The organism is Salinivibrio sp. IB872 (assembly GCF_001995345.1).
Lineage (GTDB): Bacteria > Pseudomonadota > Gammaproteobacteria > Enterobacterales > Vibrionaceae > Salinivibrio > Salinivibrio proteolyticus.
In genome coordinates this window covers 1-57256 of record NZ_MUFO01000019.1, presented here as the reverse complement: position 1 = coordinate 57256, position 57256 = coordinate 1, and the positions used below count along the sequence as shown (strand labels likewise).

General features: G+C 51.6%; 57 protein-coding genes, 1 tRNA gene and 3 pseudogenes. 25 read left to right on the top strand and 36 right to left on the bottom strand.

Annotated features, from left to right (window positions below):
• Positions 1-898: 898 nt before the first annotated feature.
• Both BZJ18_RS09905 and BZJ18_RS09900 read right to left on the bottom strand, forming a co-directional pair.
• Positions 899-974: transfer RNA gene (locus BZJ18_RS09905), tRNA-Ile, on the bottom strand.
• Positions 975-1128: 154 nt separating this feature from the next.
• On the bottom strand, positions 1129-1374 hold the full coding sequence (locus BZJ18_RS09900) for a hypothetical protein (protein WP_069589970.1): 246 nt from the start codon (positions 1372-1374) through the stop codon (positions 1129-1131).
• A gap of 321 nt (positions 1375-1695) precedes the next feature.
• On the opposite strand from BZJ18_RS09900, the gene argF reads away from it, so the two are divergent.
• The 3 genes from argF to pyrI all read left to right on the top strand — a co-directional run bounded on the left by argF (position 1696) and on the right by pyrI (position 4326).
• Complete coding sequence (gene argF, locus BZJ18_RS09895) at positions 1696-2703, top strand: ornithine carbamoyltransferase (RefSeq protein ID WP_077456394.1); 1008 nt, start codon at positions 1696-1698, stop codon at positions 2701-2703.
• 214 nt (positions 2704-2917) lie between these two features.
• A complete protein-coding gene (gene pyrB / locus BZJ18_RS09890) occupies positions 2918-3859 on the top strand; it encodes an aspartate carbamoyltransferase (RefSeq protein WP_069589975.1) in 942 nt (313 codons plus the stop codon).
• Positions 3859-4326 carry an aspartate carbamoyltransferase regulatory subunit gene (gene pyrI / locus BZJ18_RS09885; RefSeq protein ID WP_069589977.1) on the top strand — a complete coding sequence of 156 codons (468 nt, stop codon included), beginning with the start codon at positions 3859-3861 and terminating at the stop codon, positions 4324-4326. The genes pyrB and pyrI overlap by 1 nt, the downstream gene beginning before the upstream one ends.
• Positions 4327-4449: 123 nt before the next feature.
• Here pyrI and sspB read toward each other — a convergent pair whose 3' ends face one another.
• From sspB to zapE, 8 genes are all read right to left on the bottom strand, one after another.
• Positions 4450-4971 (bottom strand): ClpXP protease specificity-enhancing factor, encoded by a 522-nt coding sequence (sspB, locus tag BZJ18_RS09880; RefSeq protein WP_069588087.1) that lies wholly within the window; start codon positions 4969-4971, stop codon positions 4450-4452.
• The gene (gene sspA, locus BZJ18_RS09875) at positions 4971-5609 is read right to left on the bottom strand and encodes a stringent starvation protein SspA (RefSeq protein ID WP_069588088.1); all 639 of its coding nucleotides are present in this window, start codon (positions 5607-5609) and stop codon (positions 4971-4973) included. The genes sspB and sspA overlap by 1 nt, the downstream gene beginning before the upstream one ends.
• Positions 5610-5696: 87 nt before the next feature.
• Complete coding sequence (locus BZJ18_RS09870) at positions 5697-6434, bottom strand: cytochrome c1 (RefSeq protein WP_077456392.1); 738 nt, start codon at positions 6432-6434, stop codon at positions 5697-5699.
• Positions 6431-7696 (bottom strand): cytochrome b, encoded by a 1266-nt coding sequence (locus BZJ18_RS09865; protein ID WP_077456390.1) that lies wholly within the window; start codon positions 7694-7696, stop codon positions 6431-6433. The genes BZJ18_RS09870 and BZJ18_RS09865 overlap by 4 nt, the downstream gene beginning before the upstream one ends.
• Complete coding sequence (petA, locus tag BZJ18_RS09860) at positions 7696-8286, bottom strand: ubiquinol-cytochrome c reductase iron-sulfur subunit (protein ID WP_069588092.1); 591 nt, start codon at positions 8284-8286, stop codon at positions 7696-7698. The genes BZJ18_RS09865 and petA overlap by 1 nt, the downstream gene beginning before the upstream one ends.
• Positions 8287-8651: 365 nt before the next feature.
• Complete coding sequence (rpsI, locus tag BZJ18_RS09855) at positions 8652-9041, bottom strand: 30S ribosomal protein S9 (protein WP_069588094.1); 390 nt, start codon at positions 9039-9041, stop codon at positions 8652-8654.
• Between the two features lie 13 nt (positions 9042-9054).
• Entirely contained in the window at positions 9055-9483 is a 429-nt protein-coding gene (gene rplM / locus BZJ18_RS09850) for a 50S ribosomal protein L13 (protein ID WP_077456388.1), read from the bottom strand.
• Between the two features lie 251 nt (positions 9484-9734).
• Positions 9735-10841: a cell division protein ZapE gene (gene zapE, locus BZJ18_RS09845; protein WP_077456386.1), complete on the bottom strand. Its 1107-nt coding sequence runs from the start codon at positions 10839-10841 to the stop codon at positions 9735-9737.
• Positions 10842-11041: 200 nt separating this feature from the next.
• Between zapE and zapG the strand changes: the two genes are divergently transcribed.
• From zapG to degS, 3 genes are all read left to right on the top strand, one after another.
• Positions 11042-11449 carry a Z-ring associated protein ZapG gene (gene zapG / locus BZJ18_RS09840; protein WP_077456384.1) on the top strand — a complete coding sequence of 136 codons (408 nt, stop codon included), beginning with the start codon at positions 11042-11044 and terminating at the stop codon, positions 11447-11449.
• Between the two features lie 68 nt (positions 11450-11517).
• Positions 11518-12882 (top strand): Do family serine endopeptidase, encoded by a 1365-nt coding sequence (locus BZJ18_RS09835; RefSeq protein ID WP_096630720.1) that lies wholly within the window; start codon positions 11518-11520, stop codon positions 12880-12882.
• 141 nt (positions 12883-13023) lie between these two features.
• Positions 13024-14097: an outer membrane-stress sensor serine endopeptidase DegS gene (degS, locus tag BZJ18_RS09830; protein ID WP_069588104.1), complete on the top strand. Its 1074-nt coding sequence runs from the start codon at positions 13024-13026 to the stop codon at positions 14095-14097.
• 102 nt (positions 14098-14199) lie between these two features.
• On the opposite strand, the gene murA is transcribed toward degS, so the two are convergent.
• The 7 genes from murA to mlaF are packed head-to-tail and all read right to left on the bottom strand — an operon-like array spanning position 14200 to position 18774.
• On the bottom strand, positions 14200-15459 hold the full coding sequence (murA, locus tag BZJ18_RS09825) for a UDP-N-acetylglucosamine 1-carboxyvinyltransferase (protein ID WP_077456382.1): 1260 nt from the start codon (positions 15457-15459) through the stop codon (positions 14200-14202).
• A 9-nt stretch (positions 15460-15468) separates the two neighbouring features.
• Complete coding sequence (gene ibaG, locus BZJ18_RS09820) at positions 15469-15723, bottom strand: BolA family iron metabolism protein IbaG (RefSeq protein WP_077456380.1); 255 nt, start codon at positions 15721-15723, stop codon at positions 15469-15471.
• A 2-nt stretch (positions 15724-15725) separates the two neighbouring features.
• Positions 15726-16040 carry an STAS domain-containing protein gene (locus BZJ18_RS09815; protein ID WP_077456378.1) on the bottom strand — a complete coding sequence of 105 codons (315 nt, stop codon included), beginning with the start codon at positions 16038-16040 and terminating at the stop codon, positions 15726-15728.
• Positions 16037-16711, bottom strand: a complete 675-nt coding sequence (gene mlaC, locus BZJ18_RS09810) for a phospholipid-binding protein MlaC (RefSeq protein ID WP_077456376.1) — start codon at positions 16709-16711, stop codon at positions 16037-16039. The genes BZJ18_RS09815 and mlaC overlap by 4 nt, the downstream gene beginning before the upstream one ends.
• Before the next feature lie 4 nt (positions 16712-16715).
• Positions 16716-17195, bottom strand: a complete 480-nt coding sequence (gene mlaD / locus BZJ18_RS09805) for an outer membrane lipid asymmetry maintenance protein MlaD (RefSeq protein ID WP_069588113.1) — start codon at positions 17193-17195, stop codon at positions 16716-16718.
• A gap of 2 nt (positions 17196-17197) precedes the next feature.
• Entirely contained in the window at positions 17198-17977 is a 780-nt protein-coding gene (gene mlaE, locus BZJ18_RS09800; protein ID WP_175418646.1) for a lipid asymmetry maintenance ABC transporter permease subunit MlaE, read from the bottom strand.
• Entirely contained in the window at positions 17977-18774 is a 798-nt protein-coding gene (gene mlaF, locus BZJ18_RS09795) for a phospholipid ABC transporter ATP-binding protein MlaF (RefSeq protein WP_077456374.1), read from the bottom strand. The genes mlaE and mlaF overlap by 1 nt, the downstream gene beginning before the upstream one ends.
• A gap of 315 nt (positions 18775-19089) precedes the next feature.
• Here mlaF and BZJ18_RS09790 point away from each other — a divergent pair, with 315 nt between their 5' ends.
• From BZJ18_RS09790 to mgtE, 12 genes are all read left to right on the top strand, one after another.
• A complete protein-coding gene (locus BZJ18_RS09790; RefSeq protein WP_069588117.1) occupies positions 19090-20052 on the top strand; it encodes a calcium/sodium antiporter in 963 nt (320 codons plus the stop codon).
• 11 nt (positions 20053-20063) lie between these two features.
• Entirely contained in the window at positions 20064-21032 is a 969-nt protein-coding gene (locus tag BZJ18_RS09785; RefSeq protein ID WP_069588204.1) for a KpsF/GutQ family sugar-phosphate isomerase, read from the top strand.
• Entirely contained in the window at positions 21032-21592 is a 561-nt protein-coding gene (gene kdsC, locus BZJ18_RS09780) for a 3-deoxy-manno-octulosonate-8-phosphatase KdsC (protein WP_077456372.1), read from the top strand. Before BZJ18_RS09785 ends, kdsC begins: the two co-directional genes overlap by 1 nt.
• On the top strand, positions 21589-22152 hold the full coding sequence (gene lptC / locus BZJ18_RS09775) for an LPS export ABC transporter periplasmic protein LptC (protein ID WP_077456370.1): 564 nt from the start codon (positions 21589-21591) through the stop codon (positions 22150-22152). The genes kdsC and lptC overlap by 4 nt, the downstream gene beginning before the upstream one ends.
• A complete protein-coding gene (lptA, locus tag BZJ18_RS09770) occupies positions 22133-22651 on the top strand; it encodes a lipopolysaccharide transport periplasmic protein LptA (RefSeq protein ID WP_077456398.1) in 519 nt (172 codons plus the stop codon). Before lptC ends, lptA begins: the two co-directional genes overlap by 20 nt.
• Before the next feature lie 8 nt (positions 22652-22659).
• Positions 22660-23385 carry an LPS export ABC transporter ATP-binding protein gene (gene lptB / locus BZJ18_RS09765; protein WP_069588123.1) on the top strand — a complete coding sequence of 242 codons (726 nt, stop codon included), beginning with the start codon at positions 22660-22662 and terminating at the stop codon, positions 23383-23385.
• A gap of 124 nt (positions 23386-23509) precedes the next feature.
• Positions 23510-24967: an RNA polymerase factor sigma-54 gene (locus BZJ18_RS09760; protein WP_077456368.1), complete on the top strand. Its 1458-nt coding sequence runs from the start codon at positions 23510-23512 to the stop codon at positions 24965-24967.
• Between the two features lie 25 nt (positions 24968-24992).
• Positions 24993-25280 carry a ribosome hibernation promoting factor gene (gene hpf, locus BZJ18_RS09755; RefSeq protein ID WP_077456366.1) on the top strand — a complete coding sequence of 96 codons (288 nt, stop codon included), beginning with the start codon at positions 24993-24995 and terminating at the stop codon, positions 25278-25280.
• Positions 25281-25283: 3 nt separating this feature from the next.
• A complete protein-coding gene (gene ptsN / locus BZJ18_RS09750; protein WP_069588129.1) occupies positions 25284-25727 on the top strand; it encodes a PTS IIA-like nitrogen regulatory protein PtsN in 444 nt (147 codons plus the stop codon).
• Between the two features lie 26 nt (positions 25728-25753).
• The gene (rapZ, locus tag BZJ18_RS09745) at positions 25754-26605 is read left to right on the top strand and encodes an RNase adapter RapZ (RefSeq protein WP_077456364.1); all 852 of its coding nucleotides are present in this window, start codon (positions 25754-25756) and stop codon (positions 26603-26605) included.
• On the top strand, positions 26602-26877 hold the full coding sequence (locus tag BZJ18_RS09740; RefSeq protein WP_077456362.1) for an HPr family phosphocarrier protein: 276 nt from the start codon (positions 26602-26604) through the stop codon (positions 26875-26877). Before rapZ ends, BZJ18_RS09740 begins: the two co-directional genes overlap by 4 nt.
• 121 nt (positions 26878-26998) lie before the next feature.
• Positions 26999-28366: a magnesium transporter gene (gene mgtE / locus BZJ18_RS09735; protein ID WP_077456360.1), complete on the top strand. Its 1368-nt coding sequence runs from the start codon at positions 26999-27001 to the stop codon at positions 28364-28366.
• Between the two features lie 69 nt (positions 28367-28435).
• Here the strand turns inward: mgtE and rpoD are convergent.
• The 4 genes and pseudogenes from rpoD to rpsU form a co-directional block, all read right to left on the bottom strand.
• Positions 28436-30286, bottom strand: a pseudogene (rpoD, locus tag BZJ18_RS09730) (RNA polymerase sigma factor RpoD); the annotation flags it as partial.
• A gap of 81 nt (positions 30287-30367) precedes the next feature.
• The gene (dnaG, locus tag BZJ18_RS09725; protein ID WP_077456356.1) at positions 30368-32119 is read right to left on the bottom strand and encodes a DNA primase; all 1752 of its coding nucleotides are present in this window, start codon (positions 32117-32119) and stop codon (positions 30368-30370) included.
• Between the two features lie 83 nt (positions 32120-32202).
• Entirely contained in the window at positions 32203-32646 is a 444-nt protein-coding gene (locus BZJ18_RS09720; protein ID WP_069588140.1) for a GatB/YqeY domain-containing protein, read from the bottom strand.
• A 23-nt stretch (positions 32647-32669) separates the two neighbouring features.
• Complete coding sequence (gene rpsU / locus BZJ18_RS09715) at positions 32670-32885, bottom strand: 30S ribosomal protein S21 (protein WP_069588141.1); 216 nt, start codon at positions 32883-32885, stop codon at positions 32670-32672.
• Positions 32886-33134: 249 nt separating this feature from the next.
• Between rpsU and tsaD the strand changes: the two genes are divergently transcribed.
• On the top strand, positions 33135-34154 hold the full coding sequence (tsaD, locus tag BZJ18_RS09710; RefSeq protein ID WP_077456354.1) for a tRNA (adenosine(37)-N6)-threonylcarbamoyltransferase complex transferase subunit TsaD: 1020 nt from the start codon (positions 33135-33137) through the stop codon (positions 34152-34154).
• A gap of 38 nt (positions 34155-34192) precedes the next feature.
• Here tsaD and plsY read toward each other — a convergent pair whose 3' ends face one another.
• Positions 34193-34792 carry a glycerol-3-phosphate 1-O-acyltransferase PlsY gene (plsY, locus tag BZJ18_RS09705; RefSeq protein ID WP_069588145.1) on the bottom strand — a complete coding sequence of 200 codons (600 nt, stop codon included), beginning with the start codon at positions 34790-34792 and terminating at the stop codon, positions 34193-34195.
• Positions 34793-34962: 170 nt separating this feature from the next.
• On the opposite strand from plsY, the gene folB reads away from it, so the two are divergent.
• The 3 genes from folB to BZJ18_RS09690 are packed head-to-tail and all read left to right on the top strand — an operon-like array spanning position 34963 to position 36616.
• The gene (gene folB, locus BZJ18_RS09700; protein ID WP_069588147.1) at positions 34963-35316 is read left to right on the top strand and encodes a dihydroneopterin aldolase; all 354 of its coding nucleotides are present in this window, start codon (positions 34963-34965) and stop codon (positions 35314-35316) included.
• A complete protein-coding gene (gene folK, locus BZJ18_RS09695) occupies positions 35313-35807 on the top strand; it encodes a 2-amino-4-hydroxy-6-hydroxymethyldihydropteridine diphosphokinase (protein WP_077456352.1) in 495 nt (164 codons plus the stop codon). The genes folB and folK overlap by 4 nt, the downstream gene beginning before the upstream one ends.
• A gap of 8 nt (positions 35808-35815) precedes the next feature.
• A complete protein-coding gene (locus tag BZJ18_RS09690; RefSeq protein ID WP_077456350.1) occupies positions 35816-36616 on the top strand; it encodes an undecaprenyl-diphosphate phosphatase in 801 nt (266 codons plus the stop codon).
• A gap of 6 nt (positions 36617-36622) precedes the next feature.
• Here the strand turns inward: BZJ18_RS09690 and BZJ18_RS09685 are convergent, their stop codons facing one another.
• Both BZJ18_RS09685 and pmbA read right to left on the bottom strand, forming a co-directional pair.
• Positions 36623-37456, bottom strand: a complete 834-nt coding sequence (locus BZJ18_RS09685; protein ID WP_077456348.1) for a hypothetical protein — start codon at positions 37454-37456, stop codon at positions 36623-36625.
• Positions 37457-37549: 93 nt separating this feature from the next.
• Complete coding sequence (gene pmbA / locus BZJ18_RS09680) at positions 37550-38890, bottom strand: metalloprotease PmbA (RefSeq protein ID WP_069588153.1); 1341 nt, start codon at positions 38888-38890, stop codon at positions 37550-37552.
• 128 nt (positions 38891-39018) lie between these two features.
• Here pmbA and yjgA point away from each other — a divergent pair, with 128 nt between their 5' ends.
• Positions 39019-39546, top strand: coding sequence for a ribosome biogenesis factor YjgA (yjgA, locus tag BZJ18_RS09675; RefSeq protein WP_069588156.1), 528 nt, complete (start codon positions 39019-39021; stop codon positions 39544-39546).
• A 35-nt stretch (positions 39547-39581) separates the two neighbouring features.
• Here yjgA and tldD read toward each other — a convergent pair whose 3' ends face one another.
• The 10 genes from tldD to csrD form a co-directional block, all read right to left on the bottom strand.
• On the bottom strand, positions 39582-41030 hold the full coding sequence (gene tldD, locus BZJ18_RS09670) for a metalloprotease TldD (protein WP_077456346.1): 1449 nt from the start codon (positions 41028-41030) through the stop codon (positions 39582-39584).
• 66 nt (positions 41031-41096) lie between these two features.
• Positions 41097-41915 (bottom strand): carbon-nitrogen hydrolase family protein, encoded by an 819-nt coding sequence (locus tag BZJ18_RS09665; protein ID WP_077456344.1) that lies wholly within the window; start codon positions 41913-41915, stop codon positions 41097-41099.
• A 2-nt stretch (positions 41916-41917) separates the two neighbouring features.
• Positions 41918-45775, bottom strand: coding sequence for a YhdP family protein (locus BZJ18_RS09660; RefSeq protein WP_077456342.1), 3858 nt, complete (start codon positions 45773-45775; stop codon positions 41918-41920).
• Between the two features lie 3 nt (positions 45776-45778).
• Positions 45779-47248, bottom strand: a complete 1470-nt coding sequence (gene rng, locus BZJ18_RS09655; RefSeq protein WP_077456340.1) for a ribonuclease G — start codon at positions 47246-47248, stop codon at positions 45779-45781.
• 37 nt (positions 47249-47285) lie between these two features.
• On the bottom strand, positions 47286-47852 hold the full coding sequence (locus BZJ18_RS09650) for a Maf family protein (protein WP_069588170.1): 567 nt from the start codon (positions 47850-47852) through the stop codon (positions 47286-47288).
• A gap of 9 nt (positions 47853-47861) precedes the next feature.
• Complete coding sequence (gene mreD, locus BZJ18_RS09645; protein WP_069588172.1) at positions 47862-48350, bottom strand: rod shape-determining protein MreD; 489 nt, start codon at positions 48348-48350, stop codon at positions 47862-47864.
• Positions 48350-49258, bottom strand: a complete 909-nt coding sequence (gene mreC, locus BZJ18_RS09640; RefSeq protein ID WP_069588174.1) for a rod shape-determining protein MreC — start codon at positions 49256-49258, stop codon at positions 48350-48352. Before mreC ends, mreD begins: the two co-directional genes overlap by 1 nt.
• 33 nt (positions 49259-49291) lie before the next feature.
• The gene (locus BZJ18_RS09635) at positions 49292-50335 is read right to left on the bottom strand and encodes a rod shape-determining protein (RefSeq protein ID WP_077456338.1); all 1044 of its coding nucleotides are present in this window, start codon (positions 50333-50335) and stop codon (positions 49292-49294) included.
• 184 nt (positions 50336-50519) lie between these two features.
• Positions 50520-51008 carry a hypothetical protein gene (locus BZJ18_RS09630; RefSeq protein WP_158011274.1) on the bottom strand — a complete coding sequence of 163 codons (489 nt, stop codon included), beginning with the start codon at positions 51006-51008 and terminating at the stop codon, positions 50520-50522.
• 17 nt (positions 51009-51025) lie between these two features.
• Positions 51026-53005: an RNase E specificity factor CsrD gene (gene csrD, locus BZJ18_RS09625; protein ID WP_077456334.1), complete on the bottom strand. Its 1980-nt coding sequence runs from the start codon at positions 53003-53005 to the stop codon at positions 51026-51028.
• 121 nt (positions 53006-53126) lie between these two features.
• On the opposite strand from csrD, the gene BZJ18_RS09620 reads away from it, so the two are divergent.
• Together BZJ18_RS09620 and BZJ18_RS09615 are read left to right on the top strand one after the other, a co-directional pair.
• A complete protein-coding gene (locus tag BZJ18_RS09620) occupies positions 53127-54014 on the top strand; it encodes a LysR family transcriptional regulator (RefSeq protein WP_077456332.1) in 888 nt (295 codons plus the stop codon).
• A gap of 147 nt (positions 54015-54161) precedes the next feature.
• Positions 54162-55319 (top strand): alpha-hydroxy acid oxidase, encoded by a 1158-nt coding sequence (locus tag BZJ18_RS09615; RefSeq protein WP_077456330.1) that lies wholly within the window; start codon positions 54162-54164, stop codon positions 55317-55319.
• Between the two features lie 250 nt (positions 55320-55569).
• Here BZJ18_RS09615 and BZJ18_RS09605 read toward each other — a convergent pair.
• Both BZJ18_RS09605 and BZJ18_RS09600 read right to left on the bottom strand, forming a co-directional pair.
• Positions 55570-56094: pseudogene (locus tag BZJ18_RS09605) on the bottom strand (IS4 family transposase); the annotation flags it as partial.
• A gap of 31 nt (positions 56095-56125) precedes the next feature.
• Positions 56126-57145: pseudogene (locus tag BZJ18_RS09600) on the bottom strand (IS4 family transposase); the annotation flags it as partial.
• Between the last annotated feature and the right edge of the window lie 111 nt (positions 57146-57256).

Here is a 57256-nt window from a genome sequence, read left to right as displayed (position 1 = left end):
CGGTAATACGCTGGCTCTTTTTATCCACCTGGACAGAGTCGACAGTCCATGGCGGAGTCAGTCCAAGGATCGCTTGATAGAGTGCTGTATCTTTCATCTGATTCAGGGCTCAAGTGCAGAGTGTTTCCTCATTGTCCAATTAATCGGAAAACTTGAAAAGAAACACTTTCCACCACATCCGGTGAAGAGCCTCAAACATCCAGTGGTTAGCCATGCTACCGCCGATCAGTTGTCGGCACCTAACACGCCATCGTATTGGCAGATTTGCAGATGAGTGTATCAAGCCGTGTGTGGGTTTTCGTGCGCTGTTATCTAAAATGTTAGATGGCACAGGTTTTGTGATATGGATGCTTTGGCACAGCGAAAGGTTAGGTTAGCGGACATCAGCCCTATCTCGATCAATAGTCACTTCAAATAAATGCCAAACCAGTCGCGATTGACAAGACTTAGTTTGAGAACTAGTTTTGTGGCTCGGTCCTGATGGAAGGAGCGCCCCTTGGGCAATTGGAGCCCAAGCCGACGCAGTCATTGGGACTTTTCTATAGTCCACATAATCCTCTCGGAGGATCTATCGGCTATATGCCATTTGTGTTCACGTAGTAAGCATTTATGCTCACAAGCTGTCAACACTAAGCTAGGTTATTGCTCTCACCAACGAATTTAAGCCCTGATGGAAGGAGCGCTCCTTGGGCAATTGGAGCCCTTGCAAACGCAGCTATTGGGGCTTTTTCTATTCCTCTCCCCTAATCCAACGTTTTGAGCTATCGATTTATCACCTGATTTATTTTGATGCGAAACAGCAAGAGTAGTGAGTTCTTGTTTGACTAAGTGTTTGACTAAAAATCGATAGGTACAAAAAAGGCGTAGTAGGTACTAACCTGCTACGCCTTGCTATAACTGGTGGCCCCTCCCAGACTTGAACTGGGGACCAATCGATTATGAGTCGACTGCTCTAACCACTGAGCTAAGGGGCCGAGTGGGTTGGGATTATAGGGGATGCCCGACAGGGTGTCTAGCTGTAAGGGGGGTGAATTCAGTATGCTTTTTGAGCACTTAGCGCGGTAAAACCAAAACAAGCGCCGCCAATGTGGCGGCACTCACGCTTTGCTTACTTAGGTTGTCTTCGCCTTACTGCATCGCAGGGTCTTGGCTAGTGTCGTCTGCGGGCCAAGTGTTCTCTTCTTCAGCAGGCCAAGTGCTGTTGTCTTCTTCTGGCATCGGCTGGGTATCACAGTCGGTGCTTCCGTCTGGACAGGTCACAGCAGGCTGTCCGTTTGCTGGCTGCATTGGCTCATCGTTTGCCATAGCAGGACCGGCTAAACCAACCATCATCATTAATGCGCTTAGGGTGAGTGCTTTGTTGTGTGCTTTCATCACTTTCTCCTTCGTTTTTGTCGTTGCCCTTGAGGACAAAATCAGTATCTCGCGATGCCAGCGGTGTTCTGTCATTGAGACGCTATGGGGTGGTAAAAGGCGCGCGGAGTTTGTCGCCGGTTTTTTAGGCGTGTCAGCTGTCGTTTAAAAAGCCCCCTCCCGGTCAGAAAAACATCAGAATGATAGATTTTTGGTCAACATGTTGCGCTTGCGTGGGGCAATAGGCTTGCATCCCATCGTCTCTCCCTTTACCATCCAAAAGAATAATTAAACATTTTTAGTGGTTTTATATTCACAAATAAGCCATAAACAGGGATAGATATGAAAAGCAACCTCTACCAACACTCACTGCTCACTCTGTTAGATCTGTCCCCGTCGCAGATCCAAGATTTGGTGGACGACGCTGCGATGTTAAAAGCGGCAAAGGCCAATGGTGAAGAAGTTGCCCGTCTAAAGGGTAAGAATATTGCGCTGATTTTTGAGAAAACCTCGACGCGCACGCGTTGCGCCTTTGAGGTTGCTGCGTTTGATCAAGGCGCACAGGTGACCTATCTCGGCCCAAGTGGTACGCAAATTGGCCATAAGGAAACCATCAAAGATACCGCGCGCGTGCTGGGAAGAATGTACGATGGCATTCAGTATCGCGGTTTTGGGCAAGATGTAGTGGAAACCTTGGCAGCCTACGCGGGCGTGCCGGTTTGGAATGGACTAACGGATACCTTTCACCCCACCCAAGTCCTTGCTGATCTGCTCACCATGCAAGAGCACAGTGACAAGCCGCTTAATCAAATCGCCTTTGCCTATTTGGGGGATGCGCGCAATAACATGGGCAATTCCTTGCTGGTAGGCGCCGCTAAAATGGGAATGGATGTACGCCTGATTGGACCCAAAGCTTATTGGCCCGAAGAGCGTTTGGTTGCGCGTTGCCAAGATATTGCCGCCAGCACTGGCGCGTCGATCACCTTAAGTGAAGAGACTGCCGCGGTGGAAGGCTGTGATTTTGTGTATACAGATATTTGGGTATCGATGGGCGAGCCCGAGTCGGCATGGGCACAACGAGTGGCCGCGCTTACGCCTTATCAAGTAACGCCAGCCTTGATGCAAGCGACACAAAACCCTCAGGTAAAATTTATGCACTGCCTGCCCGCGTTCCATAATGATGAGACCCAAGTGGGCAAGCAAGTGGCTGAACAATATGGATTAAATGGCCTAGAAGTGACTGAAGAGGTGTTTGAATCTGCGCAGTCGCTCGTCTTTGATCAAGCAGAGAATCGCATGCATACCATCAAGGCTGTGATGGTCGCCACACTCGTAAAACCACAGGCGTAAACGATTGCACTTTTGCTTGCACCCCACAAAAAGGCGCGTATAATTCGGCCAGATTTCATTACACGGCCAGTCGATATGTTTGTTATTCCACCCACAAACAGCGCGCTATCCGCCCCTCAGGGGGACAGCACCCGCATTGGTCGTGATCGTAAAAACCTCCGTTTCGGAGGTTTTTTTTTGCCTGTAGCACACTGCAAAGAAAGGGACTCGCGTTATGGCCAATACCCTGTATAACAAACACATTATTTCCATTCCCGAGCTCAGCCGTGACGAGCTGGAGTTAATCGTTGCCACGGCGGGCGAACTCAAGGCACGCCCTAACCCGACGCTGCTAAAAAACAAGGTGATTGCCAGCTGCTTCTTTGAAGCCTCCACCCGCACACGCTTGTCGTTTGAAACGGCCATTCAACGCCTAGGCGGCTCGGTGATTGGCTTTCCCGATGGCGGCAATACTTCATCAGGTAAAAAGGGTGAAACCTTGGCTGATTCGGTGCGTGTGATTTCATCGTATGTGGATGGCTTTGTGATGCGTCATCCAAAAGAAGGCGCGGCCCGTTTGGCCTCAGAGTTTTCGGAAGGTGTGCCTGTGGTGAATGGCGGCGACGGCGCGAACCAGCACCCGACCCAAACCTTGCTGGATTTATTCTCCATTTATGAAACCCAAGGCCGTTTAGATAACCTCAACATTGCCATGGTCGGCGATCTGAAGTATGGCCGTACTGTGCACTCCCTCACTCAAGCCTTGTCCAAGTTTGAAGGGAACCGTTTCTTTTATATCGCCCCCGATGCGCTCGCCATGCCCGAGTATTTGCTCGATGAGCTCACCGCGGCGGGCCACCCTTACAGCCTGCATAGCAGTATTGAAGAAGTGGTGCCTGAGTTGGATGTGCTGTACATGACCCGTGTGCAAAAAGAGCGCTTCGATGAGTCAGAATACGCCCATATCAAAGCTGCGTTTATCCTAAACGCTGCGATGTTGCGTGATGCGAAACCCAATATGAAAGTGATGCACCCGCTGCCACGGGTGGATGAAATTACCGTGGATGTCGATAAAACCCCGCATGCGTATTACTTTGAGCAAGCCGAAAATGGCGTCTACGCGCGCGAAGCACTATTGGCCTTGGTGTTAAATGAACAAGTGGAAGGAGTCGCCTAATGAACACTGATAGCAAACTACAAGTAGAAGCGATTCGCAACGGCACTGTGATTGACCATATTCCAGCGCACATTGGCTTTAAGATCCTCAACCTGTTTCAGATGCATGGCAGTGAAGAACGGATCACCATTGGCTTGAACTTGCCCTCTTCCGCGCTCGGCAGCAAGGATTTGATCAAAATTGAAAACGTGGTGATCAGCGAAGATCAAGCCAGCCAGCTGGCACTTTATGCGCCACAAGCGACGGTGAATCAAATCGAAGAGTATCAAGTGGTCGCCAAGCTGCCGCTGACATTACCAGAGGTGATTCAAGGCGTGTTCCGCTGTCCGAACAGTAACTGTATCACGCACGGTGAGCCTGCAGTGGTCAGTAGCTTTCGAGTGTTAACCGAGCAGCAAGATGTCAAATTGCGCTGCAAATACTGTGAAAAGGTCTTCTCTCGCGAGATCATGACCGAAAATCACTAAGCACTCGTTATCCGTGCCGACTAGCCCTTGGTGAGGAATATCAAGGGCAACAAAAAAGCCAGCTTCATGCTGGCTTTTCTAATCAAGCGATCGGGCTGTTTCAATAAACAGCGATGAGATCGGTTATTTCACCACAGTCAGGGTCGGTTTCCCTTTTTTCGCCGGGGCGGTTGGGATCTCATCCTCTTCGGCTTGTGGCAACGCTTCCGGATCGTCGACGCTATCAACCGACACCAACGATGGCTCGTCATCATCGATGTTCAGTTCATCAAAGGCTCCCGATGCCATCTCTTCATCTTCTGGCGAGGCATACGCAGGCTCCATTTCAAACATGGTGCCGGCGCCGTTTTCGCGAGCGTACAATGCCATCACGGCCGCCATCGGTACATTGACCTGTTGTGGACGTCCGCCAAAGCGGGCATTGAAACTGACGAACTCGTTACCCAGCTCAAGGTTACCAACCGCGCGTGGCGCGATATTGAGAACGATTTGACCGTCTTTGACATAATCAAACGGCACCTGCACGCCCGGCAAGGTTGCATCAACAACCATGTGCGGAGTGAGCTCGTTATCAAGTAACCAATCATAAAAAGCACGCACCAAATAAGGGCGGCGTGGTGTCATCGAGAATTCTGATGTAGACATTATTGACCCGTTAGTCGCATTTCACGTTCAGCTTCTGTCAGTGAGGCGAGAAATGAATCACGCTCAAACAGACGCGTCATGTAGTCTTTGACTTCTTTAGAGCCTGGGCCTGCCAGCTCAATGCCCAGAACAGGCAAACGCCACAGCAGTGGTGCAAGATAGCAATCAACAAGGCTAAACTCTTCACTCAAGAAGTACGGGCTTTCCGCAAACACAGGCGCCAGTGCCAGTAGCTCTTCGCGCAGTTGTTTACGTGCCTTGTCGGCCTCATCAGCACTACCGTGGCTGATCTTTTCAACCAAGGTATACCAGTTACGTTTGATGCGATACATCATCAAACGGCTTTGCGCACGCGCAACAGGGTAAACTGGCATCAATGGCGGGTGAGGGAAACGCTCATCCAAGTATTCCATGATGATGTCTGCGTTATACAACGCAAGTTCACGGTCCACCAAGGTCGGAACAGAGTTATAAGGATTCAGATCAACCAAGTCCTCTGGCAGATTGTTCGGATCTACCAACTCAATTTCTACACTGACACCTTTCTCTGCGAGGACGATGCGTACCTGATGACTATATAGATCAGATGCGTCAGAGAATAACGTCATCACCGAGCGTTTATTGGCAGCAACAGCCATCAACCCCTCCAGGATGTTCAATATCAATAGAAAGCAATGGGGACAAAGCGTCCCCATTGCGGATTAGCAACACACTAGATTAACCGATCAGTGCACATCGCGCCAATATTCTTTCTTGAGTAGGTAACCCAAGATAAGGAATATCACGAAGAAGCCAATCACCCACCAACCTAGTTGCTGGCGCTCTAACTTCACAGGTTCGCCGGCATACTCAAGGAAGTTAACCAGATCACGCACGGCATTGTCGTACTCGCCGGAGCTGAGCTCGCCGTTGCCATCAGATTCTAGGCCAACGAACTCTTCAACCATTTTACCGTCAACCATACGTTGCTCGTAAACCTTACGCGGTGTCCCTTGTAGCTCTTCGAGCACGTGTGGCATACCGACGTTAGGGAAGACCACGTTGTTCACGCCAAATGGACGAGAAGGGTCAACGTAAAACGAACGCAAATAGGCGTATAGCCAATCGACACCTCGCACGCGCGCCACCAAGGTGAGGTCAGGTGCCGGAGCGCCAAAGTACTGACCGCCAGACTCTTGCGACATGGCGTTTTTCATCAAATCCCCGTACTTGGCGTTTTTATCGAAGATGAGGTTATCTTCCATCAAGTCTTTCGGGATGTTGAGATCTTCAGCCACTCGCTGATAGCGCTGATATTGCGTGGCGTGACAACCAAAGCAGTAGTTCATAAATAGCTTGGCACCACGTTGCAATGAGGCTTTGTCCGTTAAGTCGTTGTTGGCATCGTCCAAATGAACATTACCACCGGCGGCCATCGCCAAAGAGGGCAACAGCGCGCATAACATTACAATCCATTTTTTCATTTGAATGTCACCCTCTCTGGTAGCGGTTTTGTTGCTTCATTTTTGCTGTAGAAGAACAACAGCACGAAGAACATGAAGTAACAGAAGCTGAAGATCTGCGCCAGCAAGGTATAAGTTGGCGTCGCAGGCAACGCACCGAGAATGCCCAGAGCGATAAAGGCAATCACGAATTGCACAATGTTCGCCAAGTGCAACTTGCTGCGGTAGCGGTATGAACGCACGCGACAGCGGTCAAGCCATGGCAACAAGAACAGCACTACAATCGATGCACCCATGGCGATAACCCCAATCAGTTTGTCTGGAATCGCACGCAAAATCGCATAGAAAGGCGTGAAGTACCAAACCGGGGCAATGTGCTCAGGTGTCTTCAGCGGGTTCGCCGCTTCAAAGTTAGGTGGCTCAAGGAAATAGCCGCCCATTTCAGGGTTAAAGAAAATGACGTAGGCAAACAAGATGCCGAACACACCGATACCAATCAGATCTTTCACCGTCCCGTAAGGGTGGAAAGGGATCGAATCGAGGATGTCATATTTCTTGGTGTAGTCAGGGTGGAACTTAAACTGTGACTGGTAATCGTCGCCCATCTTGCCTTTTGGCAGTTTGGTATCGATACCGTCTGGGTTGTTTGAGCCCACTTCGTGCAGTGCCAGTACGTGAAGCACAACAAGCAACAGCAGCACAATTGGCAACGCAATCACGTGCAGCGCAAAGAAGCGGTTCAGTGTTGCGCCAGAGACGACGTAGTCACCACGAATCCACAGGGTGAGGTCGTCACCGATAACCGGAATGGCACCAAACAGCGAAATGATAACCTGCGCGCCCCAGTATGACATCTGACCCCATGGCAGCAGATAGCCCATAAAGGCTTCAGCCATTAGCACCAAGAAAATCAACATACCGAACAGCCACAGCAGTTCACGAGGCTTTTGGTACGAGCCGTAAATTAACCCGCGGAACATGTGCAGATACACCACCACGAAAAAGGCCGAGGCCCCGGTGGAGTGCATATAGCGGAGCAGCCAGCCGTATTCCACATCACGCATGATGTATTCAACCGACGCGAACGCGCCTTCAGCTGACGGCACATAGTTCATGGTTAGCCAAATCCCTGTAAGAATTTGGTTAACCAAAACAATCATGGCCAACACACCGAACATATACCAGAAGTTAAAGTTCTTCGGCATAGGGTATTCGGTCATGTGTTTACGGTACGCATTCATCGCTGGAATACGTTTTTCAACCCAGTTCAGGAAATTTTCCATTACGCATTCCCCTCATCTTGTCCCACGAGTATGCGCTTGTCGTCCAAGAACATATAAGGCGGCACCACCAAGTTAAGCGGCGCTGGAACACTTTGGAATACGCGTCCGGCCATATCAAACTTGGAACCGTGGCACGGGCAGAAGAACCCGGCTTTCACCCCACTCACCTGCTCGCTAAAGCTGTCTGGCAAATAGGTTGGTGAACAACCAAGGTGGGTACAAATACCAACCGCAACAAAGATTTCTGGCTTGATAGAACGGGTTTGATTGGTTGCATACCCTGGCTGCTGAGGTTGCTCAGACGCGGGGTCACGAAGTCTGTCTTCAAACGTAGACAACTCTTCGAGTATTGCTTGGCTGCGACGGACCACCCATACAGGCTTTCCTCGCCATTCGACGCGGATCATCTGGCCGTCTTGCAGTTTACTGATATCGACTTCAACTGGCGCACCCGCGGCCTTTGCTTTGGCGCTTGGGTTCCAGGACTTAATAAAAGGCACGGCAACTGCTACGGCCCCTAAACCGCCAACAACTGACGTCGTCGCAGTCAGGAAACGGCGTCGGCCGGTATTCACTGGCGCATTGCTCATCCAACATTCTCCCATGTGCTCCCGCTTGGATTTTTATTGTGTCCTTTGCGTCCATGGAGCGTACGGCTAACTCAAAAACGAATATGTAATAACGGCTGACCGGGATCAGTTCGATTAAATCTTAGCTGCTATTACGTCGGCTAGATGATAGAGAAAACCCTACTTTTTGACAAGATAAAGCTACCTTTTTGTAACAAATGTGAGCGGTGTGCACAGAATTAAGGAAAGGGTAATGGAAATGTTGGAAAATGCGTGCTTATACGCTGTTTTGAAAGGAAATATATTTGTAAGCCGTTTGGTGCAAACATAAAAAAAGCCCGGTGTAACCACCAGGCTTTTTGAGGCAAATATTGCTCGGGCGTAAATTAACGCTTCGAGAATTGTGGGCGACGACGTGCTTTGCGCAGACCCACTTTTTTACGCTCAACTTTACGCGCGTCACGAGTCACGAAGCCAGCTGCACGTAGTGCAGGACGTAGAGACTCATCATATTCCATCAGTGCACGAGTGATACCGTGACGGATAGCGCCCGCTTGACCAGAGATACCACCACCAGAAACGGTGATGTACAGGTCCAGCTTGTCGATCATCTCAACCAACTCTAGTGGCTGACGAACAACCATGCGAGCAGTTTCGCGACCAAAGTAAGTGTCCAGAGAACGCTTGTTGATCTCGATGTTACCGCTGCCCGGCTTGATGAATACACGAGCTGCGGAGCTTTTGCGACGACCAGTGCCGTAGTATTGTTCTGCCATTGCTATATTCCTCTTAGATGTCTAGTACTTGCGGTTGTTGTGCCGCGTGCTTGTGCTCAGAACCCGCGTAAACTTTCAGTTTACGGTACATCGCACGACCTAGAGGACCGCGAGGCAGCATGCCTTTAACGGCTTTCTCAATAACCAGCTCAGGTTTTTGCGCGATCAGCTTCTCGAAGCTGATTGACTTAATGCCACCTACGTAGCCAGTGTGGCTGTAGTACATTTTGTCAGACGCTTTGCGGCCAGTTACAGTAACTTTCTCAGCGTTGATAACAACGATGTAGTCACCGGTGTCAACGTGAGGGGTGTATTCTGGTTTGTGCTTACCACGCAGACGAGATGCAATTTCAGTAGCCAGACGGCCCAGAGTTTTGCCTTCAGCGTCTACAACGTACCAGTCGCGTTTTACAGTTTCTGGTTTAGCAACGAAAGTTTTCATGCTAATGATTACCCGATTTAATAAGTTTCACTTAAGGAGCCGAAGCTCCCACTGTTAAGAGTCCATACAACACCCCTTCGAGTGGTGGTACCCTCGGCCTAAGCCTTTCAACAGTAACGGTGGGTTGCGGGATTATAGGGAAGAGTGGAGAAAAAATCACCTCTTTTTCAAAAAAAATCCCACCAAAATGCGCAACTGGTTATTGTTTAGCAATCGCTTGATGCGCAAAGCGCCAACAGGTGCGCAACAGCCTATGGTAAGTGCGCCAATGCAAGGTATTCGTGGCTTTGCATCTCGATAAGGCGCGACTGACAACGTTCAAACTCGAACCGCAATCGCTCGCCTGCATAGAGGCTGTCCATCGGCACCGCCGCAGAAATGATCAGCTTAACGTTACGCTCGTAAAATTCATCCACTAAAGCAATAAAACGGCGGGCAGCATCTTCTTGATTAGCTTGAAGTTGCGGCATATCGGCCAGCAATACCGTGTGATACAAACGCGCCAATTCCATGTAGTCGGTTTGACTACGTGCGGACTGACACAGCTCAGCAAAACTAAAATGCGCGACACCATCGCCATTTTCGATGGTTTGCAGCGCGCGGTGGTTCACGTCAATCACATCATCGCGCACCCCACCCTCGCCATTGAGCTTACGAAAGTAGTCGTCCATTTTGGCACGGGCACTGTCTCCCAAGGGATGATGAAAAATATCTGCTTGCGTGAGGGTGCGAAGACGATAATCCACCCCTGAGTCAACGTTCACCACCTCGCAATGCTGATTGATTAAATCGATCGCAGGTAAAAACCGCTGTCGCTGAAGGCCGTTGCGATATAACTCGTCTGGCACAATGTTTGACGTGGCCACCAGCGTAATACCGCGTGCAAACAGGGCTTCCATTAAGGTGCCGAGGATCATCGCATCGGTAATATCAGAGACAAAAAATTCATCGAAACACAAAACGCGCGTCTCTTGGGCAAATTTGTCCGCGATTTGCCAAAGCGGATCGGCCTCGCCATCCAGCGCTTTTAACTCTTGATGTACCCGATGCATAAACCGGTGAAAGTGCATGCGCATTTTGTTTTCAAAGGGCAGCGCATGGAAAAAGGTATCCATCAGATAGGTTTTACCGCGTCCGACGCCGCCCCAAAAATAGAGCCCTTTGACCGGTGTAACCGGCTCAGGAGTCGATTTACGCCATGGTAGCCAAGCACGTTTGTCTGGCTTAGGCGCAACCACAGGTGTGTGCAGTAAGCGGTGGTAGAGCGCATCGAGTTTCTCAACGGCCATGCGCTGTGCGGGGTCTTCGATAAAATCGTTTTGGGTCAGATCGTTATTATAATGTTCGAGCGGCGTCATTCCTTGAAAGCCTCGTGTTATTCGCCTGCCTTGATAGTACCACGTCAGACGATTGCCATGTATAGTGAGCAGCAATCACCAACCTTCACCTTTCTCAATATAGTGCGCTAAAGTTGAAGCAAGCAGACGCGTTTCGCTTGTCTTTTTAGGCGGGAAAATGGTATCTGTGGTTGGTCAACTTGTGACTACAAGGAGCAGTTATGGCCTGGATTAATAGCCTGATCTTTCTCATCATCGGCGTAGCGGTTGGCTTTTTGATAGCCCGCATGACTACGCGTGACCTCAAACAACAAAAAGATTTAAAAAGGGAGCTGGAAAAGTCACGTTACGAGCTGGAGCAATATCGCCAAGAATTGGTCGATCATTTCGCCCAAAGTGCTGACCTGCTCGATACCATCTCGAAGGATTACAGCAAGCTGTATCAGCATATGGCAAAAACGTCTTCCGATCTGATGCCTAATTTACCCGAGCAAGATAATCCTTTTGCGAAGCGCTTGGGCAAGATCACCGAGATTAAAGAAACCACTGACAGCGACCAACCGCCACGCGATTACTCTGACACTGGCTCTGGGCTATTGAAAGGGGAAGAAAAGTCGCGCGCGAGTTGATCAAGGATTGAACTTTTTAAGATAGGCCCCACTCTTATCCATACTCGGACAATCGGAGTGAGTCTATGATGAAAAAGTCTTTACTAGCGATTAGTGTTGCCGCGTTGACCCTTGGCGCGGCATTTTCTCCTCTTCCTAGCCATGCGGCACTTCCTCAAGCGGTGAGCGGTCAAACCATGCCTAGCTTGGCGCCAATGCTTGAGAAAGTTTCTCCTGCCGTGGTCAGTATCGCAGTCGAGGGTAATAAAGTTTCGAAACAACGTGTTCCTGAAGCGTTTCGTTTTTTCTTTGGCCCCAACATGCCTTCTGAGCAAGTCCAAGAGCGCCCATTCCGCGGGTTAGGCTCTGGCGTCATTATCGATGCGGACAAAGGCTACATTGTTACCAACCATCATGTGATTGACGACGCCGACCAAATTCGCGTCCAGCTGCAAGACGGCCGCGAATATGACGCTCGTCTAATTGGCAGCGATGAGATGTCAGACATTGCCCTGCTGCAACTGGATGACGCTGCGAAAAACCTCACCGCAATCAAACTGGCTAACTCAGACGCACTGCGCGTTGGTGATTTTGCCGTCGCGATTGGTAACCCCTTTGGACTGGGTCAAACCGTCACCTCAGGGATTATCTCTGCGCTCGGACGTAGTGGTTTGAATTTAGAAAACTTTGAAAACTTTATTCAAACCGATGCGGCGATTAACAGCGGTAACTCTGGCGGCGCTTTGGTCAACCTAAATGGTGAGCTGATTGGTATCAACACCGCGATTTTAGGCCCCAATGGTGGCAACGTTGGGATTGGTTTTGCCATCCCAGCCAACATGGCGAAAAGCTTGGTCGACCAAATTCTCGAATATGGCTCGGTACGCCGCGGCATGCTGGGCGTGACCGGCCGTGAGCTGACCTCTGAGTTGGCAGATGCATTTGGCCTTGCCACCAAACATGGTGCGTTTGTAAGCCAAGTGATGCCAGACTCTGCCGCCGAAGAGGCTGGCTTAAAAGCCGGCGACATTATTGTTTCGGTCAACGGTAAGAGTATCCGTACCTTTGGCGAGCTACGCGCAAAAATCGCGACCTTGGGCGCAGGTAAAGACGTTGAGCTGGGTGTGATCCGAGATGGCGAAACCATCACGGCTAAAACCACGCTGAAAGAAGCGAGCCAGACGCAAGCCAAAGCCGATGACCTACATAAGGCATTGAAAGGCGCTGAGCTGAAAAACCATGATGGCGATCCTGCCGGTGTAGAAGTCGCTGCGGTCGCAGAAGGGTCTTTAGCGGCGCGCTACGGGCTGCGCGAAGGGGATGTGATTGTCGGGGTGAACCGACATAAGGTCGAAAACCTCGGTGACTTACGTAAGATTTTGGAAGACAAGCCGAATGTGCTGGCTCTGAATATCGCCCGAGACAACGGCTCCTTGTATTTAGTGATCCGTTAATCCCGCCTTTGCATCACGCACAATGCCTGCCACTTGGCAGGCATTTTTTGTGCAAAGCTCACCGCTTAGCATTTCCACAAACGATTGTTGCAATGCTATCCTCTAGCCTCGCAGTTGGCTTCGTTGAGGATAGCATTATTTATGCTGGCACTATTGGTTCGCTCCACGCTTATTGGCTTATTCACTGCCGCCCTAATTTTGGTTGCGGTGCCTGATCTACGCTCAGGCCTTTTTAGTGTTTCATCCTTGCCCGATTTTGATGAGGTCCAGCAGCCTGAACTGGTTTCATTCAGTTATGCGGTCAAGCGCGCCTCTCCCGCGGTGGTGAATATTTATACCCGCAATTACGTTCGCGGCGACCGTTTGCAGCTCAATACCCAAGGACTTGGCTCAGGCGTGATCATGAGCGCCAAAGGCTATGTGGTCACCAATTATCACGTAGTGGCCAAAGCGGATCAGGTGATTGTTGCCCTGCAAGACGGCCGTATTTTTACCGCGCAAATGGTCGGTAAAGATCAACGCACGGATCTGGCGGTGCTGAAAGTTCCAGCTGAAAACTTACCCGTGATCCCGGTCAACCAAGACTATCAACCTGCCGTTGGCGATACCGTTCTTGCGATTGGTAACCCGTATAACCTCGGACAAACCACCACGTACGGCATTATCTCCGCCACGGGCCGCACTGGAATGAGCTTTTATGGCCGCCAAGACTTTCTGCAAACCGATGCCGCGATTAACCGAGGGAATTCCGGCGGCGCGTTGGTGAACAGCCGCGGTGAGCTGGTGGGGATCAACACCGCTTCGTTTCAACAGGCAACCGATCTGGAAACCTACGGGATTTCCTTTGCCATTCCCTATCGCTTAACCGAAAAGATCATGAATAAATTAATTGCTGATGGACGCGTGATCCGAGGCTACATTGGTATCGATGGTCGTGACGTCAATCCAGTGATGGCGCGCTTGCTTGATGCCGAACAACAGCGCGGCGTCATGGTGGCGGACATGGATAAAGGCGGGCCGGCAGAAAAGGCGGGAATTCAGCCGCAAGATTTGATCATTAAAATTAACGATAAACCAGTTAAAGGTGCCCGTGGAGCAATGGATATCGTCACCGATGCGCGTCCTGGCACAACGCTTTCGATTACCCTTATTCGCGATGGGGAGAGTTTAACCCTGCCGGTGACGGTCGGGAACGAGCCAGACAGCGGCGAATAGTCGACGGCAACGCATCGTTAGCACACGCTGACGCCTCAAAAAGACAAAAACGCCAGCCCCATCAAGGCTGGCGTTTTTTCGTTAACTCATCGTACGACGCGCTTACTCGCCGTCAATACGCTCGATTTTCGCGCCCAGCGCTTGCAGTTTATCTTCGATACGCTCATAACCGCGATCGATATGATAAATGCGATCCACCACGGTTTCGCCTTTGGCAATGCATCCAGCAATCACTAAGCTTGCCGAGGCACGCAGATCGGTGGCCATCACTTGCGCGCCACTGAGGCTATCGCAATCACCACACACCACGGTGTTGCCTTCTATTTCTGCATGTGCGCCCATACGTTGCAGTTCAGGCACATGCATAAAGCGATTCTCGAAGATGGTTTCGGTAATAATCCCGGTCCCTTTTGCCACCAAGTTCAGCAAGGTAAACTGTGCTTGCATGTCGGTTGGGAAGCCCGGATGCGGCGCGGTACGTACATTCACCGCTTTCAGTTCGCGACCGGTCATATCCAACTCGATAAAGTCATCGCCTGTGGTGACCTTAGCGCCAGCTTCTTCCAATTTGTGAAGCACAGCTTCGAGTAAATCCGGTGAGGTATTGCGACAAACAATATGGCCGCCTGAAACCGCCGCGGCCACCAAGAAGGTACCGGTTTCAATCCGATCAGCAACCACCGCATGTACGCCGCCGCCAAGACGTTCAACCCCTTCAATTTCAATCCGGTCGGTGCCTGCACCTTTGACTTTCGCCCCAAGGGTGTTGAGGAATTTCGCCGTATCCACGATTTCTGGCTCGCGGGCGGCGTTTTCAATCACGGTCGTGCCTTCTGCTAAGGTGGCAGCACACATCACAGTGACGGTAGCACCCACGCTGACTTTATCCATCACAATGTGGGCGCCTTTTAGACGACCATCGACGGTGGCACGTACATAGCCTTCATCGAGTGTGATGGTGGCGCCAAGTTGCTCTAAGCCGTTAATGTGCAAATCTACCGGACGGGCACCAATCGCACACCCGCCGGGTAAAGACACTTCCCCTTTTCCGAAACGTGCGACCAAAGGGCCGAGCGCCCAAATCGACGCACGCATGGTTTTAACCAAGTCATAGGGGGCACACAGTTCCGTGATATCGCTAGCATCGACATGGACAGAGCCATTGCGGCTGACTTTTGCCCCAAGGCGCGATAATAGCGCCATAGTGGTATCGATATCGCGCAGTTTAGGCACATTGGCCACTTCAACAGGCTCTTCAGCCAACAGTGAAGCAAATAAAATAGGGAGAGCTGCATTTTTCGCGCCGGAAATGGCCACGTCACCTTTAAGCGGGCCATTGCCCGTCACTCGAAACTTTTGCATCTGACCCTCTTACAACTGCATCAGCTTTTTATCGCGCGCCCACTCTGCGGGGGTCATCGCTTTAATGCTCACAGCATGAATATCGTTACGCGCAATGTGCTCCATCAGCGGACCGTAGATGGTTTGCTGTTTTTTCACACGCGACATCCCGTCGAACATTTCTGCCACGGCAACCACTTCAAAGTGGCTTCCGTCGCCTTTCACGTGCAGCTCGTCTAGTGACAGAGCCGCGTCTAAAATGGCTTTAACTTCGCTCGCTTCCACGTTTAAACCCCTTCTTGATGCTCAGCATCGTCAAAAAATGCCTCGATGTTGCTTAGCGTCAACAACAGTTTGAGCTGCTCTGGCATGCCACTGTAGCGCACGGTCTGACCTTTCTCTTTCAAGGCTTTATCCAAGTGCAACAACATGGCCATGCCGGCAGAGTCGACGCGAGATAGCCCGCTTAAATCCAGGCTCAGCGCCGAATCATTGGGTAGCCACTGGCTACGCTGGCGCCAAAAAGCGGGCACTGTGTCACGATCTAACCGTCCTGACAAGTGGTAATGCTGCCCGCCGCTGGTAGTTAACTCGACACTCATGACTCGCCCTGTTTCTGTTTATCCTCGCGACGAATCGGTTTTGCCGCCAGCTCTTTGAGCTGTTCAATCACAGAATCAATGCCGTCACGGCGCAGCGGCGCTTTCCACTCTGATTGTTTAGATTGGATCATACTCACCCCTTCTGCCGTTACGTCATAGGCTTGCCAATTTCCTGTCCGAGTATTTTTACGCAGGCTGAAATCAAGGCGAATCGGCGGACGTGAGGAATCGGTGATATCCACGCGCACTTTAACAATCTTGTCGTCATCACCAATGGCTTGGTCACGTTGCACGTTAACATCTTGGTTGTCGTACTCGAGCAGGATTTGTGCGTAGGAGGCAATCATGTATTCGGTGAATGCCTCGGTGAATGCATCACGCTGTTCAGGGGTAGCTTGGCGATAATGCTGCGCACCTAGCACCAACGACGCCGCATAGCGGGTGTGGATGTAGGGCAGTAGTTCGTCTTTGACCACGTCACGCAGCAAATCCGGATCGGCGCGGAACAAGGTGCGATCTTTACGCAGGCGAGTAAAGGTGTTGTCAGCCACTTGCTCAATCAACCGGTAGGGGTTGGTTTTGTCCACCGGCTCACTGGCATGCACAAACGAACTGACACTGGCGACAAACACGATCAGCGCTGATGACAGTGTGATCAAAACCTTTTTCATCTGATTACTCCTTATCACCCACGCTATACAAGAACTGGCCAATCAAGTCCTCAAGTACCAACGCAGATTTGGTGTCTTCTAACTTACCGCCGTCTTCAAGGTAGCCAATGCCTAATGCTTCATCGACAAACCCAGGCGTAATACCAATGTACTGCTCACCGAGTAAGCCTGCGGTGTAAATCGACGCTGAGCTCGACTCAGGGAAATATCCCGCACTGCTGTTAATCTGTAGGGTGACTTTTGGTACATAGGTTTCTGCATCCAGCGAGATAGCCGTCACCTGCCCCACGGTCACGCCCCCGACTTTGACCGGTGAGCGCACTTTCAGGCCACCAATATTGTCAAACTCTGCGGTTAAGGTGTAGGTATCCGCTCGTCCCCAACGTTGAACATCCGCTACCTGGAACGCCAACACCAATAATGCTGCAATCCCTGCGATGACAAAGCAGCCTACCCAAAATTCTGTTTTTCGACTCTGTTGCATGATTAATTCCCAAACATGAGTGCAGTAAGGACAAAGTCAAGGCCAAGTACGGCCAATGAAGAGTGCACCACAGTGCGTGTGGTGGCGCGGCTGATACCTTCCGAGGTCGGCGTGGCATCGTAACCGTTAAACAGGGCAATCCAAGTCACTGCGATAGCAAATACCACACTTTTAATCAGTGCGTTGCCAACGTCATAACCCAAATCGACCGATGCTTGCATCACAGACCAGAAACTACCGTGATCGATGCCTTTCCAGTCTACCCCGACGAGCTCACCGCCCCAGATACCCACCAGCATAAAGATCACCGCCAACAACGGCATCGCAATCACACCGGCCCAGAAGCGCGGTGCGATCACGCGGCGAAGCGGGTCAACCGCCATCATCTCTAAGCTGGATAGCTGCTCGGTGGCTTTCATCAGACCAATTTCCGCGGTCAGCGCTGAGCCAGCCCGTCCGGCAAACAGCAGTGCCGTTACTACCGGACCTAATTCGCGTAACAGCGACAAGGCGACCATTTGTCCAAGGCTGGTTTCCGCACCAAAGTCGGACAACACTAAATAGCCTTGTAAACTCAACACCATACCAATGAATAGGCCTGATACGATAATGATCGCCAGTGAGCGAACGCCTACCGAGTAAAGCTGTTTAATCAAGAGCGGAAAGGTCTTGCTCGGCTGTGGTTTGCCCACCAGCGCGCCGGTCATCACAAAGGTGGCGCGTCCCATCGACTCGGCCACGCCCATCGCGCGGCGACCCACATCCGCAATCTGCGTTTTTATCACCGGTAAATCTCCTGCTCTAGCTGACCCGCAGGATAGCGGAATGGTACAGGGCCATCTGCGTGCCCTTCGAGGAATTGTTTGACCCAAGGATCTTGATTATCACGCAGCGATTGCGGGGTGCCACTGGCGATGATCCGGCTGTCTGCCAACAGATAGACCTTGTCCGCGATGCTCATCACTTCAGGTACATCGTGGGACACCACCACGCAGGTCAGGCCCAAGGCTTGGTTAAGCTGACGAATCAAGGTGACCAAGACTCCCATGGTAATAGGGTCCTGCCCCACAAACGGCTCATCAAACAAAATCAGTTCTGGGTCGAGGGCAATGGCACGCGCCAGCGCGGCACGGCGGGCCATCCCCCCAGAGAGATCACTGGGCATTAACGCGGCCGCCCCGCGAAGTCCTACCGCCTCGAGCTTCAACATCACAATGGTATGAATGAGGGATTCATCCAACTGAGTGTGCTCACGCAAGGGAAAGGCCACATTGTCAAACACCGACATATCGGTGAACAAGGCGCCAGATTGAAACAACATGCTCATCCGTTGGCGCACATCGAATAAACGACGACGTCCTAAGGTGGGAATATTGTGGCCATCAAAAACAATGTCGCCGGCATCAGGCTTTAGCTGACCAGCAATCAAACGTAATAGGGTCGTTTTACCAATGCCAGATGGTCCCATGATGGCGGTCACCTGACCACGCGGCACCTGCAAATCAATATGATCGAAAATGCACCGGCTGCCCCGTGAGAATGTCATCCCGTTAATATCTATCAGGCTCTGTGCTGCCATTGCCGCATTCTCATGGTTAGATAGGATAAAAATTAAGTGGCTGATAATAAGGCGTCCCCTATGCTAACACAAGCAACGCCCGCTCCCTGCCTGATAGGACGTGATATAGCCCTGATAATGGCAGTATAGCCATTCACCCGCCCAGCGAGGAAGAATGGCCTATATGGACCGAAAAAGTGCCAACGAGTTCCCGTTCATGAATGAAAAGCGACGCATTCACGGCGATGGTGGGGGCTTTTCGCTTCACATTTGCCACGTTAGCCGTCAGAATTGCACCTCATTTACGCCAATTAAAAAACGCAAAGGACAGGTGTCATGGTAGAAGCGGTTGCCATACTTATTGTGGGATTAGTGTTACTGGTTTGGAGTGCTGACCGACTCGTGTTCGGTGCTGCCGCGATCGCGAAAAATTACGGCGTCTCTCCTCTTGTGATCGGTATGACGATTCTGGCCATGGGCTCTTCCGCGCCTGAAATGATGGTATCGGCCAATGCCGCGCTCGCGGATAAAACCGACACCGCAGTGGGGAATGTTTTAGGGTCAAACATTGCCAACATTGCCCTCATTCTTGGCTTTACCGCCCTGATTAAGCCTTTGTCGATTAGCTCTATCATTTTGCGCCGCGAACTACCATTAATGTTAGCGGTCACCTTGCTCGCCGGCGCCCTTTTGTGGAACAACCACCTCGGCTTTTTCGAAGGCGTGGGCCTGTTGGTCTTATTCGTGGTGTTTATCCTTGCCATGATCAAAATTGGCAAAGACTCAGGCGGGACCGATCCTATGCTGGCGGATCAGGAATCGGACATTCCGCAAGATGTCAGTAATCTAAAAGCAGTCATGTGGATTTTAATCGGTCTGCCTTTGCTATTGCTGTCGTCCGATCAAGTGGTCGACTCGGCAGTCACCATTGCCCAATACTTTGGTATGAGCGACTTGGTGATTGGCTTAACCATCATTGCTATCGGCACCAGCCTGCCCGAACTCGCCGCCTCGATTGCCGGCGTGATGAAAGGGGAAGACGATCTCGCTGTCGGCAATATTATCGGCTCGAACGTGTTTAATATCTTGGCGGTGATGGGGATCCCGGGCTTGCTCAACCCATCACCGATCAGTGAATTTGCAATGGGACGGGATTACTACATCATGCTCGTTCTCTCTGTGATGCTACTTATCTTCGCATTAGGCAAATCACGCAGTATCAATCGCATTGAAGGGTCGATCTTTTTGATGTGTTATATCGCCTATCAAGGCTATCTCTTTGTTAACGCTGCCGCATAACGGACATGGTGATGAGTGAATTTGATTTTCGTCGCGCAGGGCTTGATGTGCTTACCATTGAGCAAGATGCGATTGCACAACTCAAAACGGCGATTGACGAGCATTTTGATGCCGCCTGTCGATTAATCTTGAACGCCACCGGCAAAGTGGTGGTGATGGGAATGGGCAAATCGGGCCATATCGGCCGTAAGATTGCAGCTACCCTTGCAAGCACAGGAACGCCTGCGTTTTTCGTCCACCCGGGAGAGGCAAGTCACGGTGACCTTGGGATGATCAATCAAGGCGACGTGGTGCTAGCCATTTCCAACTCGGGCGAAGCCGGTGAAATTCTTACCTTACTGCCGGTGATTAAACGTCTCGGGATCCCGTTAGTCTGTATGACGGGCAACCCCGACTCGAGTATGGGGCAACTCGCCAAGGTCCATCTCAATATTCACGTCCCCAAAGAGGCGTGCCCCCTTAAGCTTGCGCCTACATCGAGCACCACGGCCACCTTGGTGATGGGCGACGCGCTCGCCATGGCATTGATGCAAGCAAAAGGTTTTACCGCCGATGACTTTGCCCTGTCTCATCCGGGCGGCGCATTAGGACGCAAACTACTATTACGTATTAGCGATCTGATGCATCAAGGCGAGCGTTTACCCGTGGTGCCAGACAATGCCACCGTACGCGATGCGTTACTGGAAGTGTCCGAAAAAGGCCTCGGAATGACCGCCGTGGTCGATGCAGAGCAACAGTTGGCCGGTGTCTTTACCGATGGCGATCTACGCCGCTTACTCGATCAACGCATTGATTTACACACCACCGCCATTGGCGAGGTGATGTCCGCCAACCCGATCACCATTGAACCGGAACTGCTGGCGGCAGAAGGACTCAAACTCATGGAGGAGCGTAAAATTAACGGGCTGCTGGTAGCGAAAAATGGCCAGCTTCTTGGCGCCCTCAACATGCATGACCTTTTGAAAGCCGGAGTAATGTAATGTGCGCACCTGTGACTGACACCTTATATGGCCCTGTTGCCACCACCCTGTTCGAACGCGCGGCGACGATCCAGCTACTGATTTGCGATGTCGATGGCGTTTTCTCCGATGGTCGCGTGTATATGGGCAATCAAGGCGAGGAGCTGAAGGCCTTTCACACCCGTGATGGCTACGGCATCAAAGCCTTGATGAACGCTGGCATTGAGGTCGCAGTGATCACAGGTCGACAGTCTAAGATTGTCGAAAATAGAATGAACGCCTTAGGGGTCCGTCATGTCTATCAAGGACAAAGTGACAAGCTAGCTGCGTACGACGATCTTTGTCAGCAATGCAACGTCAGCCCTGAGCACACCGCGTATATCGGTGATGACTTGATTGATTGGCCCGTTATGGCAAAAGTCGGCCTCGCGGTCTGTGTGGCAGACGGCCACCCGCTATTACAACAACGTGCCGATCTAGTGACCCAAATCCGTGGTGGGTTCGGCGCGGTCCGTGAAGTCTGCGATCTGATCCTCGAAGCACGAGGCGAGCTCGATCAGCATAAGGGCTTAAGCGTATGATGCAGCGGCTCAGCATGCTGGTGCTGATAGTACTGTGTGCCCTAACCGGCTATTATCTGCTTTCTCAACATGTCTGGGAGCGTACAGTACAAGTGGAGCCGGACGCAGAAAAGCCTCTGTTTACCGGTGAAAAAATTAAAACCGTGCAATACAACGCCGATGGGATACGCAGCTATACCGTTGACGCTGAGCACTTAGAGCACTACGCCAATATTGATGAAACCCACTTTAACGAGCCTGTCTTGTGGACCTATCATAATGGCAAAGACGAAGAGTGGCGCATCAGTGCTAACTATGCGGTGCTGTCTGATAAGCACATACTAACGATGACAGGCAAAGTGCGAATTTTTAACTTGCTACCGAACGCGCAAATTCATTCGGTAGCCACCGAAACCGTGACGTTGGACCTGACCACGCGAGACTTTTGGTCCGACCGTCCCACCACCATCACTGGCGTTGGCTTTCAAACCGAAGGGCAACGCGTGAAAGGGAACTTCGGTAACCACCAGATGGAATTGTTAAACGATGTTAAAGGCCGATATGAAACGACCCCTCGTTAAAGCACTGGCAGGTGCCATGTTGCTGTTTTCGCACTATTCATTGGCATTGAGTAGCGACACTGAGCAACCGATTTATATTGAATCTGAGAGTCAGCATTTGGACATGGCCACCAACACGGTGACCTTTACCCAAGATGTTGTGCTGACCCAAGGTAGCATTAAAATTCTGGCCGACAAGCTGGTCGTGATCCGCCCTCAAGGCCAAGAAGGCGATGAAACCATTGAAGCGTTCGGTAAACCCGCGACCTTCGATCAGACCATGGATGATGGTAAAAAGCTGCACGGTGAAGCCTATAAGTTACGCTATGAAGTGGGCAACGAGTTTTTGAAAATGTCGACCAATGCCATGCTGGAACAGGCAGGTAATCAAGTCGAAGGCAATGTGATCACCTATCAAATTGATAAGCAGCAATTGGTCGCAGAAAGTGACAGCAATAAGCGAGTCACAACCATCTTGCAGCCGACTACCAAAAGCCCATCTGAGTCAGAATCGCAATAAGAGGCCCTATGGCAACGTTAAAAGCGGCCAATTTGGCGAAAAGTTATAAAGGACGAAAAGTCGTCGCCGATGTCAGTCTGGAAGTGAAATCCGGCGAGATCGTCGGGCTACTCGGCCCAAATGGTGCAGGTAAAACCACATCGTTTTACATGATTGTCGGTCTTGTCGCTCGCGACGAAGGGGCAATTTTTATCGACGATCAAGACATTAGCATTCAGCCGATGCATAACCGTTCACGTCTTGGCATCGGTTATTTGCCGCAAGAGGCCTCGATTTTTCGCAAGCTCACCGTCTACGACAATTTGATGGCGGTACTGCAAACGCGAAAATCCCTCACCAAAGAGGAGCGTCAAGATAAAGCCGAAGATTTGTTGGATGAATTTAATATTCAGCATATCCGCGATAGCCTTGGCATGGCGCTGTCAGGGGGCGAGCGACGCCGTGTCGAAATTGCACGCGCCCTCGCCGCTAACCCGAAATTTATTTTGCTTGATGAGCCATTTGCCGGCGTCGATCCAATTTCCGTGATCGACATTAAAAAGATCATCGAACACCTACGCGATCGTGGCTTAGGCGTGCTGATCACCGACCACAATGTCCGTGAAACCTTGAGTGTCTGTGAGCATGCTTACATTGTCAGCCAAGGACACTTGATTGCGCACGGCACCCCTGATGAAGTGCTGAATGACGAGCACGTCAAACGTGTCTATCTCGGTGATCAGTTCAAGCTATAGTGGACTCGCTCACGCTAAAATCTGCCAATCACGGCTATAGTTATTTATAGAGCGCTTGCCCTGCATCCCAGAGCAAGCGTTTTAACCTCATTGGTCGTTCTAAAAGGAAAGGTGTAACGCCCCTATGAAACCCACGCTTCAGCTCAAGCTTGGACAACAACTCGCAATGACACCGCAGCTACAGCAGGCTATTCGCCTGCTGCAGTTGTCGACGCTAGATTTGCAGCAAGAGATCCAAGAAGCGTTGGAAACCAACCCGCTGCTGGAACAAGACGAGGGTCAAGAACAAGAAGCCGCGGAGCGTAACGATAACGACACCGCGGAAACCGCCACCGCCAGCGCCGACACGTTAGAAACCTCAGACGCCTTCGAGAAAAACGAAATGCCTGACGAGTTGCCGGTGGATACCACTTGGGATGACGTCTATAGCGCGGGAACCGGCAGTACTGGCATTGCCTCGGGCGGCGACGAGCTCCCCGTGTATCAAGGTGAAACCACCGAAAGCCTTTACGACTACCTAAAATGGCAGCTCGACCTCACCCCCTTCTCGGAGACGGATCAAGCCATTGCCTTGGCGATCATCGATGCGGTGGACGATCAAGGCTACCTGTCAGTCACCACTGATGAGATCTTAGAAAGCTTGGGCAGTGAGGAGATTGAGCTTGACGAAGTAGAAGCTGTACTGAAACGTGTTCAACACTTTGATCCATTGGGTGTAGCCTCTCGCTCGCTACAAGAGTGCTTATTGCTCCAATTAGCCACATACAACCCAGAAACGCCCTGGCTGGATGAGGCACGTACCGTGCTCACCCAACATATGGATTTGCTCGCCAACCGCGATTATCGTCAACTGATGCGAGATACCCGTCTAAAAGAGCCGGATCTGAAAGCCGTGATGCAACTGATCCATAGTCTTGAGCCACGTCCGGGTAATCTGATCGTGACTAACGAAGCGGAGTACGTGGTTCCTGATGTCTCCGTGTTTAAGCACCACGGCAAATGGGTGGTTCAAATCAACCCAGATAGCGTTCCTAAGCTTAAGGTCAATGAGCAATATGCCGCTTATGGTCGTAACGGCTGTAGCCCGTCAGACAGCCAGTTTATTCGCTCCCATTTGCAAGAAGCCAAGTGGCTGATTAAAAGCCTCGAAAGCCGTAATGAGACCTTATTGAAGGTGGCCCGCTGTATTGTCGAACATCAACAAGATTTCTTTGAGTATGGCGAAGAAGCCATGAAACCCATGGTACTTAACGACATCGCCATGGACGTCGACATGCACGAGTCGACCATCTCTCGTGTTACCACCCAAAAATTTATGCATACGCCACGCGGTATTTTTGAGTTGAAGTACTTCTTCTCAAGCCACGTGAGCACGGATAATGGCGGCGAATGCTCTTCGACAGCCATTCGTGCCCTGATCAAAAAGTTGGTGGCAGCGGAGCCTGCCAACAAGCCCCTCAGTGATAGCAAAATTGCCGCCTTGTTAGCTCAGCAAGGCATCAAAGTTGCACGACGGACCATCGCTAAGTATCGGGAGTCGCTCGGTATTGCGCCGTCAAACCAGCGCAAGCGCCTGCTTTAGGCGCCTCAACAGAAGGAAGATGTGTATGCAAATCAACCTGACCGGACATCATGTCGAAATCACGCCACCAATACGCGAGTATGTGGATACAAAGTTTGCTAAACTCGAGCGCTTTTTCGAGCACATTAATAATGTCCACGTTGTGTTGACGATCCAAAAGCTCGACCAAATTGCTGAAGCGACGCTCCATGTCAACAATGGAGAGATTCATGCTAAGGCGCAGTCGCAAGATATGTATGCGGCCATTGATGGGTTGACCGACAAGTTGGTCAAGCAATTGAGTAAACATAAAGAGAAGCTCAAACAGCATTAAGCTATGGAACTTAAAGACGTACTCACAGTGGACTGCACACGCAGTGCCGTCCACTGTTCCAGCAAGAAACGCGCCCTAGAAATCATTAGCCAAGTGGCTGCGGACAAGTTGGGGATCAACGCGCAACAATTGTTTGAATGCATGCTAAGTCGTGAAAAGCTGGGCACCACTGGTATCGGCTCAGGGATTGCCATTCCACACGGCCGTATCACGGACAGTGACCATGCTATTGGCGTGCTGTTGCAATGTGCTGAACCGATTGAGTTCGACGCTATCGACAAGCGCCCCGTCGATTTGCTCTTCGCGCTACTCGTTCCGGACGAACAGTGTAAATACCACCTCCAAACCCTCTCGGCCATCGCCGAAAAGCTCAATGATAAACAGCTATGCCGACAGCTTCGCAATGCAGACTCGGACCAAGAGCTGTACAATATCATGACTCAATAACGAGTAAGGGCTGACGGGAGTCTACTATGATGCTGAAAATTGTCAGTGGCCGTTCGGGGTCAGGCAAATCTGTGGCGTTGCGGGTGCTCGAAGATCTCGGGTATTACTGCGTTGATAATCTCCCTGTGAATCTGTTGCGCGACTTCGTCACGTCGCAAGAAGATGCCGAAGCCAAAATTGCGGTCAGCTTGGACATTCGCAACTTGCCTAACGCGAATGAGCCTATTGCTGACACCCTCACCGCGTTGCGGGAGGTGTGCGATGTCACCTTGTATTACCTGGATGCAGATGACAAGGATCTGATTAAACGCTTTAGTGAAACACGCCGCTTGCATCCCCTGTCGCGCCAAAACCTGTCTCTTGAGCAAGCCATTCAAGCCGAAAAGCAACAAATGGCGCCCATCAAAGAACATGCCGACCGCGTGATTAATACCACGGGGCTGTCGATTCACGACTTAAGTGAGTCGGTGCGCTCACTGGTATTGGGCCGCGCCAGTGGCGATTTGGTGATGGTGTTTGAATCGTTCGGTTTTAAGCATGGCTTACCCGCCGATGCCGACTATGTGTTTGATGTTCGCTTTTTGCCCAATCCGCATTGGGAGCCGACCCTGCGCCCTCATACCGGCTTAGAAAAGCCCGTACGCATGTTCCTCGCCGCGCAACCCGATGTCGCGATGCTGATTGCACAAATCAAAGGCTTTCTTGAGTCTTGGCTGCCCGCATTGAAAAACAATAATCGCAGTTATGTTACCGTTGCTATTGGATGCACGGGCGGTAAACACCGCTCTGTGTATATAGCGCAATATCTGGCTGACTATTTCACGGAGCTTGGCGAAAAAGTGCAAATTCGCCATCGCACCTTGGAGCAATCGTCATGACCACCCTGCACACGGATGTGTGTGTGCGTAACCGACTGGGCTTACATGCGCGGGCCGCGATGAAGCTGGTTGAGCTGCTCCAAGCCTACGACGCCACCATTGAGTTGCAAAGTGGCGATAAGCGCGCCACGGCCGATAGTGTGATGGCGATGCTGATGCTGGAATCGGCTCAAGGACAAACCATCACTCTCACCGCGACGGGTCCACAGGCCGAACCGGCTTTAAACGCGGTAAAAGCGCTGTTCGATGCCGGATTTGACGAAGAAAGTTAACCGCCCACTGCGCTGACCAGCACGCAATTCCTTTCTTATACTGACACGCAACCCATTTGTCATGCGACAGACTCCCCTGGTTGCGTTAGAATTTCAGACATTGCAATGGGGGATGTTGCCTATGGCAGAAACGACAGAACAAGAACAAAGCAATCAAACCCACCAACGGCTACAAGAAGTTAGCCAGCTGCTGGAACAAGGCATGTTTGTCCGCGTGCGCCGCATGTTGGAAGACATGGAGCCGGAAGACATCGCCCACCTTCTTGAGGCCTCGCCGCCCAAAGGCCGTTTAGTTCTCTGGCAACTGACGGATCCCGAAGACCAAGGTGAAATCCTCGATGAGCTGTCTGAGGATGTGAAAGACGGCATCATGGTGCGTATGGCGCCTGAGCAACTTGCCGCCGCCACCGAAGGGATGGAAACCGACGACGTCGCTTATCTACTGCGTAGTTTGCCTCAAGACGTCTCACAAGATGTGCTGGCGGAGATGGACGCACAAGACCGTGCCCGCATCCAGCAAGCGCTCTCCTACCCGGAAGACTCTGCGGGCGGGATGATGAACACCGACGTGGTCACCATTCGGGGCGACGTCACTGTGGATGTCGTGCTGCGTTATCTGCGCATGCGAGGCGAGCTACCCGATACCACAGATGCGCTTTATGTGATTGATCCGAATGGCCGACTGATTGGCAATCTACCCATTGCCGCCTTGTTAGTTAACCAACCGGATACGGAAGTGGTCGACATTATGGACGATCCGGATGAAGCCATTAGCGTGACCATGGACGATGGTGATGTGGCGAGCCTCTTTGAGCGTCGTAACTGGGTTTCCGCCCCTGTCGTCGATCAACATAATCACCTTGTCGGCCGTATTACCATCGATGATGTGGTAGATATTATTCGTGAAGATGCCGAGCACTCGATGATGGGCTTGGCCGGTCTCGACGATGACGAAGACACCTTTGCGCCCGCCTTTAAAAGTGCGCGTCGTCGCAGTATCTGGCTGGGGATCAATGTGCTCGCGGCACTGACCGCAGCCTCCGTGTCGAACATGTTTGAAGGCACGCTTGATAAGATGGCAGCGATTGCGGTATTGATGACCATCGTCCCTTCGATGGGCGGTGTAGCAGGGAATCAAACCGTTGCCTTGGTCATTCGCGGGTTAGCCGTGGGTCACATTGGTGACTCCAACACACGCTGGCTGCTCGCCAAAGAAGCCACCGTCGGACTGATCAATGGCTTGGTATGGTCGATGATTATTGGCGGCGTCGTGGTGCTATGGAAAGGGAATCTTGAGCTTGGGCTGATCATTGCCGGTGCGATGATGATGAATTTATTTATCGCTGGGATTGCCGGGGTCGCCATCCCGACTCTGTTAAAAAAATACAATATTGATCCGGCACTGGCCGGTGGCATGGCATTAACTACCGTTACTGACGTGGTTGGACTCCTTGCCTTTCTTGGCCTCGCCACCCTGTTTATTACCTAATCTGACCGCGATTAAAAAAGGCGAGCCATTGGCTCGCCTTTCTATTGGGCAGTACAAAACGCTTACCGCTTACTCGTCCAAGAAGCTACGTAATGTCTCTGAACGGCTTGGGTGACGCAGCTTACGCAGCGCTTTCGCTTCAATCTGACGAATACGCTCACGCGTAACATCAAACTGCTTACCGACTTCTTCCAACGTGTGGTCGGTATTCATATCGATACCAAAGCGCATACGTAGCACTTTTGCTTCACGCGGTGTCAGACCGGCCAATACGTCATTGGTCGCCATTTTCAGGTTGTTAGACGTCGCTGAGTCCATCGGTAGCTCAAGGGTGGTATCTTCAATGAAATCGCCCAGATGTGAATCTTCATCATCACCGATAGGGGTTTCCATTGAGATTGGCTCTTTCGCAATCTTGAGGACTTTGCGGATTTTATCTTCCGGCATCATCATGCGCTCCGCCAACTCTTCAGGCAGTGGCTCACGGCCCATTTCCTGGAGCATTTGACGCGAGATGCGGTTAAGCTTGTTGATGGTCTCAATCATGTGCACCGGAATACGAATCGTCCGGGCTTGGTCTGCAATCGAGCGAGTAATCGCCTGACGGATCCACCAAGTCGCATAGGTTGAGAACTTATAACCACGGCGATATTCAAATTTATCCACCGCTTTCATCAAGCCAATGTTACCTTCTTGAATCAAATCCAAGAATTGTAAGCCACGGTTGGTGTATTTCTTAGCAATCGAAATAACCAGACGTAAGTTGGCTTCCACCATCTCTTTCTTCGCGCGGCGTGCTTTCGCTTCACCGATAGACATGCGACGGCTAATGTCTTTGATACGCTCAACAGACAGGCCCGTCTCTTCTTCGATGATTTTCAATTTCTGCACACAACGACGCAGATCTTCTTCGTAACGCGCCACACGCTCTGCATACGGCTTACCGGATGACAGCGCTTCATCAATCCATGCATCGGATGATTCGTTACCGGCAAACAATTGCACAAAGGTTTTCTTCGGCATTTTGGCCTGATCGACACACAGACGCATTACCAAGCGTTCTTGGGTACGCACTTTGTCCATGGTCTGGCGCATTTCGTTAACCAGACGATCAAACTGCTTAGGCACCAAGCGGAACTGCTTGAAGGTTTCCGACAGCTCTTCGATAGACGCTTTAGTGCGGTCATCGTAACGACCATACTGGTTGATTGCCGCTTCCATATTGGAATACGTACGACGGAGCTCGCTAAATTTCTCGCGTGCAAGCTCAGGATCGATACCGACATCTTCTTCGCTATCATCATCGTCGTCGTCATCAGCGTCGTCGTCATCTTCGTCTTCGAGCTCTTTCTCACTCAGCTCAGAGCCGATGTGGGTGGCGGTCGGGGCCATGTCATCTTGGGTTGGATCAATAAACCCAGAGATGATGTCAGTCAGGCGTAGCTCTTCCGCTTCCACCTTATCGAACTGATCAAGCAGTGAGGCAATCGAGGCCGGGTATTCCGCCACCGAGCACTGTACTTGGTTAATGCCGTCTTCGATACGCTTGGCGATATCGATCTCACCCTCACGGGTCAGAAGCTCTACCGTTCCCATTTCACGCATATACATGCGCACAGGATCGGTGGTACGGCCAATTTCACTTTCCACACTGGACAGCGCTGCCGCTGCGGCTTCTACCGCGTCTTCGTCGGCCACGGTCTCAGACATCATCAATTCATCAGCATCGGGCGCGGCTTCTACCACTTGAATGCCCATGTCATTGATCATCTGAATGATGTCTTCTATCTGGTCGGAATCGACAATGTCTTCCGGGAGGTGGTCGTTAACTTCGGCATAGGTCAGATAGCCTTGTTCCTTGCCTTTTGCGACAAGCAACTTTAGCTGTGACTGCGGATTTTGATCCATAGACGATATCCAACTTCGGGTCTGAGTGAAGAATTTAGTATGCGGAAACGCAAACCGCCAATTTTAACAAATGTCGCCTTTGCTGGCTACTTTCTAAACGGACTGGCTCTGTATCAGTAGCATCAGTTCCCGCTTCTCTTCGACTGATAAGCCGACGGTATTTGACTTCGCTTGCAACTTGGCTATTTGTTGTTCGACACACTGGGCGAGTATTTTATCCAGTGAATCGCAAAAAAGTTCTGACGCATTATCATCGTCAATATAAAGATCCCAGCCGGCTAACCGCGCCAGCAAGGCTTCTTGTTTTGTCCCCCGCCAGTGCTCTAGCAACTGACCGGTAGTGATATTGGGGCGCGCTCGACAGATCTCAAGGATCGGATTAAGTAACGCCAAACCGGGCAAATCAATCGACTCCGCTGACGGCAACGGCGGTACTTCTTGGCCCAAGTACGGGTACTGGACCAGTAACGCAATTACCTCACGCATCGGCGTACGCTTAATCTCTGATTGCCCATGTACTTTAACGGGCTGTCCTTGGCGACGGATCAAGGTCTCAAGCTGATGGTCATCCATGATGCCCAATTTCTGCCCCAGCGTATTACGCAGGTAAAGGCGTAACGTATCTCCGGGCACTTTTTCAATCAAAGGCACCGCCAAGTTCGCAAGCTTGGCTTTGCCTTCTTGGCTGCTGGTGTCGACTTGCTTAAGCAAGGTGGTGAACATAAAGGTGGAGAGGGTTTGTGCCTCATTCAACCGCTGTTCAAACCCTTCTTTGCCCTCTTGGCGGATCATCGAATCCGGATCTTCACCGTCGGGCAAAAACATAAATTTGAGCTGCCTGCCATCAGTCATGTAAGGCAGTGCTTGCTCCATCGCCCGCCATGCTGCTTCTCGGCCGGCTCGATCGCCATCGTAGCAGCAAAGTATAGTACTACTTTGCCGAAACAGGGTTTGCATATGCTCCCCTGTAGTCGATGTCCCCAGCGAGGCCACAGCGTAATCGACGCCAAACTGTGCCAGTGCCACCACATCCATATAGCCTTCAACCACGAGGATACGCTCAGGGTGGCGATAACGTTGCATCACTTCATACAAGCCATACAACTCCCGACCTTTATGAAAGATCGGCGTTTCTGGCGAGTTCAGGTATTTCGGGGTGCCATCCCCTAACACCCGGCCACCAAAGCCAATCACACGGCCTCGGCGATCGCGGATAGGAAACATCACGCGACCACGAAAACGGTCATAACTGCGACCATTGTCGTTTTCAATCAACATGCCGGCGGTGACCAGCTGGCGTTGCTCCGCTTGGCTACGACCAAAACGTCGCTTAATGGTGTCCCAATGATCAGGGACATACCCAATACCAAACTGTTTTACCACTTCACCGGATAAACCACGTTGTTTGAGATAATCCACCGCCACCTGTCCGGCTTCCGTTCGCAGCTCGCTGCTGTAGGTCCGTGCAATGGCTTCCATGGTTTCATAAATCTGACGTTTATCGTCCGTGGGAATGCTGGGGCGTGCTGTCCCGCCATTCGCTTGTTCACGGGGCACGTCTAAACCCAGTGTGTTCGCTAACTCTTCGATCGCATCGGGAAACTCCAATCGATCAAATTCCATCACAAAATCGATGGCATTACCGTGCACACCACATCCGAAGCAGTGGTAAAACTGCTTTTCTTGGCTAACGCTAAATGAAGGCGTTTTTTCGTTATGGAACGGACAACAGGCGCTGTAATTCTTGCCCTTTTTCTTGAGCTTGACCCGTGCGTCTATGATCTCAACAATGTCGAGACGTGAGAGCAAGTCGTCAATGAATGCGCGCGGGATTCTGCCTGCCATAACCTGAAATTTATAGGGAGAGAAGCAAACAAGCCGCGCCGTCCATTACGGAAAGCACGGCTTGTTGTAAGGTCTGGAAAAACTTAGCTTAAATTCGCTTTCACGAGTTGGCTAACTTTTCCCATATCAGCTCGGCCTTGGATTTGAGGCTTTAGTACCCCCATCACCTTGCCCATGTCTTGCATGGAGGCTGCGCCGGTTTTTTCAACGGCAGCTTTTACCAATGCATCGACCTCTGCTTCGCTAAGTGGTTGAGGAAGAAATTCTTCAATCACTGCAATTTCTGCGAGTTCCGCATCGGCAAGGTCATCACGACCGGCTGACTGGTATTGGGCTACGGAATCACGGCGCTGCTTTACGCTTTTTGTCAGCACCGCAAGAATGTCCTCGTCACTCAATGACTGACGGGTATCCACTTCTTGCTGTTTAATGGCTGACATCAGAAGGCGAATCGTACCAAGACGCGTCTTGTCTTTCGCTTTCATCGCCGCTTTTTGGGCATCTTTTAGACGTTCAAGCAATTCCATAGCACCTACCTAATCTGACTAAATTAGTACAGACGTACGCGACGTTGGTTTTCGCGTGCCAACTTCTTCAGGTGACGTTTTTGAGCAGCGGCTTTAGCGCGTTTGCGAACGGTAGTTGGCTTTTCGAAGTGCTCACGACGGCGAACTTCAGAAAGAATACCTGCTTTTTCACAAGAGCGCTTAAAGCGACGCAATGCTACGTCAAATGGTTCGTTTTCACGTACTTTAACTACTGGCATGTGCCTTTCACCTCAGGGGTTATCAGTTATCGCTGGCGAATTATTGGCCAGCCTTGATTAAAAATGGTGCGAAATTCTAATCCGAATAGGGGGGCATTGTAAAGCACATCTGGCGAATTACTTCCAAGCCATGTAAGATTGCGCGCACCGCCAGCCTGTGCTGGCAACGTCTTCTCGCTTCGGTCTTCACGCTCAGCGTGCTCATTTATCCTAAGCGTTCAATCTATCGGCTGTTTTCCTGAGGTTATGATGCGAATTTTAGGCATAGAGACATCGTGTGACGAAACTGGCGTGGCGATCTACGACGATCAACGCGGGCTTTTGTCACATAAACTTTACAGTCAGGTAAAGCTTCATGCCGATTATGGCGGGGTTGTCCCTGAGTTAGCCTCTCGCGATCATGTTAAAAAGACCTTGCCGTTAGTCAAAGCAGCGATGGCAGAGGCGCAGCTGACACCGGCGGATATCGATGGCGTGGCCTACACCGCCGGTCCCGGATTGGTCGGTGCCCTGCTAGTCGGTGCCACCATCGGTCGCAGCCTCGCGTACGCTTGGCAAGTGCCGGCGGTAGCGGTGCATCATATGGAAGGCCACTTACTTGCGCCTATGTTAGAAGACACGCCGCCTCCCTTTCCGTTTGTGGCGTTGCTCGTCTCCGGCGGACACRCGCTGTTGGTCGAAGTAAAGGGTATTGGCGAATACCGCATTCTTGGTGAGTCGATTGATGACGCAGCCGGTGAAGCGTTTGATAAAACCGCGAAGCTGATGAATCTTGATTATCCCGGTGGCCCCTTATTGTCAAAACTGGCAGAAAACGGCACCCACGGCCGCTTCACCTTCCCGCGTCCGATGACCGATCGCCCTGGTCTCGATTTCAGCTTTTCCGGCTTGAAGACATTTGCCGCGAATACCATTGCAGCCAATGACAATGATCCGCAAACCCGTGCGGATATCGCGTATGCCTTCCAAGACGCGGTGGTGGATACACTGGCAATCAAGTGTAAGCGAGCGTTAGAGCAATGTGGCATGAATCGATTAGTGGTTGCTGGCGGCGTTAGTGCGAATCGTCATTTACGCGACAAACTCGACACCCTCACGCGCAAACTGGGCGGCGACGTTTTCTATCCACGTCCCGAGTTCTGTACCGATAACGGCGCCATGATTGCCTATGCGGGGATGCAGCGACTCAAAAACGGGGAGCATATGGGACTGGGGGTGAAGGCACAGCCTCGCTGGCCGATTGATACCTTGCCATCCTTGACTAAATGATGCAAAAAAGCAGCCTTGGGCTGCTTTTTTTACGTCCGTTAACGCCGCCAGCGCCTGAGTACAATGGGCTTTTCCTCGCCATCGAGCAGGCGACGAATATTTTCATAGTGACGAAATAAGATCAGGCAAGAAAGCATCGCCACTGGCATCGTAAATTGCGGTTTAATCCACCAAGTGAAAAGCGGTGCCAAAATGGCGGTGACGATAGCACTTAATGACGAATAGCCGGTGATCACCAACACCACACCCCAAGTCAGCACTAACAAGCCAGTGAGACTGAGTCCAATCGGGGCCATGGCGCCCAGCGCCGTCGCTACACCTTTGCCGCCTCGAAAATGAAAGAACACCGGGTAGATGTGCCCAAGACAGGCGGCGATGCCAATCAAGCCAAGCAAAAACGGATTAATCCCGATAAGATAACTGAGCCAAACGGGGATCGTCCCTTTGAGCATGTCGCACACTAAGACCAATGCCGCGGCCGTGCGGCCGCCAAGGCGATACACATTGGTCGCGCCCGGATTTCCAGACCCTTGTTCGCGAGGATCCGGCAGACCATAGGCCCGGCACACCAGCACCGCACTGGAAACAGAGCCGAGCAAATAGGCAGCGATGATGATGGCAATGGCCAGTGCAGTCATGTGAAATTCCTAGAGTTTGTGCTGCATTCGTTGCTATAGTGCGCCCACGATCTTGATTAGACGCAACATGGATCGGAACGCATCGCGCATCCAAGTGTCAATCGATAAGCTCGATAATACGGGCTTTCTTACCACAGTGGTATCCGACCTGTCACGGAGTGTGAAAAAACATGGATTCCGTCTTTATAGAACAACTCGACGTTGTGACCACCATCGGTGTCTACGATTGGGAACAAACCATCCAACAAAAGTTGGTACTTGATATCGAAATGGCGCACGACAATCGTCCCGCCGCCCAAAGTGATGATGTCAGTTTAGCGCTGGATTATGCCAGTGTCAGTGAGGCTGTGATTGCACATGTTCAAGCCAGCCGCTGTGCACTCATCGAGCGGGTCGCCGAAGAGGTCGCCGCGCTAATCCAGTCACAATTTGGCGTCAGCTGGGTAAAAGTGCGTGTGGCCAAACCTGGCGCCGTCGCCCAAGCGCGTAATGTTGGCGTAGTGATAGAGCGAGGCACACGGTGACAAAAGCATTAGTCAGTATTGGCTCAAACATCGATCGCGACCTGCATATTCAAGCCGCGGTTAAGGCGTTACGAGCCTTAGACCCACACTGCCGTTTTTCGCGCATTTTTGAGGCCGAACCCGTCGGTTTTGAAGGGCCGAATTTCTATAACCTTATCGCTGAGCTCGACACGGCACTCGATCTGGAAACCTTTTGGCAAACCATACGCGATATCGAAAGTCGATATGGGCGACAGCGCGACGACGTTAAGTATCGCGATCGTACCTTGGACATCGATTTATTGACCTTTGGCGATCAGTGTCAGTCCAGCGGACCGGCCTTACCGCGCAACGATATTTATAAATTTGCATTCACCCTTTGGCCGCTCGCTGAACTGTGTCCCGATCAAGCAATCCCCGGGGATGGACGAACATTTGCGCAGCTTTGGCAGCAATTTGACCAAGCCCAGCCACTATGGCCTATCGAGACCCCTGCGTATTTGAAGGAATAATCATTACCATGAACATGTTTGAAGCCTTTTTCCTTGCCCTTATTCAAGGATTAACTGAGTTTTTGCCCATTTCCAGCTCCGCCCACCTCATTTTGCCATCGCAGATTTTTGGCTGGGCCGACCAAGGCTTAGCCTTCGATGTGGCCGTTCATGTCGGCACACTTGCCGCGGTGATTGGCTATTTCCGCCGTGAAGTTGTGTCACTGTTAGGTGCCTTTTTCGCGTCGTTCACAGGTAAACACAGCCGGGATAGTCAATTGGCTTGGATGATCGTATTGGCGACCATTCCCGCCTGCGTGGCTGGCCTATTTCTTAAAGATTTGATTGAGCTTTACCTGCGTTCAGCGTGGGTGATTGCCGCTACCACCTTGCTATTTGGCGCACTGCTTTGGTGGGCCGACCGCCATGCGCGTCAACAATGCGATGAGTATCAAACCACTCGATCGCGTGCGCTGTTTATCGGGGTCGCTCAAGCACTTGCCTTGATCCCAGGCACCTCACGTTCGGGCGCCACCATTACCGCTGCGTTGATGCTAGGCTACACCCGAGAAGCCGCCGCACGGTTCTCGTTTTTGATGTCGATTCCGATCATCACCCTCGCCGGATCGTATCTAGGCTTACAGCTGGCCATCAGCCCAGTGCCGGTTGAGTTTGCCCCCATTGGGGTTGGCGTTTTGGTCTCGTTTGTCAGCGCCTATGCGTGTATTCATGCGTTTTTAAAGCTGGTCACCCGTGTGGGCATGTTACCGTTCGTGATTTACCGCCTGATTTTAGGTGTGGGCCTCATTGCGCTATTGATGAGCCAATAAAACTCGCTAATCCAATGCCATCCGAGGGCAGACCACATTGGCTGCCTTCAGGTGGTACATCTCCACCTCAGGATGGCTAAAAAAGCCCACTTCCCACGGGTTTTTCGCCACAAAACGCTCTCGTATCTCATCAAACATCATCGACGGTTTAGGTACGGTATAAACCTCGCCGCGAATAATGCTGTAGTTCCATTCAATCGCCTGTTCAAAGGTAAAGGTTGCGCGGCTATCAATCGCAAAGTAACAGCGGCTGTCGCGTTTTAGCAGCAACGATTTGAAAGTGCTGGGAAAGGTGATAAAGAAAATGTCATCCTCGACCGACGATAAAAACGCCATCACCGTCGTATGTGGCTGACTCGGCGCATAAGTCAAAAGCACACCGATTTTATTATCATACTCACTGTCATCCATCGCCGGGACTTGCGATAAAGGTGTGGTGGGTAACGCCACGGTCCGACGCGTATCTAACGGATAAGCATAATCAGGGGCTTGATAAGACTTCACCACGCCCATCCCATAGGCCACCTGATATTCGAGCGCATCAATCATGACCTCAAAGGCGGATGTGGCAATCACCTTGCCCTTAAACGACAAACGATACACCTTAAGGTCGGCGTCATAATCACTCACCCCGGTGCGGTTATCGAGATGTAACGTGACCCATTGACCGTCTTTCAATTGATGCCCTTTGGGAAAGATCGTGCGCAACCGGGTATCACTGAGCGGCTCTACACCGCAAATCGACACCGCCATACTGCCCATCTTCTCTGGAGTGGAATACGTGCCTAGCACGCCCAATACACGCGCTCCAATCAGATCACGCAACGGCCTTGTGTTCATGCCTCGCTCCCTCGCTGCTCGACTAACAGCTATTAGCATGGCAGTAAACTAAAAAGGGCGCCAATCGGCGCCCTAAGGGAGAAGTGATGGGTATTATTCGCCAGCCACTTTCATTGCATCAATAATGATTGAGCCGGTTTGAATTTGGCTGCGCGTCTCAATATCTGTGCCGATAGCAACAATATTGGCGAACATCTGGTTTAAATTCCCCGCGATGGTAATGCCGCTGACTGGATATTGGATTTCACCGTTTTCCACCCAAAAACCCGCAGCGCCGCGCGAATAATCGCCAGTGACCGGATTCACCCCCTGCCCCATTAACTCAGTCACCAACAAACCGGTGCCCAAGGTTTTCAGCATGGCATCAGCATCTTGGCCGGTGTGGCTGACATACCAGTTATGGATACCGCCAGCATGACCAGTGGGCTCCATATCGAGCTTGCGAGCCGCGTAGCTGGTCGCTAGATAGGTTTTTAATACCCCTTGTTCCACGATGCGTCTGTCTTGGGTCTTGACCCCTTCGCTATCAAACGGCGAGCTGGCCGATCCTTTAAGTACGTGGGGTAACTCATTGATCGTGAGCCAGTTAGGGAAGATTTGTTCATCCTTTTTATCCAGTAAAAAGGATGACTTGCGATATAACGCAGAGCCACTGATCGCCATCACCAGATGACCAAACAGGCCGGTCGCCACACTGGCATCAAACATCACGGGGACTTCACACGTAGCCAAACTACGTGGGTCTAAGCGCGCTACCGCGTGTTTTGCTGCTTCGATACCGACTGAGGTTGGGGTCCATAAATCGGCTTTATCGCGCGCTACCGTGTAGCTCATATCGCGCTCCATGCCATTGGCACTCTCCGCAATCACCGAGCAGCTTAGCGCCTGACGGCTGGAGGCATAACTGCCTAGCATGCCGTGGCTATTGCCATACACACGGACTCCGTAATGGCTGTCGTAACTGGCTCCATCACTGAATTTGATCCGCGAGTCATAACCTAACGCGGCTTGTTCCGCCTCAATGGCTAATGCGGCTGCAGCATCGGGCTCTGGCTCGTCAGGGTAAAACAGATCAAGATCGGGATACTCAAAGGCCATTAAGTGTTTTGGTGCTGGGCCACCAAAGGGATCAGGTGAGGTATAGCTGGCAATTTCCAACGCGGCTTCGACCGTTTTGGCAATCGCTCGCTCGGACAGATCTGTCGTGGATGCGCTACCTTTGCGCTGATCGCAGTAGACAGTCACTCCCAAGGCACCATCGCGATTAAACTCTACGTTCTCCACTTCACCCATGCGTGACGTGACGCTGATCCCTGTGCTTTTGGTGATCGCCACCTCTGCGGCATCACTGCGTTGCGCGGCCATGTCCAACGCACGGCTGACGGCTTGGCGTAGGTGTTGCTCTTGCTCCGCGACCTGCTGTTTTACACTCATAGTTGACCTTTCTGATTAAAATTCGAATTTGGAATACGGGGCCACGCGAGCCGGTGACAAAAAAGCCCGCGTTTGTGCGCGTTTCTTGTTAACATAAGTGTCATTGCACATTCTCATTGAGGTTGAACATGGGCCGTAAAAATAAACCTGCTCCTTGGGAGGAAGAGGAAGAAATCATCTGGGTGAGTAAATCCGAGATGAAGCGCGATATGCTCGCCCTGCAAGAGCTTGGCGAAGCGCTGGTTAAGCTCAAGCCTGCCGTGTTGGAAAAGTTTCCACTCGACGACGACTTATACACCGCCATTGTTGACGCACAACGCTTAAAAAACGAAGCACGTCGTCGCCAATTGCAATATGTCGGCAAGCTCATGCGCTCTCGCGACCCTGAGCCGATTCAAGCGGCGCTGGATAAGCTACAAAACAAGCACGCGCAACAGAGTGCTGAGCTGCATAAGCTCGAAAAGCTGCGCGACCGTGTTGTCGATGAAGGCGACGACGCTATCAACGATGTGATGTTGCAGTATCCAGAGGCCGACCGCCAACGATTACGCCAGCTTGCCCGTCAGGCTAAAAAAGAGCGACAACAAAACAAGCCGCCCAAGGCCTATCGCGAGATCTTCCAATACATTAAAGGCTTTTACGACCAAAGCCTGTAAAACCTCACGCCAGTGTTCTCCACTGGCGTGTTTGTTTATGACTCCGTGCCACCCACTGTCATGGCATCAAGTTTCAGCGTTGGCTGACCCACGCCAACCGGCACACTTTGCCCTGCCTTACCGCAGACGCCGACGCCTCGGTCAATCGCGAGATCATTACCCACCATCGACACTTGTTGCATCGCCTCAATACCACTGCCAATCAAAGTGGCCCCTTTCACTGGCGTGGTAACTTTGCCGTTCTCAATTAAATAGGCTTCAGAGGTCGAGAACACAAATTTACCCGAGGTAATATCCACTTGTCCGCCACCAAAGTTAGGCGCATACAAACCGTGCTCAACACTAGCAATAATATCACTCGGCGTACTGTCGCCACCCAGCATATAGGTATTGGTCATACGAGGCATGGGTAAATGCGCGTAAGATTCGCGACGGCCGTTTCCGGTCGGTGCCACTCCCATCAAGCTCGCGTTGTGCTTATCTTGCATATAGCCTTTAAGCACCCCGTTTTCGATCAGGACGTTATATTGGCCCGGCACGCCTTCATCATCGATATTGAGCGAGCCGCGACGGTCCGCCATCGTGCCATCATCAACAATGGTGCAAAGCGGTGAAGTCACTTGCTCACCGAGGCTGCCGGTGAAGACAGACGATTCTTTACGGTTGAAATCGCCCTCCAAGCCATGCCCGACCGCTTCATGCAATAGTACGCCCGGCCAACCCGCGCCTAACACCACAGGCATGGTGCCAGCAGGGGCGCCTTCTGCACGCAAGTTCACCAGCGCTAAACGAATCGCTTCATCAGCAAACTGTAGCGCCGTGCTTTTTCCGTCTTGCTCTTGCAAGAACACCTCGTAACCATAACGGCCACCGCCGCCGGCACTTCCCCGCTCACGGCGTCCATCCTGCTCAACGAGCACAGACACAGATAAACGGACTAGAGGGCGAATATCCGCGGCATAGGTTCCATCCGTGGCGGCAATCAATACTTGCTCGTACAAACCATTAATACTGGCACTGACTTCTTTCACTCGCGGCTCTTTAGCACGAATGTAGCTGTCGATTTCTTTCAGCAATGCGATTTTTTGCTCGCGGGTTAGGCTACCGAGCGGATCAAGCGGGCCATAGTATTGACCACCTCGAACCGTGCGAAAGGCAYTGACTTGACCCTGCCCACCTTTGGGTGCAATCCCGCGTGCGGCGGTCGCACTTTGCATTAAGGCATCAGCGTTAAGTTGGTCCGAGTAGGCAAACCCGGTTTTCTCACCCGTGATAGCGCGTACACCTACACCTCGATCGATATTGAACGAGCCGTCTTTGATGATGCTATCTTCCAAGACGAGCGACTCGTGCCACGTTGATTGGAAAAAAACGTCGCCGTAGTCAATTTGACGACCACTCAGGTGAGCCAGTGTCTCTTGGAGATGCGACTCACTGATCCCCGCAGGGCGCAATAAGGTTTCTTCGACCTGTTCCAGACTCATTCGCTTACTCTTGGTTGAGGCTATTTATGCTAGCCAAAGATAAAAAGATGATGCGCCGAGGGTGCGCTATTTCAATTGGGTTTGCAACCGAGCGTGGTCGAGCACCGGCATTTTACGGCGAATGGATTCACCGATGCTTAGATCAAGCTCCGCCCACGTCACACCGGGGTCGTCCCCTAGTGACGCGACCACTTGCCCCCAGGGGTCGATAATCATCGAATGCCCCCACGTTTGACGGCCTTTACTGTGCTCACCACACTGCCCGGCAGCAATCACCCAGCATTGGGTTTCAATCGCGCGGGCGCGCAGCAATGCCTCCCAGTGCGCCTGTCCCGTGACGCGCGTAAACGCCGCCGGCACAGTTAAAATATCGGCGCCTTGCGCTCGCAACGCATGATAGAGCGGCGCAAAACGCACGTCATAGCAGATGCTTAACCCCAAGCAACCAAATGGCGTATCCACGGTGGCAAGTTGATCACCGGCTTGAAAGTAGTCCGACTCCCGATAACGTCCATGGGCATCCGCCACTTCCACATCAAACATATGGAGCTTATCGTAGCTACCTCGCAAATGTCCGGCATTGTCGAACACCAAGCTTGCGCTACTCAAACGGCCATTGTCGTTTTGGATCGGAAAGGCCCCCACCACCAGCCAGATATCGAACTGGTGCGCCATTTCTGCCAGTTGGCGCTGGATAGGGCCATGTCCTAACGGCTCGGCATGCCGTTGGTAATCTTGTTTGTCACCAAATACCAAGGCATTTTCTGGCGTCAGTGCCAGTTTGACGCCTTGTTGATGCAACCGCTGCAAACTGGTTTGCAGTACGTCCATGTTCTGCACCGGATCGGCGCCCGAATTCATCTGGATGATGCCGACTTTTATCATGCTCACTCCTTGGCTTGTTCTGCCTGTTGGCGCAATCGTTCCGTGGCATCGGCGGGCAAGGTTAGCGCCTCTTGATTACGGGAAATTTCCCGRATGTCAGGCGTACCAATCGGCCCAGTGACTTGATAGCGAACCTGTGTAAAGACATCCACAACCGGCGAAATCGCCGTGGTGACGGCCAATACGTAGAGCGCCGTTTGTGGCGTAACAGCAAACGCGCTGAGCACAGGGATCCCAGAGGTAATATCTGGCGTAAAGCGCACATCCGCGTTGACTTGGTTGCTGACCAAGTTAGCGATACCTCTGATAACCATATCACCTGCTAATCCATCCATGCGGATATTATCGGTCACGACCACGCCATTTGTGATCACCGCACGGCCCGTAATGTCATCAAACGCCAGTCCATCTTCGAATACGCCAGAAAAGTCGAGTTGGATTTTGCGTAGAATAGAATCCAAGCTAAATAAGCCCAGCAGTTTGCCCGCTCCCCCGACGCCACTGATGTAACCATCTTGGATATCGGCACGGACTTCACCATTTAAACTCGTGATATCCGCTTGCCACGGCAGTCCCCCATAAGAGATATCCGCTTGCGAGGTAAAACGCGCATCTTGGATCCCACCGCTGACCCCAAAGCGCCCCATTAAATCCGACGTGCTATCGCCATTTAACTGTATGGAGAGCGCCGTTTGATTGCGCTGATCCTCATCGATTAACCAACTGCCGCTTACCGCCGCTTGGTTTTGACCGCTCTCGATGGTCAATGAGGTTAAGTCTATGCGTTCTTCTTGCTTGTCGAGTGATGCAGAAACTCGCCCAAGTCGATAGCCTTGTAGCCATAAATCTTTGATCAATATATCGGTGGATGGCACCGCCGCCAATAGCGCCTTGTCAGCGACAGAGGCTCGGCTGTCCACCGGTGCGAACAGGGGCGCATTAGGATCGTTTTCGGCGGTATCGGCGATCATATTGATATGCCAATGATCGACATCGATCGCTAAGCGTCCTCCCGTCGGCCACTGGGCGCGGCCGCTAAGCTCATTGCTACCGAGTAAGGCGTCCCATCCTTGTGGCTTTTTGCGCACAGCAAGAGACACTTGATTAAACCTCAGTTTGTCGGCATCTAAACGAGCGATGCGTGCGTTCACTTTAGTGGGCACCGGTAAGGTCGGAAAATCACTTTGCCCTTGTGGCCATTGCGGCGTCACGTCACGCCATAGGTCACGCCACGGCATTATATCTAGCTGTGCCAAGTCAATATCCAACCGATGCCCTTGCGTCGCCAAGAGTAAGGTGGGCTGTTCGCCCACATGCCATTGGCTTGCAGTGATCACGGGACGATCGCCTTGGGTATTAATACGCGCTTGATAGCTAACCGCCGGTAACTGAATTCGCCCTTGTAGCCCTTCGCTGTTGCCCGTTGCCGCCAGCGAGGCGCTACCGGTTGACCAACGCGGTTTAGCCAGTGGCGCGGGCAATGTTGACTGCAAAGGCGTGGTGTCGATATCAACACCCAGTTGGTAGTCAAAACCGATGTCATGCAGCGTCAGGCCCAAGGTCGCCTGCCAACGGGCACCACCAGCAAGATAATCCTCGAGCGGTAACGACAGTTGAGCCAGCAAAGGGGCGACGTCCCAGTCCGCATCCAGATTAAGATCCAGCTGATAACCTGCCGCATCGGTTTGTCCGTCAAAATCGACCTTGATGGGCTGGCCCAGCCATTGGGCCGTCAGCGCCCGAGTGCGGATGGTATCATCGTCAAAGCGCAGCCTACCTGCGACATTATCCAGTTGCATGGACGGTGCCTGAATCAGCACTTGGTTCCCCGCAAAGCGCACTTCACCTGTGGCGTGCGGCTGACTACCGTCGAGAGGGATATCGAGCGCTAAATTGGCATCTACCAATCCCTTAACTTGAACGTGCGTCAACGCCGCGCCCACTGAGTCGACGAGTGGGGTCGCCAACATATAACGACGGACCGCATCCCCGGTGGCGGATAAATCTGCCGCTAGGGTTAATGTGCTATCCGGCGCCTCCATATCCGCGATATCGGCGCGAACCTGACGGCTGATCGCATCGCCAAGGCGTACATGATCGCCCTGAATGGTTAACCGTGCGTTTTCAAATAAGAGCGCAGCATCCAATTCGGTCAGAGTAGGCCATGCGGTATTAAAACTGAATGCGCCTTGACGCAGCGGCACTCGCGCTTGGAATACGCCGTCATGTTGACGGTAGGGAAACGCATTTAACGCGCCAAACCATAAAATGTCACTGCCTTGCGCCTGCCCGCCTTGAATCGCACGAGAGAGGTAATCGGTGAGTGAATCTGGCATCGCACGGATGGGTAAATAGCGCCACGTTTGGCCTGCATCGTGCACATCGGCGTTAGCATAGAGCGCCAGAAACGGTGAACCTTGTGCAGGAATGTCTAAGCGAAACGCGCCGCGCGCCGCCAAGTCTGCCGCTTGGAGGGCAATCGCATCACTCCAAACCGTCAAAGTATCGCCACGATCCGCCCATTGCACCGTCACCTCCCCATGCTCAAGCGGTAACGGCGCTTGAAAAAAATCACCATAGGGGAGTGATTGTTGCCCTAATGCTAAGGTCGCCTTGCCTTGATGTCCCTGACCTGACACGGTGACATTTAACCCCTCAAAGGCCGGGAAATAACCCCATTGATTGGCGAGAATGTCAGAGAAAGAGGCTTGATAGCGCAGCGGCGCATCAGGGGGCTGACTCATTGCCAGCGAGTCCACCATACCGGTCGGTGAAAGGGCGTCTATCAGTTGATGCTGACGGTCAGATTGGCTCAACAATCCAACTAACGGACGTAATGCCGCGATGTCGATGTGACGGGCATTCAGCTGCCAGTTGGACACGTTTCCTTGCCAAGATAGCTGATTGAGCGCCGGCAGCGTGGTATCCCCTTGCTGAACCCAAACCCCATCGCTATCCACACGCCATTGCTGGTCCTCTCTTGCCTGCAGTTGCACGCGGCTGTCTTTGATCGCCCATTGCTGCGAGGCCCCTTGCTGATCGCGCCACGTCAAAGCTAAAGTATCGACACCCAGCAAGGCATTCGCCACTTGGCCTTTCTCAACCCGCAGCCATGCATTGGCATCTAAGCGCGCATTGTCAATCGTCACTGACGGCGTGAAGCGCTTCATCAGCCACGGTGCCAAATCCATGTTTTCGCTAGCCAGATAAAAATCACCACTGAGCGAGTCCAACCCATCGGTCTCGGTAAAGGCCGCATTGACGCGGATTTTTTCCAGCTCTGTCCCCGCAATCCCAATGGTGCCCTGCGCATGATGCTGACCATTTTGATTACGCCACAACAAGTTATCGATATTCAGCGTCTGCGCCGCCAATGAAGGTGTGACAAGAACAAGACGGGCGTTGGTGACAGAGAACTGGCCAAGGCGAGCTAAAAACAAATCTTCAAGGCGCTCACGTACCCCGGTGCTATCTTTTTTATCGGGCAGTTGACCACTGTTAAAGGTCACCCCATCGAGAGTAACATGGGAAAACACCGGTTGACGGCGGGATAGGCTCGCAAAAACATCAAATTTTAGATCAATGTGGTTTGCGGTCAGTAACGGCGGGCTGTTATCACTGGTGGTCAAGGCGACATGATTGAGTTGCAATGACGGCGTAAGGTTGCGCCATTGGCCAGCAATGGTCCCAAGACGCGCGCTAAAGCCCGTTTGCTCGCTAACCCATTGTCGTAGCGGCTCACGCACCATATCCACGTTGGGCAATAAAAAGCGCAAACCGCCAATAAAAACGGCGGTTAACAGAATAAGACTCACGACGCCAGCTAGCAACCAGCGTCCAATTTTCGCGGCCCAGGTCATGGATTACATCATTACTACGTCAAACTGCTCTTGGGTATACAAAGGCTCGGATTTCACCTTTACTTGCTTGCCAATAAAGACTTCAAGCTCTGCGACTAAGTGGGAGTCCTCTTCTACCAAAGCTTCCACCACAGCAGGCGAGGCATATACCACAAATTTGTCGGCATCATAGGCACGGTTCACCCGAGTGATTTCTCTTAGCACTTCATAGCAGACGGTTTCTACCGTTTTCACCGAGCCTCGGCCTTCACACGTTGGACACTCGCCACACAGCACATGTTCAATACTTTCGCGCGTGCGTTTGCGGGTCATTTCCACTAAGCCGAGTTGGGTAAAGCCATTAATGTTGGTTTTTACCCGATCATGGCTCAATGCTTGTTCTAACGAGTGCAACACGCGACGACGATGCTCGTCGGTACTCATATCGATAAAATCGATGATAATAATACCGCCCAAATTACGCAGACGCAGTTGACGAGCAATGGCCCGTGTTGCTTCAACATTAGTATTAAAGATAGTCTCATCAAGGTTACGGCGCCCAACAAAGGCCCCAGTATTGATATCGATGGTGGTCATGGCCTCGGTTTGATCAATGATCAAATAGCCCCCCGACTTCAACTCCACCTTACGTTCCAACGAGCGCTGGATTTCGTTTTCGGTGTCGTACATATCAAAAATCGGTTGCTGACCATCGTAGTAAGCAAGCTTGCCGGCAAGCTCGGGGACAAATTCAGAGGTGAATTTTTCTAACGTATCATATGCTTGACGAGAGTCGACCCGAATCAAATCCAGCTCGGTGCCAACAAAATCACGCACAATGCGCTGCGCTAATGCCAACTCACCATAGAGCATGGATTTTGATTTATACCTTGCGCGCCGCTCTAAGACCTTCTTCCACAACCGTTTTAGAAAGGCTGCATCTTGCGCCATTTCTTTATCCGTCGCGCCTTCAGCCGCGGTGCGGATAATAAAGCCGCCCAACTCATCGCAATAGTCACTGACAATACGTTTTAGACGACTGCGCTCCTCTTCACTTTCGATACGCTGTGACACGCCAACATGCGACGCGCCCGGCATAAAGACCAGATACCGCGACGGCAGAGTGATGTCAGTGGTCAGGCGAGCGCCTTTGGTGCCCAAGGGGTCTTTGACCACCTGAACCACAATGTCTTGTCCTTGGCGTACCAATTCAGAAATATCGCGCACTTGAAATTGCTGCTTCTCATTCTCAGAGACACACTCAGTGTGCGGCACAATATCCGAGGCGTGCAAAAAAGCCGCTTTATCTAAGCCAATATCGACAAAGGCTGCCTGCATCCCAGGCAAGACACGACTCACTTTCCCTTTGTAGATATTGCCTACGATGCCGCGCTTCGCTTCTCGCTCAATATGGATTTCTTGAAGGTTGCCACCTTCGATCATCGCCACCCGCGTTTCGCTAGGTGTGACATTGATTAACAGTTCCGCACTCATGGTTTCCCCGACATCTCAAAAGGGGCCTGACGATTGATCAGGCCATAAATTGCTTGAGCAGTTGCTCGGTTTCATACAATGGCAAACCAACGACCGCGTGATAACTGCCGTCGATACGGGTGACAAACTTGCCGCCAAGGCCTTGAATGGCGTATCCGCCCGCTTTATCCATAGGTTCTTTCGATTGCCAATACGCGCGAATATCGTCATCGGTCAACTCACGAAACCACACCCGTGTCGTCACCACAGTGGTCACTTGCTTCATCGCATTGGCAACGGTCACCGCCGTCATCACTTGATGCTCACGGCCAGATAGCTGTTTGAGCATACGCGCCCCATCCGCTTCATCGCGCGGTTTTTCCAGTACCTGCTCGCCATCGACGACGATCGTATCGGCGCCTAATACAGGTAAATGACCACCGGTTTTTGCGACTCCCGCACGTGCTTTATCTTGTGATAAACGAGACACATAAGCATAAGGCGATTCACCGGCTTTCTGCTGTTCTTCAACATCCACCACTACCCGCGAAAAGTTGATGCCCATATCGGTCAACAACGCTTGGCGTCGCGGTGAGCCTGACGCCAGATATAAATCAATGCTCATGAAATCCCTCTAACGAATTGCAAAACGACGACGCACCCGGCGGAGCAGTAAGAAAAGCCAAGGCCACAGTATAAAGTTAAGCACACCTGCCCAGAGCTGCTCTGGATTAAACTGTACGTCAGAGACGAGGTACTCTGCCCAGAACTCGATCAACTTTCCCGCGAGGGTTAACAGCGACAGTAGCAACGCTTGTTGCCAGTAAGACATGTTGCGCAAAAGTTGAAAGTTGAGCGCAACAAGATAGACCAAAATCGCCATCATTAAACCGCGCACCCCTAATGTTGACCCTAACATCAGGTCCCACAGCAAGCCCAGCACGAGTGCCGTGCCAACATTGACCCGGTGCGGCAAAGCCAGCACCCAGTAGAAGGTCACCAGCAACACCCACGATGGCCGAAAAGGCGCGAGTTCGCCAGGCCAAGGCGCTGCTTGTAAGATAAGTGCAGCAATAAAAGTCAGCCAAATCACCAGATGGCCGCGAAAAATTGAATTTGCCACTATTGCGACTCTCCTTTTTCGTTAGATGCCACGGCATCCTCGGGTTGAGAGCCTGCTTGTTCGCTATCTTGCTCAGGATCCGCTTGCTCAGGCGTCGGCCAGACCAACAGCAAATACCGGAGACGATCAAATTTCACCGCCGGCGTTGCCTTGACCTGAGCAAATGGCCGTTTGTTGTCAAACGAAAACTCCGTCACCGTGCCCACCGGATAACCTTCCGGAAAAACACCGCCCAATCCCGACGTGACCAGCTTGTCACCGACCTTAATATCGGTACTGCTCGGAATGTTGTCCAAGCCGATGTACGCTGTCGAACCCCGTCCGGAGGCAATCACTCGAATGTCATTGCGCATTACCTGCACAGGAATCGCGTGGGTAGGATCGGTTAATAGCAGCACCCGGCTATTGTGCGCGCCCACATAGGCAATTTGCCCCACCACACCGTGTTCATTGATCACCGGTTGGCCTTCGTAAACACCATTGGTGCGCCCTTTATCCAGCATCACTTGATGTTTATAGGGATCGGAGTCGACCGCCATAACCTCAGCGACCATTTTTCGCTCATCGCGAACAAACGGCGAGCCGAGTAACTCCCGTAAGCGTTGGTTTTCGCGCTCTGTTTGCGCTAACAACAACTGATCACTTTCAAGGCGCAATACTTGCGTACGCAGCGCCTCATTTTCGGCCACTAGACGCCGGTGAGATTGAAACTGCGTCACCAACGCATCTAGCGTGTCCCTTGGAACGTTCGACGCATATTGCAGCGGTGCAACCAGTGTATTGAGGAAATAGCGAACGCCAGCAAAGGCGTCAAGACGACTATCAGCCAGCATAAGGCTGACTGATAGTAAGAGAGCGAAAAACAGGCGTAGTTGCAGAGACGGGCCTCTGCCAAACATAGGTTTCATGATGAAAACAACCTGTTTGTTGGCACGATCACCTTAGTCTTCGCTAAAGAGGTCGCCGCCGTGCATGTCAATCATTTCAAGCGCTTTACCGCCACCGCGGGCCACGCAGGTCAATGGATCTTCTGCCACCACTACAGGGATGCCGGTTTCTTCCGTCAGCAAACGGTCCAAATCACACAGCAGCGCACCACCGCCTGTGATCACCATACCGCGCTCAGAGATGTCAGACGCTAGCTCAGGTGGACATTGTTCTAGCGCGACCATCACGGCTGAAACAATTCCGGTCAGCGGCTCTTGCAGCGCTTCAAGAATTTCATTCGAGTTCAGGGTAAAGCTACGCGGCACCCCTTCAGCGAGGTTACGACCACGCACTTCAATCTCACGCACTTCATCGCCCGGATACGCCGAGCCAATTTCGTGCTTGATGCGCTCTGCCGTCGCTTCACCAATCAAGCTACCGTAGTTACGGCGCACGTAGTTGATGATGGATTCGTCAAAACGGTCACCACCGATACGCACCGATGAAGAGTACACCACACCATTTAGCGAGATCACAGCCACTTCAGTGGTACCACCGCCGATATCGATCACCATCGAACCTGTGGCTTCTGAGACCGGCAGACCTGCACCGATCGCCGCCGCCATTGGCTCGTCAATCAAATACACTTCACGAGCACCCGCACCGAGTGCTGACTCACGAATCGCACGGCGTTCAACTTGGGTCGAACCACAAGGAACAGCGACCAGCACACGCGGGCTTGGGCGCATATAGCTGTGATCGTGTACCGATTTGATAAAGTGTTGCAGCATTTTCTCAGTCACGTAAAAGTCGGCAATCACACCATCTTTCATCGGGCGAATGGCCGCAATGTTTCCAGGCGTACGACCCAGCATTTGTTTGGCGTCGTGACCCACAGCAGCCACACTTTTTGGCGAACCCGCTCTGTCTTGGCGAATGGCAACAACAGAAGGCTCATCAAGAACAATGCCTTGTCCTTTTACGTAAATCAGCGTATTGGCGGTTCCCAAGTCAATCGATAGATCGTTGGAAAACATCCCGCGAAGTTTCTTAAACATGATGGTCGGTTAATCCTGCAAGCTGTGAAATCAGACAAATTGAGCTAAATGTATCAACGCGCACGGTAAGCGGCAAGATACGGCGCTGTAAACCTGAATGAGATCTGAGTTTTTTTTCATTGCGCTGTCATTTTGATGATTTTTTCATCGAAAAACATGCCAGCTTCCTATTTTGTCCACTTTGCTATTGCGACATCGGTGCCTCTTGGCAAGAGGGACGGATGACTAATTCGGTCTTCGCATGCTGTGTCGGTGTTGCTTCATAGTAACTGAGGTAACAAGACGGTGCGGGATTATCATGATACATCCACACGTAATCGACGCCGGCTTGGCTGTCATGCGGCTTGGGCAGCCAGCGCTCTTCTTCTTTAAGTACACCAATCAATTGCGGTAAGTCATTGGCTACAGGATACCCAAACTGCACATCAATGGTGACGCCTTCGACCGTCAACGTTCCGCGAGGCTGATCCGCGATATTCGAGGCTTGCGCTTGTTCATAGGTCTGTACCATCACATTATCAATGGCGCTTTTTAGCCCTTTTAACGCCGTTACGTTCGCGTCCGCCTCATAATCATAGAATTTGGGCACCGCAACAACCACAAGCAAACCTAAGGTACACAACAGAAGAATAAATTCGAGCCATGTTCGCCCTGCCTGTTGCTTACGATTCACTTGATTCTCCTCTGTTGTCATCGTTTCCCCCAGCGGCGGCGTTTCTTTTGCGCAGGATGAGGCGACATTTCCGCACCGAGTAAGCGCCCTTGTCCCCCCACGACGCCCAGCTCTTTGACCACCTGCCACTCTAGGTCCGTTTCCACACCTACTGCCAAGACGTCGGTGGTAGTGGCTTCACACGCCCCCAGCATACTGCGTAAGTACAATTGGTTTTCAGGGCGCTGATGAATATTACGCACTAAGCTACGATGTAACTTGATATACGCGGGCTGAATATCTTTTACATAGTGAGTGCTCACTACTGTTCGACCAGCTTGGTCGACCACGAGTCGGCACCCTAACGCGGCTATCATTCTCAAACAAGGGCGCGCCGCGTCAAATTGCGCCACTAAGGCACCTTCAGACACTTCCACCAACAAACGATTGAGGATACTTCGGGGTGTTTGCAATAACGCATCACGCAACCAAATCACAAATTCGCGTTGGCAAAGTGAGTGAACACTTACATTTATAGCATAATTGTCGATATGATCAGCGGTTTTTAACCACCACAGCGCACGGCTCACCGTCGCTTTATCAAACACCACATCCATACCGACCAACTCGACCCCTGGCCAGAATCGAGAGGCTTTTAACACCTTGCCATTTTCGTCTTTGATCCGACCTAAAAGTTCATAGTGAAGACGGGTTTTGCCATCCCGCGCATAGACAGGTTGGCGATACAGCATCGGCCCTTCCCCCGCCATCACCGATTCCAACAGCGTACGCCAGCGCACACTGCCGCGTTTGTCTAAGCGGCGAATGTCTTTGTCAAATTGCGACCAGCCACTATGCCCTTCCAGTTGGGCCGCTCGCAGCGCACGCTCGGCTTCATCCATCAAACGACCTCGGCGCTCTCCCGCCCCAAATGAGGTCATTCCCATATGGAACCAGTTGTCGGTATCCAGCGTATCTGGCGGGCTAAGCTTGTTAAGAGCGTTGGTGAGTTGAGACAAAAAGGGATGGACTTCTTCCCCAGCTTGGTTAACCAACAAAATGGCAAAATCCGAGGCAAAGTAGCGAGCCAGTACCGCATCAGGAAAGCGTTGGATCGCATTCGATAACACACTGCCCATACCTTGAATCAGCGCATCAGCGCCTTCTTGACCCTGCTGTTCCAGCAGGTCTTCCCAATCGGCGACACGCACTAAAATCAAGCTGCCTTGGCTCGCATCATCGCTGGCTAACGTGTGCAACCGGTTATCAAACATGACCCGGTTCGCCGCCCCAGTCAGCTGATCAAGGAAGGTATTGGTGCGAATAAAGGTATCAAAGCGACTTCGCTCTTGGCGGGCTTCTTTCAATTCCTCGATTAATTGCGTCAATGCGGCACTGGCAGGAATCGGCCACTCGTGAGCATCACCATGCTGCGCTTCGTCAAGCCTGCCAGCTAGGATTAAGCGCCCTCGCTGCTCCAAGACCTCACTGCCATAAAGCTGGCGGCGTAACCATTGGATCCCCCACGCCAAGCCCAGCACAATCACCAAAATGGCCGCGGAAAGTGACGACAGCGGCCCAATGGAGTAGGCAAACTCCGCATACGGTGGCACAAAAGTCAGCTTCACAGCAAAGCCGGGATTGTTGGCCAGCGGAATGTCTCGGGTAATCGCTTGTTGCGTGGTCGGGGCTTGATAATGAATTTGTTCGTACTGATAAAGGATGCCCGCATCGGAGTAGATAGTCAGCGAAGTGACATCACTCGCCTTGAGCATTTTAGGCAGCCAACGAGAAAAATACTGGTTGTCCCGTTGCTCGGTGGCCATTTCCTGATCGATCACTTCCACCATGCCATCCACATAGTGTGAGATAAAATCGATACCTAATTGACGAAAGCTAATTGCCCCACCGATAAATAAGACAAAAATGGCACACACCACAATCAGGGTGACAAACGCCACTAATCGATTGGTAAGCTTCATGCCGCTAACTTTGAGGGCGTTGGCTGTTCTTTCCATGATTCTCTGCTGATTCAGGTCGCCTTGATGGTCGAGTAGTCGGTATTATCAGGCTTGGTTATCATAATGTGAATGCTTGTCTGACGATTGGTTATCACCTTTTTCACTATTAAGAGGTTTCATGGACTGGATTACCTGCACGCAAAGCTTTATCTGTGTGGTTGAACAAGGCTCTTTGGCACAAGCCGCCACCAAGTTACACGCCTCAAGTTCTGCACTGTCAAAGCGGTTAAGCTGGCTTGAGAGCCAGCTGGGTGTGCAGCTGTTAAAGCGCACCACCCGAAGCCTATCGATGACCGATGCTGGCGATCTGTTTTATCAACGCGCCAAAGCGTGGGTGGATGATTGGCAACAGCTGGTCAGCGAGACCGCATCCACGTTTGGCGAAGTCAGTGGCATCCTGCGTATCGGTGCGCCATTGGTGACAGGGAACCGCTTCTTGGTCAACTTTATTGCTGAGTTTCTTGAGATCTATCCGAAAATCAAAGTCGAGTTGACCACGCTAACTCCCGGCCAATTGCCCGATCTGAATTTAGATGTGGTGATCAGCCGTGAGCTCGACTACTTCAACTCAGCCAGCTACATCGCAGCCAAGCTGTTTGATTTTCAACCCGGCTTTTTCGCCGCTCCCAGTTACCTCGCGCGTCACGCGCCGATCACCTCACCCACGCAACTGACCGAACACAACGTCCTGCTATATGGCAATTCACACCAACCTCAAGAACGTGTTTTTGAAGACGGAACGCGCTTGCAGTTATCCGGCAACTGTGTCTCTCCCAATCCCGAAGCGCTGGTGAGTGCGGCTGTGATCGGGATGGGGATCATTCTTGGCGGCGCGGGCACCGTCCAAAAAGAGCTCGATCAAGGGTTACTGGTCCCCGTTTTACCAACGCTGAAACAGCCCCGCACATCTGCCTATGCCTACTATCCAAAGTTGGACTATAACCATACCAAGACCAAACTATTTATCGATTTTATCAAGCAAAAAGTTAAGAATTTGTATATCTAAGGGAATGCCACGGCTTAAAAAGCGATAGCGCATGCGCGGCTTTACGCGATTTTGGAAAAAGTATTTTATTTTTTGTCTATATATCGATAACAACTGCCGCGCTAAGGTAAGGGTCTTTACTCACCTCACAAAACGGACGCGAGATCCATGTCTTACTACAATCCTAACTATCCCGACACACCGGCACTCAAACGTGCGGCCAAAAAGCGTATTCCCGCCTTTGCCTTTGATTATTTATGTGGTGGATGCCACGACGAAATCGGTCTCGCTCATAATTTTGATCGCTTTAAAGACGTCAAGCTACAGTCTGATCTTTTGGCTCCCACCCCTGACATTGATTTATCCGTTGAGCTCTTCGGCCACCGCTATGCCGCGCCCTTTGGCATTGCGCCTGTTGGCTTACAAGGCTTGATGTGGCCTAAAGCGCCTGAAATTCTTGCCAAAGCCGCACTGGAAGCCAATGTGCCCTACGTACTCAGCACAGTGTCGTCGGCAAGTCTTGAAACCATTGCCGACATTTCTGAGGGCGCGGCATGGTATCAGCTCTATAACCCAACCGATGCCAAGATCCGTGAAGATCTGATGGGCCGCATTAAGCGTGCAGGCTACAAGGTTCTCCTTGTCACCGTCGATGTACCAACCTTTGGTTATCGCCCTCGCGACATCAAAAACGGCTTAGCCATGCCACCCAAAATGAACCTACGCAATATTGCACAAATGATGCAATGTCCAAGCTGGTGTTGGCATACCTTGCTGGCGGGGGTTCCGGAAATGCAAACCCTCAAACCCTACATGCCGAAGAACATGCCCACCAGCGAGTTGGCAAACTTTATGAACAATACCGTGATGGGTGCAGTGGATTTTGAAAGCCTGAAAGTGATCCGTGACAACTGGGATGGCCCCTTGATTCTCAAAGGACTGGTCAATCCTGAAGACGTCGCTCAGGCCGTTGCCCTAGGTGCTGATGGGGCGGTGCTATCCAACCATGGAGGCCGTCAGTTAGATATCGGCGAATCGCCGCTCGATACCATTCGCGCTATCGACAAGGCCTATGGGGATAAAATTAAGCTGTTGCTAGACAGCGGCGTACAAAGCGGTGGCAACGTTGCGCAGGCCATGGCCATGGGAGCCGACTTTACCTTACTGGGCCGTACCTTTGTTTACGCGTGCGGCGCCGTGGGGCATCATGGTGGCGAGCACGCGATTGAAATGCTCAAACAGCAAATGACGCAAGTCATGGGGCAATTAAAGTGTCCAACGCCGACACAACTGCCACATTTCCTCAAAGCCGGCCCCGGTGTTTAAGTTCATCAGATAAAGAAAAGCCCCGTAACAACGCTGTCTCTTGATCACATCTCAGAGGTCAAGAGACTGGGCTAGTAGGTAACCTTCAAGGATGGTTTGTAACATAAACCATCCTTCCCATAACCTTTCCCAGCCAACTCGGCCATTACGTTTTGAGTCATGCCAACCGGCTAACTTCCCGAGGTTAATGTACGCCCAATACAGACTGGGAGCATGCTTTGGCGGTGGCGGCCTGTCTCTTGATCACATCTCAGAGGTCAAGAGACTGGGCTAGTAGGTAACCTTCAAGGATGGTTTGTAACATAAACCATCCTTCCCATAACCTTTCCCAGCCAACTCGGCCATTACGTTTTGAGTCATGCCAACCGGCTAACTTCCCGAGGTTAATGTACGCCCAATACAGACTGGGAGCATGCTTTGGCGGCTTACTCTTTTCCTGTTTAGACCACAGAAGCTTCCAAGCCAGCGGGCTTAATATCGTTTCACAACTCTGTYTTTCGGCCTCTTCTTTATTGAGTCCGAGGTAACGCAGTTGGTGCAACCGCACCGCGATGAAAGCCAGTATCACGACCATTCGYTCTAAGTTTTCTTTACTTTGCATCCGCAGGCCTTCGACTTGAGTTCCGCCGCTCTTCCATGCTTTGTGAAACTCCTCAATCAACCAGCGCTTTTCGTAGTGATCCAATATGCGTGCAGCATCTTCTTTCGTCCGGACGGGCTCTGATGTCAGAATATGCCAGTTCAGGCCTTTCTCATGGCCAACTTCCTGACAACCACAACCAGTTTTCTTTACTTTGCATCCGCAGGCCTTCGACTTGAGTTCCGCCGCTCTTCCATGCTTTGTGAAACTCCTCAATCAACCAGCGCTTTTCGTAGTGATCCAATATGCGTGCAGCATCTTCTTTCGTCCGGACGGGCTCTGATGTCAGAATATGCCAGTTCAGGCCTTTCTCATGGCCAACTTCCTGACAACCCACGTAATATAACGGCACAGGCTCACCTGTTTTATTGGCTGGGATCTTCACCGTCACCGGTGCGTAACACACTTCGCAGCTGGCTTTACGAGCCTTGCGACCGCCTTTCTGCCTAACCTGAACCGTCCTGGTGCCAGCATGCGCCAAGGAGTCGCTGTACTGGTAAAGTTTCTCCTCACTTTCCTTGATGCAGCGACTTTGCATTGAACGCACAATAAAGCGTTGCTGATGCGAGACCTTGTAGGTCAGGTATTCGATAACATCAGCCTCCCGGTCACAGACCGAGATAACCTTCTGAATTCCGTTCCCGAGACGAGTTTCCATGGCTCGAGAAGCGCGTTCCCATTTATAGCTTTCTTTTTCTATGTAAGGCCTGCTCGCATGGCGCTGATTCTGCCCGTAGGCCTGGAGATCTCTGGTCCAGCGTTCTTGCTCAATCAGACCAACGACATGTTGCTCTTCTGGCGCAAACAGCAAGACAGAATGGGCATGCATCCCTCGGGAGCGCTTATTGGATGTGGTATGCCCCATTTCTCCCCGAACGGTCTGATGGGAAAACTCGAGCGAAGTTGTATCTTCAAGGGCGAGTAAGCAATCATAGTGCTTTGTATGTTCAACTGTTGCGGCAAAACCCGCTTCAGCAATGGCTTGTGGATCAATGGCTTGATTCCGAGTAAAACGATAGGCCGCTTCAATATCGGCGGGAGATTTTAAAGACTGCACGAGGGACTGCCCTAAGTGGTTGGCCAGAGAGGAGGCAAGTTTAACCAGACGCTTGGTTCGGCGGCTATCACCTAATTCGGTATGGTAGAAGGTATCCTTGGCCCATTGCTCAGCATCTGTTGAAAACATAGTCACTTACCTCAACTTATGATTTTTTGTTGAGATCAGTCAGGCAGATAAAGGTTCAAAAAAAATCCCTCGATTCTCATCGAGGGATTTGTGTAGGAAAGCCAGAGCCAG

Excerpts from the sequence above, each read along its gene's own strand:
- BZJ18_RS09900 (WP_069589970.1), bottom strand. The coding sequence starts at position 1,374 with ATGAAAGCACACAACAAAGCACTCACCCTAAGCGCATTAATGATGATG.
- argF (WP_077456394.1), top strand. The coding sequence starts at position 1,696 with ATGAAAAGCAACCTCTACCAACACTCACTGCTCACTCTGTTAGATCTG.
- pyrB (WP_069589975.1), top strand. The coding sequence starts at position 2,918 with ATGGCCAATACCCTGTATAACAAACACATTATTTCCATTCCCGAGCTC.
- pyrI (WP_069589977.1), top strand. The coding sequence starts at position 3,859 with ATGAACACTGATAGCAAACTACAAGTAGAAGCGATTCGCAACGGCACT.
- sspB (WP_069588087.1), bottom strand. The coding sequence starts at position 4,971 with ATGTCTACATCAGAATTCTCGATGACACCACGCCGCCCTTATTTGGTG.
- sspA (WP_069588088.1), bottom strand. The coding sequence starts at position 5,609 with ATGGCTGTTGCTGCCAATAAACGCTCGGTGATGACGTTATTCTCTGAC.
- BZJ18_RS09870 (WP_077456392.1), bottom strand. The coding sequence starts at position 6,434 with ATGAAAAAATGGATTGTAATGTTATGCGCGCTGTTGCCCTCTTTGGCG.
- BZJ18_RS09865 (WP_077456390.1), bottom strand. The coding sequence starts at position 7,696 with ATGGAAAATTTCCTGAACTGGGTTGAAAAACGTATTCCAGCGATGAAT.
- petA (WP_069588092.1), bottom strand. The coding sequence starts at position 8,286 with ATGAGCAATGCGCCAGTGAATACCGGCCGACGCCGTTTCCTGACTGCG.
- rpsI (WP_069588094.1), bottom strand. The coding sequence starts at position 9,041 with ATGGCAGAACAATACTACGGCACTGGTCGTCGCAAAAGCTCCGCAGCT.
- rplM (WP_077456388.1), bottom strand. The coding sequence starts at position 9,483 with ATGAAAACTTTCGTTGCTAAACCAGAAACTGTAAAACGCGACTGGTAC.
- zapE (WP_077456386.1), bottom strand. The coding sequence starts at position 10,841 with ATGACGCCGCTCGAACATTATAATAACGATCTGACCCAAAACGATTTT.
- zapG (WP_077456384.1), top strand. The coding sequence starts at position 11,042 with ATGGCCTGGATTAATAGCCTGATCTTTCTCATCATCGGCGTAGCGGTT.
- BZJ18_RS09835 (WP_096630720.1), top strand. The coding sequence starts at position 11,518 with ATGAAAAAGTCTTTACTAGCGATTAGTGTTGCCGCGTTGACCCTTGGC.
- degS (WP_069588104.1), top strand. The coding sequence starts at position 13,024 with ATGCTGGCACTATTGGTTCGCTCCACGCTTATTGGCTTATTCACTGCC.
- murA (WP_077456382.1), bottom strand. The coding sequence starts at position 15,459 with ATGCAAAAGTTTCGAGTGACGGGCAATGGCCCGCTTAAAGGTGACGTG.
- BZJ18_RS09815 (WP_077456378.1), bottom strand. The coding sequence starts at position 16,040 with ATGAGTGTCGAGTTAACTACCAGCGGCGGGCAGCATTACCACTTGTCA.
- mlaC (WP_077456376.1), bottom strand. The coding sequence starts at position 16,711 with ATGAAAAAGGTTTTGATCACACTGTCATCAGCGCTGATCGTGTTTGTC.
- mlaD (WP_069588113.1), bottom strand. The coding sequence starts at position 17,195 with ATGCAACAGAGTCGAAAAACAGAATTTTGGGTAGGCTGCTTTGTCATC.
- mlaF (WP_077456374.1), bottom strand. The coding sequence starts at position 18,774 with ATGGCAGCACAGAGCCTGATAGATATTAACGGGATGACATTCTCACGG.
- BZJ18_RS09790 (WP_069588117.1), top strand. The coding sequence starts at position 19,090 with ATGGTAGAAGCGGTTGCCATACTTATTGTGGGATTAGTGTTACTGGTT.
- BZJ18_RS09785 (WP_069588204.1), top strand. The coding sequence starts at position 20,064 with ATGAGTGAATTTGATTTTCGTCGCGCAGGGCTTGATGTGCTTACCATT.
- kdsC (WP_077456372.1), top strand. The coding sequence starts at position 21,032 with ATGTGCGCACCTGTGACTGACACCTTATATGGCCCTGTTGCCACCACC.
- lptC (WP_077456370.1), top strand. The coding sequence starts at position 21,589 with ATGATGCAGCGGCTCAGCATGCTGGTGCTGATAGTACTGTGTGCCCTA.
- lptA (WP_077456398.1), top strand. The coding sequence starts at position 22,133 with ATGAAACGACCCCTCGTTAAAGCACTGGCAGGTGCCATGTTGCTGTTT.
- lptB (WP_069588123.1), top strand. The coding sequence starts at position 22,660 with ATGGCAACGTTAAAAGCGGCCAATTTGGCGAAAAGTTATAAAGGACGA.
- BZJ18_RS09760 (WP_077456368.1), top strand. The coding sequence starts at position 23,510 with ATGAAACCCACGCTTCAGCTCAAGCTTGGACAACAACTCGCAATGACA.
- hpf (WP_077456366.1), top strand. The coding sequence starts at position 24,993 with ATGCAAATCAACCTGACCGGACATCATGTCGAAATCACGCCACCAATA.
- ptsN (WP_069588129.1), top strand. The coding sequence starts at position 25,284 with ATGGAACTTAAAGACGTACTCACAGTGGACTGCACACGCAGTGCCGTC.
- rapZ (WP_077456364.1), top strand. The coding sequence starts at position 25,754 with ATGATGCTGAAAATTGTCAGTGGCCGTTCGGGGTCAGGCAAATCTGTG.
- BZJ18_RS09740 (WP_077456362.1), top strand. The coding sequence starts at position 26,602 with ATGACCACCCTGCACACGGATGTGTGTGTGCGTAACCGACTGGGCTTA.
- mgtE (WP_077456360.1), top strand. The coding sequence starts at position 26,999 with ATGGCAGAAACGACAGAACAAGAACAAAGCAATCAAACCCACCAACGG.
- dnaG (WP_077456356.1), bottom strand. The coding sequence starts at position 32,119 with ATGGCAGGCAGAATCCCGCGCGCATTCATTGACGACTTGCTCTCACGT.
- BZJ18_RS09720 (WP_069588140.1), bottom strand. The coding sequence starts at position 32,646 with ATGGAATTGCTTGAACGTCTAAAAGATGCCCAAAAAGCGGCGATGAAA.
- rpsU (WP_069588141.1), bottom strand. The coding sequence starts at position 32,885 with ATGCCAGTAGTTAAAGTACGTGAAAACGAACCATTTGACGTAGCATTG.
- plsY (WP_069588145.1), bottom strand. The coding sequence starts at position 34,792 with ATGACTGCACTGGCCATTGCCATCATCATCGCTGCCTATTTGCTCGGC.
- folB (WP_069588147.1), top strand. The coding sequence starts at position 34,963 with ATGGATTCCGTCTTTATAGAACAACTCGACGTTGTGACCACCATCGGT.
- BZJ18_RS09690 (WP_077456350.1), top strand. The coding sequence starts at position 35,816 with ATGAACATGTTTGAAGCCTTTTTCCTTGCCCTTATTCAAGGATTAACT.
- BZJ18_RS09685 (WP_077456348.1), bottom strand. The coding sequence starts at position 37,456 with ATGAACACAAGGCCGTTGCGTGATCTGATTGGAGCGCGTGTATTGGGC.
- pmbA (WP_069588153.1), bottom strand. The coding sequence starts at position 38,890 with ATGAGTGTAAAACAGCAGGTCGCGGAGCAAGAGCAACACCTACGCCAA.
- yjgA (WP_069588156.1), top strand. The coding sequence starts at position 39,019 with ATGGGCCGTAAAAATAAACCTGCTCCTTGGGAGGAAGAGGAAGAAATC.
- BZJ18_RS09665 (WP_077456344.1), bottom strand. The coding sequence starts at position 41,915 with ATGATAAAAGTCGGCATCATCCAGATGAATTCGGGCGCCGATCCGGTG.
- rng (WP_077456340.1), bottom strand. The coding sequence starts at position 47,248 with ATGAGTGCGGAACTGTTAATCAATGTCACACCTAGCGAAACGCGGGTG.
- BZJ18_RS09650 (WP_069588170.1), bottom strand. The coding sequence starts at position 47,852 with ATGAGCATTGATTTATATCTGGCGTCAGGCTCACCGCGACGCCAAGCG.
- mreC (WP_069588174.1), bottom strand. The coding sequence starts at position 49,258 with ATGAAACCTATGTTTGGCAGAGGCCCGTCTCTGCAACTACGCCTGTTT.
- BZJ18_RS09635 (WP_077456338.1), bottom strand. The coding sequence starts at position 50,335 with ATGTTTAAGAAACTTCGCGGGATGTTTTCCAACGATCTATCGATTGAC.
- csrD (WP_077456334.1), bottom strand. The coding sequence starts at position 53,005 with ATGGAAAGAACAGCCAACGCCCTCAAAGTTAGCGGCATGAAGCTTACC.
- BZJ18_RS09620 (WP_077456332.1), top strand. The coding sequence starts at position 53,127 with ATGGACTGGATTACCTGCACGCAAAGCTTTATCTGTGTGGTTGAACAA.
- BZJ18_RS09615 (WP_077456330.1), top strand. The coding sequence starts at position 54,162 with ATGTCTTACTACAATCCTAACTATCCCGACACACCGGCACTCAAACGT.